57 protein-coding genes (1 of these 57 cut by a window edge) are annotated in these 55,779 nt (G+C 62.7%); 35 read left to right on the top strand and 22 right to left on the bottom strand.

Annotation, left to right across the window (positions count from 1 at the left end):
• The 6 genes from DBZ32_RS02890 to DBZ32_RS02870 all read left to right on the top strand — a co-directional run.
• Positions 1–399, top strand: the 3' end of a protein-coding gene (locus tag DBZ32_RS02890) for a conjugal transfer protein TraG (RefSeq protein ID WP_119165611.1). The gene continues 1,608 nt to the left of window position 1, outside the view; the window shows 399 of its 2,007 coding nt (coding positions 1,609–2,007); its start codon lies off the left edge, out of view; the stop codon is at positions 397–399.
• A gap of 11 nt (positions 400–410) precedes the next feature.
• Positions 411–833, top strand: coding sequence for a ribbon-helix-helix domain-containing protein (locus tag DBZ32_RS02885; RefSeq protein ID WP_119165610.1), 423 nt, complete (start codon positions 411–413; stop codon positions 831–833).
• Positions 834–1,163: 330 nt separating this feature from the next.
• Positions 1,164–1,628 carry a helix-hairpin-helix domain-containing protein gene (locus DBZ32_RS02880; protein WP_119165609.1) on the top strand — a complete coding sequence of 155 codons (465 nt, stop codon included), beginning with the start codon at positions 1,164–1,166 and terminating at the stop codon, positions 1,626–1,628.
• Positions 1,629–1,672: 44 nt separating this feature from the next.
• A complete protein-coding gene (locus DBZ32_RS02875; protein WP_208539083.1) occupies positions 1,673–2,203 on the top strand; it encodes a protein-methionine-sulfoxide reductase heme-binding subunit MsrQ in 531 nt (176 codons plus the stop codon).
• 61 nt (positions 2,204–2,264) lie between these two features.
• A complete protein-coding gene (locus DBZ32_RS21995) occupies positions 2,265–2,432 on the top strand; it encodes a hypothetical protein (protein ID WP_162906530.1) in 168 nt (55 codons plus the stop codon).
• Positions 2,433–2,550: 118 nt separating this feature from the next.
• Positions 2,551–3,492, top strand: a complete 942-nt coding sequence (locus tag DBZ32_RS02870; protein ID WP_208539082.1) for an alpha/beta hydrolase family protein — start codon at positions 2,551–2,553, stop codon at positions 3,490–3,492.
• A 108-nt stretch (positions 3,493–3,600) separates the two neighbouring features.
• Here the strand turns inward: DBZ32_RS02870 and DBZ32_RS02865 are convergent, their stop codons facing one another.
• Positions 3,601–4,059 carry a YybH family protein gene (locus tag DBZ32_RS02865; protein WP_119165607.1) on the bottom strand — a complete coding sequence of 153 codons (459 nt, stop codon included), beginning with the start codon at positions 4,057–4,059 and terminating at the stop codon, positions 3,601–3,603.
• A gap of 151 nt (positions 4,060–4,210) precedes the next feature.
• On the opposite strand from DBZ32_RS02865, the gene DBZ32_RS02860 reads away from it, so the two are divergent.
• The 12 genes from DBZ32_RS02860 to DBZ32_RS02805 all read left to right on the top strand — a co-directional run bounded on the left by DBZ32_RS02860 (position 4,211) and on the right by DBZ32_RS02805 (position 14,969).
• On the top strand, positions 4,211–5,191 hold the full coding sequence (locus DBZ32_RS02860; RefSeq protein WP_119165606.1) for a LysR family transcriptional regulator: 981 nt from the start codon (positions 4,211–4,213) through the stop codon (positions 5,189–5,191).
• 202 nt (positions 5,192–5,393) lie between these two features.
• Positions 5,394–6,362 (top strand): P-type conjugative transfer ATPase TrbB, encoded by a 969-nt coding sequence (gene trbB, locus DBZ32_RS02855; RefSeq protein WP_119165605.1) that lies wholly within the window; start codon positions 5,394–5,396, stop codon positions 6,360–6,362.
• Positions 6,359–6,688, top strand: coding sequence for a TrbC/VirB2 family protein (locus DBZ32_RS02850; RefSeq protein ID WP_119165604.1), 330 nt, complete (start codon positions 6,359–6,361; stop codon positions 6,686–6,688). Before trbB ends, DBZ32_RS02850 begins: the two co-directional genes overlap by 4 nt.
• A complete protein-coding gene (locus DBZ32_RS02845) occupies positions 6,688–6,957 on the top strand; it encodes a VirB3 family type IV secretion system protein (protein ID WP_119165603.1) in 270 nt (89 codons plus the stop codon). The genes DBZ32_RS02850 and DBZ32_RS02845 overlap by 1 nt, the downstream gene beginning before the upstream one ends.
• A 3-nt stretch (positions 6,958–6,960) precedes the next feature.
• Positions 6,961–9,432, top strand: a complete 2,472-nt coding sequence (gene trbE / locus DBZ32_RS02840; protein ID WP_119165602.1) for a conjugal transfer protein TrbE — start codon at positions 6,961–6,963, stop codon at positions 9,430–9,432.
• Complete coding sequence (gene trbJ / locus DBZ32_RS02835) at positions 9,429–10,205, top strand: P-type conjugative transfer protein TrbJ (RefSeq protein ID WP_119165601.1); 777 nt, start codon at positions 9,429–9,431, stop codon at positions 10,203–10,205. The genes trbE and trbJ overlap by 4 nt, the downstream gene beginning before the upstream one ends.
• Position 10,206: 1 nt before the next feature.
• Positions 10,207–10,488 carry a putative entry exclusion protein TrbK-alt gene (gene trbK-alt, locus DBZ32_RS02830; RefSeq protein WP_119165600.1) on the top strand — a complete coding sequence of 94 codons (282 nt, stop codon included), beginning with the start codon at positions 10,207–10,209 and terminating at the stop codon, positions 10,486–10,488.
• Positions 10,489–10,493: 5 nt separating this feature from the next.
• Positions 10,494–11,789 carry a P-type conjugative transfer protein TrbL gene (gene trbL / locus DBZ32_RS02825; RefSeq protein WP_119165599.1) on the top strand — a complete coding sequence of 432 codons (1,296 nt, stop codon included), beginning with the start codon at positions 10,494–10,496 and terminating at the stop codon, positions 11,787–11,789.
• Positions 11,786–12,475, top strand: a complete 690-nt coding sequence (trbF, locus tag DBZ32_RS02820) for a conjugal transfer protein TrbF (protein ID WP_119165598.1) — start codon at positions 11,786–11,788, stop codon at positions 12,473–12,475. Before trbL ends, trbF begins: the two co-directional genes overlap by 4 nt.
• Positions 12,472–13,494, top strand: a complete 1,023-nt coding sequence (trbG, locus tag DBZ32_RS02815) for a P-type conjugative transfer protein TrbG (RefSeq protein ID WP_119165597.1) — start codon at positions 12,472–12,474, stop codon at positions 13,492–13,494. The genes trbF and trbG overlap by 4 nt, the downstream gene beginning before the upstream one ends.
• Positions 13,491–14,708, top strand: a complete 1,218-nt coding sequence (locus DBZ32_RS02810) for a TrbI/VirB10 family protein (RefSeq protein ID WP_119165596.1) — start codon at positions 13,491–13,493, stop codon at positions 14,706–14,708. Before trbG ends, DBZ32_RS02810 begins: the two co-directional genes overlap by 4 nt.
• 3 nt (positions 14,709–14,711) lie before the next feature.
• Positions 14,712–14,969, top strand: a complete 258-nt coding sequence (locus tag DBZ32_RS02805) for a DUF2274 domain-containing protein (RefSeq protein ID WP_119165595.1) — start codon at positions 14,712–14,714, stop codon at positions 14,967–14,969.
• Here the strand turns inward: DBZ32_RS02805 and DBZ32_RS02800 are convergent.
• The 4 genes from DBZ32_RS02800 to DBZ32_RS02785 are packed head-to-tail and all read right to left on the bottom strand — an operon-like array spanning position 14,911 to position 17,381.
• Positions 14,911–15,825 carry a LysR family transcriptional regulator gene (locus DBZ32_RS02800; protein ID WP_119165594.1) on the bottom strand — a complete coding sequence of 305 codons (915 nt, stop codon included), beginning with the start codon at positions 15,823–15,825 and terminating at the stop codon, positions 14,911–14,913. The two genes, DBZ32_RS02805 and DBZ32_RS02800, sit on opposite strands and share 59 nt — an antisense overlap.
• 60 nt (positions 15,826–15,885) lie before the next feature.
• Positions 15,886–16,062: an Atu4866 domain-containing protein gene (locus DBZ32_RS22790; RefSeq protein WP_119165593.1), complete on the bottom strand. Its 177-nt coding sequence runs from the start codon at positions 16,060–16,062 to the stop codon at positions 15,886–15,888.
• Entirely contained in the window at positions 15,977–16,474 is a 498-nt protein-coding gene (locus DBZ32_RS21990; protein ID WP_162906529.1) for a cupin domain-containing protein, read from the bottom strand. The genes DBZ32_RS22790 and DBZ32_RS21990 overlap by 86 nt, the downstream gene beginning before the upstream one ends.
• Before the next feature lie 13 nt (positions 16,475–16,487).
• Positions 16,488–17,381: an SDR family oxidoreductase gene (locus DBZ32_RS02785; protein ID WP_119165591.1), complete on the bottom strand. Its 894-nt coding sequence runs from the start codon at positions 17,379–17,381 to the stop codon at positions 16,488–16,490.
• Between the two features lie 103 nt (positions 17,382–17,484).
• Here DBZ32_RS02785 and DBZ32_RS02780 point away from each other — a divergent pair, with 103 nt between their 5' ends.
• The 8 genes from DBZ32_RS02780 to DBZ32_RS02745 all read left to right on the top strand — a co-directional run bounded on the left by DBZ32_RS02780 (position 17,485) and on the right by DBZ32_RS02745 (position 29,180).
• The gene (locus DBZ32_RS02780) at positions 17,485–18,321 is read left to right on the top strand and encodes a helix-turn-helix transcriptional regulator (protein ID WP_119165590.1); all 837 of its coding nucleotides are present in this window, start codon (positions 17,485–17,487) and stop codon (positions 18,319–18,321) included.
• Between the two features lie 724 nt (positions 18,322–19,045).
• The gene (locus tag DBZ32_RS02775; protein ID WP_119165589.1) at positions 19,046–19,549 is read left to right on the top strand and encodes a (2Fe-2S)-binding protein; all 504 of its coding nucleotides are present in this window, start codon (positions 19,046–19,048) and stop codon (positions 19,547–19,549) included.
• On the top strand, positions 19,546–20,532 hold the full coding sequence (locus DBZ32_RS02770) for an FAD binding domain-containing protein (protein ID WP_119165588.1): 987 nt from the start codon (positions 19,546–19,548) through the stop codon (positions 20,530–20,532). Before DBZ32_RS02775 ends, DBZ32_RS02770 begins: the two co-directional genes overlap by 4 nt.
• Positions 20,529–22,880: a xanthine dehydrogenase family protein molybdopterin-binding subunit gene (locus DBZ32_RS02765; protein WP_208539081.1), complete on the top strand. Its 2,352-nt coding sequence runs from the start codon at positions 20,529–20,531 to the stop codon at positions 22,878–22,880. The genes DBZ32_RS02770 and DBZ32_RS02765 overlap by 4 nt, the downstream gene beginning before the upstream one ends.
• Positions 22,881–23,494: 614 nt before the next feature.
• On the top strand, positions 23,495–23,647 hold the full coding sequence (locus tag DBZ32_RS02760) for an NAD-dependent epimerase/dehydratase family protein (RefSeq protein ID WP_119165587.1): 153 nt from the start codon (positions 23,495–23,497) through the stop codon (positions 23,645–23,647).
• Between the two features lie 85 nt (positions 23,648–23,732).
• Positions 23,733–24,758, top strand: coding sequence for a Kelch repeat-containing protein (locus DBZ32_RS02755; RefSeq protein ID WP_119165586.1), 1,026 nt, complete (start codon positions 23,733–23,735; stop codon positions 24,756–24,758).
• Positions 24,759–24,915: 157 nt separating this feature from the next.
• A complete protein-coding gene (locus DBZ32_RS02750) occupies positions 24,916–26,031 on the top strand; it encodes an efflux RND transporter periplasmic adaptor subunit (protein WP_119165585.1) in 1,116 nt (371 codons plus the stop codon).
• The gene (locus tag DBZ32_RS02745) at positions 26,031–29,180 is read left to right on the top strand and encodes an efflux RND transporter permease subunit (RefSeq protein ID WP_119165584.1); all 3,150 of its coding nucleotides are present in this window, start codon (positions 26,031–26,033) and stop codon (positions 29,178–29,180) included. The genes DBZ32_RS02750 and DBZ32_RS02745 overlap by 1 nt, the downstream gene beginning before the upstream one ends.
• Before the next feature lie 747 nt (positions 29,181–29,927).
• Here the strand turns inward: DBZ32_RS02745 and DBZ32_RS02735 are convergent.
• Positions 29,928–30,434 (bottom strand): MarR family winged helix-turn-helix transcriptional regulator, encoded by a 507-nt coding sequence (locus DBZ32_RS02735; protein ID WP_119165582.1) that lies wholly within the window; start codon positions 30,432–30,434, stop codon positions 29,928–29,930.
• A 180-nt stretch (positions 30,435–30,614) separates the two neighbouring features.
• On the opposite strand from DBZ32_RS02735, the gene DBZ32_RS02730 reads away from it, so the two are divergent.
• Together DBZ32_RS02730 and DBZ32_RS02725 are read left to right on the top strand one after the other, a co-directional pair.
• The gene (locus tag DBZ32_RS02730; RefSeq protein ID WP_119165581.1) at positions 30,615–31,205 is read left to right on the top strand and encodes a DUF3237 domain-containing protein; all 591 of its coding nucleotides are present in this window, start codon (positions 30,615–30,617) and stop codon (positions 31,203–31,205) included.
• Between the two features lie 3 nt (positions 31,206–31,208).
• Positions 31,209–31,772 (top strand): methylated-DNA--[protein]-cysteine S-methyltransferase, encoded by a 564-nt coding sequence (locus DBZ32_RS02725; RefSeq protein ID WP_119165580.1) that lies wholly within the window; start codon positions 31,209–31,211, stop codon positions 31,770–31,772.
• A 130-nt stretch (positions 31,773–31,902) separates the two neighbouring features.
• Here the strand turns inward: DBZ32_RS02725 and DBZ32_RS02720 are convergent, their stop codons facing one another.
• The 3 genes from DBZ32_RS02720 to DBZ32_RS02705 form a co-directional block, all read right to left on the bottom strand.
• Entirely contained in the window at positions 31,903–32,469 is a 567-nt protein-coding gene (locus DBZ32_RS02720) for a GNAT family N-acetyltransferase (RefSeq protein WP_119165579.1), read from the bottom strand.
• Positions 32,470–33,655: 1,186 nt separating this feature from the next.
• Positions 33,656–34,072 (bottom strand): VOC family protein, encoded by a 417-nt coding sequence (locus tag DBZ32_RS02710; RefSeq protein WP_119165578.1) that lies wholly within the window; start codon positions 34,070–34,072, stop codon positions 33,656–33,658.
• A 668-nt stretch (positions 34,073–34,740) separates the two neighbouring features.
• Positions 34,741–36,300 (bottom strand): MFS transporter, encoded by a 1,560-nt coding sequence (locus tag DBZ32_RS02705; RefSeq protein ID WP_119165577.1) that lies wholly within the window; start codon positions 36,298–36,300, stop codon positions 34,741–34,743.
• Positions 36,301–36,386: 86 nt separating this feature from the next.
• Here DBZ32_RS02705 and DBZ32_RS02700 point away from each other — a divergent pair, with 86 nt between their 5' ends.
• Entirely contained in the window at positions 36,387–37,178 is a 792-nt protein-coding gene (locus DBZ32_RS02700; RefSeq protein WP_119165576.1) for a helix-turn-helix transcriptional regulator, read from the top strand.
• 282 nt (positions 37,179–37,460) lie between these two features.
• On the opposite strand, the gene DBZ32_RS02695 is transcribed toward DBZ32_RS02700, so the two are convergent.
• The 3 genes from DBZ32_RS02695 to DBZ32_RS02685 all read right to left on the bottom strand — a co-directional run bounded on the left by DBZ32_RS02695 (position 37,461) and on the right by DBZ32_RS02685 (position 40,481).
• Positions 37,461–38,741, bottom strand: coding sequence for an alanine/ornithine racemase family PLP-dependent enzyme (locus DBZ32_RS02695; protein ID WP_268877931.1), 1,281 nt, complete (start codon positions 38,739–38,741; stop codon positions 37,461–37,463).
• Entirely contained in the window at positions 38,657–39,856 is a 1,200-nt protein-coding gene (locus DBZ32_RS02690; protein ID WP_119165574.1) for a DUF1611 domain-containing protein, read from the bottom strand. The genes DBZ32_RS02695 and DBZ32_RS02690 overlap by 85 nt, the downstream gene beginning before the upstream one ends.
• Before the next feature lie 274 nt (positions 39,857–40,130).
• Complete coding sequence (locus tag DBZ32_RS02685; RefSeq protein WP_119165573.1) at positions 40,131–40,481, bottom strand: hypothetical protein; 351 nt, start codon at positions 40,479–40,481, stop codon at positions 40,131–40,133.
• A 288-nt stretch (positions 40,482–40,769) separates the two neighbouring features.
• On the opposite strand from DBZ32_RS02685, the gene DBZ32_RS02680 reads away from it, so the two are divergent.
• The 4 genes from DBZ32_RS02680 (at position 40,770) to DBZ32_RS22365 (ending at position 43,980) form a co-directional block, all read left to right on the top strand.
• Positions 40,770–41,033, top strand: a complete 264-nt coding sequence (locus DBZ32_RS02680) for a hypothetical protein (protein WP_119165572.1) — start codon at positions 40,770–40,772, stop codon at positions 41,031–41,033.
• Between the two features lie 712 nt (positions 41,034–41,745).
• On the top strand, positions 41,746–41,970 hold the full coding sequence (locus tag DBZ32_RS02670; protein ID WP_119165570.1) for a hypothetical protein: 225 nt from the start codon (positions 41,746–41,748) through the stop codon (positions 41,968–41,970).
• A gap of 37 nt (positions 41,971–42,007) precedes the next feature.
• Positions 42,008–42,850 carry a transglutaminase-like domain-containing protein gene (locus tag DBZ32_RS02665; RefSeq protein WP_119165569.1) on the top strand — a complete coding sequence of 281 codons (843 nt, stop codon included), beginning with the start codon at positions 42,008–42,010 and terminating at the stop codon, positions 42,848–42,850.
• A 971-nt stretch (positions 42,851–43,821) separates the two neighbouring features.
• Positions 43,822–43,980, top strand: coding sequence for a PIN domain-containing protein (locus DBZ32_RS22365; protein WP_235829978.1), 159 nt, complete (start codon positions 43,822–43,824; stop codon positions 43,978–43,980).
• A gap of 82 nt (positions 43,981–44,062) precedes the next feature.
• Here the strand turns inward: DBZ32_RS22365 and DBZ32_RS02650 are convergent, their stop codons facing one another.
• The 8 genes from DBZ32_RS02650 to DBZ32_RS02615 all read right to left on the bottom strand — a co-directional run bounded on the left by DBZ32_RS02650 (position 44,063) and on the right by DBZ32_RS02615 (position 51,705).
• Complete coding sequence (locus DBZ32_RS02650; protein ID WP_119165568.1) at positions 44,063–44,623, bottom strand: DUF2269 family protein; 561 nt, start codon at positions 44,621–44,623, stop codon at positions 44,063–44,065.
• 208 nt (positions 44,624–44,831) lie between these two features.
• On the bottom strand, positions 44,832–45,749 hold the full coding sequence (locus tag DBZ32_RS02645) for a carbon-nitrogen hydrolase family protein (RefSeq protein WP_208539080.1): 918 nt from the start codon (positions 45,747–45,749) through the stop codon (positions 44,832–44,834).
• A 119-nt stretch (positions 45,750–45,868) separates the two neighbouring features.
• Complete coding sequence (locus tag DBZ32_RS02640; RefSeq protein WP_119165567.1) at positions 45,869–46,282, bottom strand: GFA family protein; 414 nt, start codon at positions 46,280–46,282, stop codon at positions 45,869–45,871.
• Positions 46,283–46,378: 96 nt separating this feature from the next.
• The gene (locus DBZ32_RS02635) at positions 46,379–47,071 is read right to left on the bottom strand and encodes a glutathione S-transferase family protein (RefSeq protein ID WP_119165566.1); all 693 of its coding nucleotides are present in this window, start codon (positions 47,069–47,071) and stop codon (positions 46,379–46,381) included.
• Positions 47,068–48,249 (bottom strand): CaiB/BaiF CoA transferase family protein, encoded by a 1,182-nt coding sequence (locus tag DBZ32_RS02630; protein ID WP_119165565.1) that lies wholly within the window; start codon positions 48,247–48,249, stop codon positions 47,068–47,070. The genes DBZ32_RS02635 and DBZ32_RS02630 overlap by 4 nt, the downstream gene beginning before the upstream one ends.
• A gap of 90 nt (positions 48,250–48,339) precedes the next feature.
• Positions 48,340–49,245 (bottom strand): LysR substrate-binding domain-containing protein, encoded by a 906-nt coding sequence (locus DBZ32_RS02625; RefSeq protein ID WP_119165564.1) that lies wholly within the window; start codon positions 49,243–49,245, stop codon positions 48,340–48,342.
• Positions 49,246–49,434: 189 nt separating this feature from the next.
• Entirely contained in the window at positions 49,435–50,547 is a 1,113-nt protein-coding gene (locus DBZ32_RS02620) for an S-(hydroxymethyl)glutathione dehydrogenase/class III alcohol dehydrogenase (RefSeq protein WP_119166317.1), read from the bottom strand.
• A 351-nt stretch (positions 50,548–50,898) separates the two neighbouring features.
• The gene (locus tag DBZ32_RS02615; protein WP_208539079.1) at positions 50,899–51,705 is read right to left on the bottom strand and encodes a glutathione S-transferase N-terminal domain-containing protein; all 807 of its coding nucleotides are present in this window, start codon (positions 51,703–51,705) and stop codon (positions 50,899–50,901) included.
• Between the two features lie 321 nt (positions 51,706–52,026).
• Here DBZ32_RS02615 and DBZ32_RS02610 point away from each other — a divergent pair, with 321 nt between their 5' ends.
• Entirely contained in the window at positions 52,027–52,845 is an 819-nt protein-coding gene (locus DBZ32_RS02610; RefSeq protein ID WP_119165562.1) for an MEDS domain-containing protein, read from the top strand.
• A gap of 131 nt (positions 52,846–52,976) precedes the next feature.
• Here DBZ32_RS02610 and DBZ32_RS02605 read toward each other — a convergent pair whose 3' ends face one another.
• Positions 52,977–53,657 carry a DUF4336 domain-containing protein gene (locus DBZ32_RS02605; protein WP_162906527.1) on the bottom strand — a complete coding sequence of 227 codons (681 nt, stop codon included), beginning with the start codon at positions 53,655–53,657 and terminating at the stop codon, positions 52,977–52,979.
• Positions 53,658–54,024: 367 nt separating this feature from the next.
• On the bottom strand, positions 54,025–54,462 hold the full coding sequence (locus DBZ32_RS02600) for a GNAT family N-acetyltransferase (protein WP_162906526.1): 438 nt from the start codon (positions 54,460–54,462) through the stop codon (positions 54,025–54,027).
• Positions 54,463–54,714: 252 nt separating this feature from the next.
• Here DBZ32_RS02600 and DBZ32_RS02595 point away from each other — a divergent pair, with 252 nt between their 5' ends.
• Positions 54,715–55,737, top strand: coding sequence for a sulfotransferase (locus DBZ32_RS02595; RefSeq protein ID WP_119165559.1), 1,023 nt, complete (start codon positions 54,715–54,717; stop codon positions 55,735–55,737).
• Positions 55,738–55,779 lie beyond the last annotated feature (42 nt).

The following is a 55,779-nucleotide window of genomic DNA, read 5'->3' as shown; positions in this document are numbered from 1 at the left end:
GGCGCGCCGCCCATCCGGGCGCAGAAGGCGCGCTACTTTAAAGACCCGCAATTACAGGCGCGCATTCTGCTGCCGCCTGAGTCGCGCAGCGCGGTCGAGGCGAAGCCCGCCTGCAACGCTGACGACTGGTCGTCCGCGCCGCCCATCGCTCCTGAGCCCGCTGGTTCGACCAGCCAAGCCGCTGATGACGGGGACGCCGATGGCGGCGTCCGGCGCGAGCCGGAGATCCCCGAACACGAGGCGATCGCGCCGGATCGTCCCGCGCCCGCGCGCGAAGAGTTCGCCGCCCTGGATGACGAGCCTGACGACGATGCTCAGCGGGCGAAGCAACTTCAGGACCGGTTCCGCGGCGTGGCGCGTCAGGCCTCGCTCGACCCCGAAGACGGCATCGAGCTTTGAGAGGGACCGGGATGAAGAAGGACCGCCTCAACGTGTATTTCGATCCGATACTGACGGGCGAGCTGGAAAGCCTCGCGGCGCGACGCAAGGTCTCCAAGTCGCAGATCGTCGAGGCGGCGCTTGCATCCTACCTCTCGCCCGACGGCGCCGATCAGCGTGAAGCCGCCATCGTCCGCAGGCTCGACCGGCTCACCCGCGCCATCGAACGGTTGGAGCGTGATCTCACCATCTCGACCGAGGCGCTCGCGCTGTTCGTAAAATTCTGGCTCACCACGACGCCGCCGCTGCCCGATACGATGCGGGACGCAGCGCAAGCGAAGGGGCGCGAACGCTATGATGGCTTCGTCGAGGCGCTGGGGCGACGGCTGGCGAAAGGGAGCACCCTGACGAAAGAGGTCTCCGAAGAGGGCAATCGCTCGTCGACGAACCAATGACCGCTTTGAGTTTGAGCCCCAGACTTCCAGTGCCACTCTGTTACAGGAGCGCGGCCCCGGGATAAGGTTGATAGTTGCACTTTCCAATGCAGGACACGGCAAAGATCGCTAGCCTTCTGCGTGCCGAGTTGGTCGAACGCATCGCCTCCGGTTCGGTACCTGAGGCGATGAGCGGCATGCATCAATCAGACTAGAGGCAGTGCGATAGTATATTGCACGCCGTCATGCAATTTTTGCATGACGTTAATCCGGAATGGGTCATTCAGTGCATACCGATTGATCTGGTAGTGCAATCTGAACGCAACGAGATCAAACCGAAAGAAAGACCCAATGAGAACGCTCCTTTCCCTTATCCGTCCGACGCTCTTCGCAGCGTCGGTGGTCTTCGCGGCCACGTTTCCGTCCTTCGGACAAGACGCTGACGCGCGCCTCAACCCGAACACCGCCACCGCAACCGAACTGGCTGACGTGGACGGGCTCCCCGAGGCGGTTGCGCAAGCCATTGTGGAGGCGCGGCCATTCGAGCGCACGGCGCAGTTCGATGCCGTCGTCTCCAGTGAGGTCGAAGGCGACCAGAAGCCCCGCATCTATGAGCAGCTTTTTCTACCGGTCGATCTGAATGCGGCAACCGCCGAGGAGATCGCGCTCATCCCCGGAATGACGAGCCGCATGATCCATGAGTTCGAGGAGTATCGCCCCTATGGCGATATCGAACAGTTCAACCGCGAGATCGGCAAATATGTCGACGACGCGGAGGTCGCACGTCTTCGATCCTATGTCGTCCTCAACGACTAGCGCGGCTGGCGATGGCGAAGGGAAACGGCAGGCCGCTATTGTGGGTGGTGCTCGCCGTGCCGGGATTCATTTCGATCCTCGGCTGGATCACCGACAACTGGACCTATGGCGAAATCGTCTCGCGGACCGGGCTGTGGTCCGTCCAACTCCTCATCGCGACCCTGGCCGTGACACCGCTGCGCCGTCTGCTCGGGGCGACGAAACTAACACGCTTTCTCGTGCGGCGCCGACGCGATCTCGGAGTAGCAAGCTTCGGCTACGCCGCGCTCCACACTGGCGTCTATCTTGTGCGCAAGGGCGAGTTGCAGCGTATCGTTACCGAGAGTCAGGAAATCTGGCTGGCAACTGGCTGGCTCGCTTTCTTCATCTTCGTCATCCTCGCCGCGACCAGCAACGACGCTTCGGTGCGCGCGCTTCGGCACAACTGGAAGCGTTTGCACGCATCGGTCTACATCGCCTCTGCGCTCGTCATTATCCATTGGGCGATGTCCGCATTCAACCCGACGGAGGCCTACATCTACGTCGCCCTCCTGCTTGGTCTTCAAGCCGCACGCTTCGTGCCGCGCCGGACATAATCGGTTTGGTCGACAAGGTGGCCTCGCTCTTATGATTTGGAGACTTGGAGCGAAGCGCGCAATGAAGCAAGATGCCGAGATCGTCCCGACAAATAGCGCGTACATGGCCATCGTGCTTGGCTTCGGAACGCTGTTCAGCGGTCTGTTAATGGTATTCGTCGTGCCGTGCCTGCTGGTTCTTCACTGGGAGTTGTTGGGCACATCGCGCACGGCAGACGCCGTATCGTAAGTCGGTGTGATGCCGGAAGTTAAAGGGGAAGTCATGGTTGCCGGAGGAATGCCTCGAGAGTCCGTCAATCGGGTTTGCCTGCGATTTCACGCGCCGAGGGACATATTTGCGAGATCAGATGATGAATGAAGAGAAGCCAAGGACAGAGAGTGAGATTCGCCAAACGTTGAAAGACATCGCACAGCATTGGGCGCATCCAATTCGCTCGCCATTGCTCAAGACGCCGGCCGACTACGAGCTTGAGTTCGAAAACGTAACTTTCCCGTCGCAGGACGGCGTGCCGCTTGAAGCGTGGTTCATTCCCGCTAACGGTTCGGATAAATTGGTCATCTGCAACCACCCGATGTCGTTCAATCGGTATGGTTTCCCATCGCACCTAGAGCCTTGGCGATCAATGGGCGTACTCGGCGGAAACGATTTCGAAGTCGACTATGTGAGCGACTATCGCATCCTGCACGATGCCGGCTACAACGTTTTGACCTATGACGAACGCAATTACGGTATGAGCGGTTCTGCCAACGGCGGGTTGAATAGCGGCGGACGTTTCGAAGCGCGCGACGTAATCGGTTCGCTCGCTTATGCGCGAAGCCGCGATGACCTTCGCACCATGTCGGTCGGTCTCTTCTCCAAATGCAACGGATGCAACGCGACACTGTTTGCGATGTATACTGAACCCACAGAGCTCGAGGACGTAAAATGCCTGATAGCCTGCCAGCCGCTTTCGGTCGGTGTCGTGAACGCACGCATCCTTCATTTACTGGGCTTGGGCGACTGGCTGGACCAGCTTGACGATGAGATCTTCCTTGCAGCCAGTATCCGTTTCAAGGACATGCGCCCGCCTGACTGGGCCGTGAGCGTCCAAGTCCCGACCTTCGTGATGCAGGTGAAGAACGATGCTCTGACGCGAGAGGACGACGTGCAGGCCGTCTACGACAACATACCGACGGACGAGAAGTACCTGCACTGGATAGAGAATTCGTCCGTTCGGTGGGACGGCTATATGGAGTTTCAACGGAGGCCGCAGCCAATTCTGGCCTGGCTGGCTAAACACATGAACTGACACGGGGCGCCGCCCTGCATGCCAGCGCGGCGCATCGCGCTTCGTGGAAGGTTCTGGGGCGGTGGTTCTGCCCGCCACGACCAATGCGTGACATGCATTTTCGTCGGTTTACGGCGTGAGATCGGTCAGAGCCCTGCCTGAAGCCATATCCATCGGTACGGATACGTGATCGTGGACCAGCAGCCAGGTTCCGTCGATTTTTTGAAAGCAGTGGGTTTCGCGCAGCCACATGCTGGCGTCCTTGCCGCCCATATTGCCCGAGACACGGATGAGGTTGGTGACGAAACCGACATCCCCAGAGCACTTGATCTGCATATCCCTGTGCTCGAAGCCCGGGTCTCCTTGAAAAGAACCGAAAAAATTCTTCCAGCTCTCCCGGTAGACTTCGAGGCCGGAATACTCGAGGGGCGGCATGATATCGTAGGAAATCAATTCGTCTCCCGGTGCGTAGTAAGTCAGAATCTTGTCTACATCCTTTGCAATGAATGCTGCAATCCACCCTTCGCACTGGGCGCGGATGGCCTCGACATCTTCCTTGGGACCGTGATCCTGAACCAAAAGTGGCATCGTGCTGCTCCGCTAATTATTGGAACTGTTCTCCGCGGCGCTTTTGCCGCGGCTAGAGATGCCTGCGGTACCTGCTTTTCCAAAGGGCGGGCGCGCTAAAACAGGCACCGACACCATGCAATAGCTTGCGCATGTGAAAAATGACGATTAGATGATAACCGCCATGCAAAAAGCAAATGAATATGGCTTTGGCCACATCGACATTCGCGCCCTACGATTTCTCTCGCTGCTGCTTGAAACGCGAAGCGTAACCCGGTCGGGCGAGGCGCTCGGGCTTAGCCAGCCTGCGGCCAGTCGGCTCCTTGCTCAGTTGCGCCGCGCGCTTGGCGATGACCCCCTAATTGTGCGTGCATCCGGCGGTGGCAGCGTTCTCACTGCAAGGGCGGTTGAGCTCGTTCCGCTCTTGGCAGATGCGCTCTCTTCGGCCGAGAGGCTGTTCTCGGCTGGCGGCTTTGACCCGGCCGCATCGGAGAGAACGTTTCGAATTGCAACGACAGACTATGGTGCGGCGGTAGTGTTGGCACCCGTCGCGCGTGACCTGCGCGCTCGGGCTCCGGGAGTTTCGATCGATATCCGGACGTTCGACACGTCCACACTCAACGAACTCGAGGAAGGGTATCTGGACCTAGCGCTCTACACCGACGAAACACTTCCGAAAGGCTTTCGGCAGAATGTTCTCTTCCAGGAACGTTTCGCCTGCGTCGTACGCCGCGATCACCCGGTCCTCGCACACCGCGACGAACATGGCACCGTTCCAGTAACGCGGCTTGCCGAATTGCCTCGCGTTCTGCTGACCTATCCTGAAGGCGCTAGACGGGGGGTCGACGATCCGCTTCTTGAACTCACTGGTGCGGGCCAATCTGGTTCGTTCCTCACTCCCTATTTTCTCGCTGGACCACTTCTTGTCAGCCAATCCGATCACGTACTGTGTATGGCACGGCGTGTGGCCGAACTCGTGGCTGAGATGGCGGATGTCCAGGTCGTGGACATGCCGGACACCATGGGATTCACCTATTGCATCGCCTGGCATGAGCGGACGGATCGCGACCCGGCTCATATCTGGATGCGGCAATGCATCGAAGAGTGCGTGAAAGAAAACGGGGGCCACAACACGACCATGCGTAGGCCGTGACAATATCGGCGTTTTATGTGAAGGGTTCTCGGACACCTGCCGTTCGATGAACGGCAGGTCGGTCCGGAAGCCCTTCCACCTTCAACGCCCTACGCTATTGCCTGTCTTTGCGCGCCATAGCCCTACTACGCCTTCACGTCTGTTGATCGCGGCCCAATAGCGGTCTTCTTAGTCGACCCCGTAAGCAACTGCGGGGCCGCGAATGACCGTCCAACCTTTCAGAACAGAAGCGATCAAGCGCGGCTCCCGCATGCTCCGCACCGCGCTTGGGCCGCATGTGGGCACCTGGCTCGACGACCCGGCTGTTATCGAGATCATGCTCAACCCGGACGGCCGGCTCTGGCTCGACCGCCTCAAGCAAGGCCTGGCGGACACGGGCAAGCGGCTGGCGCCGGCCGATGGTGAGCGGATCGTCCGGCTCGTCGCGCACCACGTCGGTGCTGAAGTGCACGCCGGTAATCCACGCGTCTCCGCCGAGCTGCCCGAGACGGGGGAACGCTTTGAGGGGCTGTTGCCGCCGGTCGTCGCGGGACCGGCCTTTGCGATCCGCAAGCCTGCGGTCGCAGTGTTCACGCTCGACGACTATGTGGCCGCCGGGATCATGTCGGACGCCGAAGCGGAAGCGCTTCGTACCGCCGTCGCAGAGCGCCGCAACATTCTGATCGCCGGGGGCACGTCGACCGGCAAGACGACGCTGACCAATGCGCTCCTCGCCGAAGTCGCCAAATCCTCCGACCGCGTCGTGCTCATCGAGGACACGCGCGAGCTGCAATGCCTGACGCCCAATCTGGTCGCGTTGCGCACCAAGGACGGCGTGGCGACCCTCTCCGATCTCGTGCGCTCATCGCTGCGCCTGCGCCCGGATCGCATCCCCATCGGCGAGGTGCGCGGATCCGAGGCGCTCGATCTCCTGAAGGCCTGGGGAACGGGTCATCCGGGCGGCATCGGCACGATCCATGCCGGCTCCGCCGTCGGCGCGCTGCGCCGCCTAGAACAGCTCATCCAAGAAGCCGTCGTCACCGTCCCACGCGCGCTGATCGCCGAGACAATCGACCTCGTCGCTGTGCTCGCGGGCCGCGGCGCCGACCGGCGCCTTGCCGAACTCGCCCGCGTCACCGGCCTCGACGCCCAAAACGATTACGCCCTCAGCCACTATGGAGACCCCTCATGACTCGCACCTCAACCCTCTATCCGCGCTGGCCCTATTACGTCACAGCGCTCGTGCTCGGCTTCCTGATCGCGGACCCGGCTCATGCGGCGGGCTCCGGCATGCCGTGGGAAGAACCTCTACAGGCGATTCTGGAATCGATCGAAGGTCCTGTTGCCAAGATCGTCGCGGTCATCATCATTATCATCACCGGGCTCACGCTCGCCTTCGGTGATTCCAGCGGCGGCTTCCGGCGGTTGGTGCAGATCGTTTTCGGCATCTCCATCGCCTTCGCCGCTTCGTCTTTCTTCCTGACGTTCTTCGATTTCGGCGGTGGGGCGCTCGTCTGATGGAGCGCGACGCCGACATTCCCGGCTTCTATGCCCCCGTCCACAGGGCGCTGATCGAACCGATCCTGCTTGGTGGCGCGCCGCGGGCGATCGCCATCGCCAACGGCACGCTCGCGGCCGCTGTCGGATTGGGTCTGCGGCTCTGGGTCGTCGGTCTCGTACTCTGGTTAGTCGGTCATATCGCCGCGGTTTGGGCCGCCAAGCGCGACCCGGACATCGTCGACGTCACGCGCCGGCATCTGCGCTTCCCGACCTGGTTCGAGGCGTAAGCTATGATGCGCCTCGCTGAATACCGCTCCAAGGCGTCGAAGCTCGCCGACTTCCTGCCCTGGGCCGCGCTGATCGCGCCCGGCGTCGTCCTCAACAAGGACGGCAGCCTTCAGCGCACGGCGCAGTTTCGCGGTCCCGATCTCGACTCGGCGACGCCGGCCGAGTTGGTCGCGACCGCCGGCCGGCTTAACAGCGCCTTTCGGCGGCTCGGGTCCGGTTGGGCGGTGTTTGTCGAGGCGCAACGTATCCCCGCGCGGGATTATCCGCTCTCGGAGTTTCCCGATCCTGTCTCGACCCTGGTCGACGCCGAACGACGGGCGCAGTTCGAGGAAGCCGGATCGCACTTCGAAAGCGCCTATTTCCTGACGCTTGTCTGGATGCCGCCGGCCGACGATACGAGCCGGGCCGAGCGCTGGTTCTATGAAGGCGCGGAGGACGGCGGCGCCGATCCGCGCGAGCACCTGACAAGCTTCATCAGCCGCACAGACAGCCTGCTCGGGCTCCTCGACGGCTTCATGCCGGAAGCGGCTTGGCTCCCCGATGAAGAGACGCTGACCTATCTGCACTCGACCATCTCGACGCGACGCCAACGCGTGCGCGTTCCCGAGACGCCGATGTATCTCGATGCGCTGCTCGCCGATTGCGATCTCGTCGGCGGCTTGGCCCCCAGATTGGGCGAGGCGCATCTCAAGACGCTGACCATCGTCGGATTTCCGACTTCGACTTGGCCGGGCCTGCTCGACGAGTTCAACGGTCAGGCCTTCGAATATCGCTGGACGACCCGCGCCATCTGCCTCGATAGGACAGACGCCGCCAAGCTCTTTACTCGCATCCGCCGGCAATGGTTCGCCAAGAGAAAGGGCATAGCCGCGATCCTCAAGGAGGTGATGACCAACGAAGCCTCGACGCTGATGGACTCCGACGCCGCCAACAAGGCGGTCGACGCGGACGCGGCGTTGCAGGAGCTCGGCTCGGACATGGTTGGCGCGGCTTACGTCACCGCGACCGTCACGGTGTGGGACGAGGATGAACGCACTGCCGAAGCGAAGCTCAGGGCGGTCGAGAAGATCGTCCAAGGTCGCGATTTCACCTGCATGGCGGAGACCCTGAACGCGGTCGAAGCCTGGCTCGGCTCGCTGCCCGGCCATCTCTACGCCAACGTCCGCCAGCCGCCACTCTCGACCCTGAACCTCGCCCACATGATTCCGCTTTCGGCGGTCTGGGCGGGGCCGGCGCGAAACGACCATCTGGACGGCCCGCCGCTGTTCTTCGCCGACACTGAGGGCTCGACGCCGTTCCGTTTCTCCACCCATGTGGGTGATGTCGGCCACACACTGATCGTCGGACCGACCGGCACAGGCAAGAGCGTCTTGCTGGCGCTGATGGCGCTCCAGTTTCGGCGCTACGAGCGTAGCCAAGTCTTTGCCTTCGATTTCGGTGGCTCGATCCGCTGTGCGACGCTCGCCATGGGCGGCGACTTCGAGGATTTGGCCGGCGCTCTATCAGACGCAGAGGATGCAGTTTCGTTGCAGCCGTTCGCCCGGATCGACGACGCTGCCGAGCGAAGCTGGGCGCAGGACTGGCTCGCGGGTCTGCTCGGCCGCGAAGGCGTCACGATCGATCCCACCGCCAAGGATCATCTCTGGTCGGCGCTCACCTCGCTCGCTTCGGCGCCGGTCGAGGAACGCACGCTCACCGGTCTGTCCGTCCTGCTGCAATCGCAGGACCTCAAGCGCGCGCTTCAGCCTTACTGCATCGGCGGCCCGTTCGGCCGGCTGCTCGACGCCGAGCACGAGGCGCTGGGCGCCGCTGACGTCCAGGCCTTCGAGACCGAAGGGCTAATCGGCACGGCGGCCGCCCCGGCCGTGCTCGCCTATCTCTTCCACCGTATCGAAGGCCGTCTCGACGGCCGGCCGAGTCTGATCATCGTCGATGAGGGTTGGCTCGCGCTCGACGACGCCACGTTCGGCGGCCAGCTCAAGGAATGGCTGAAGACGCTCCGCAAGAAGAACGCCAGCGTCCTCTTCGCCACCCAGTCGCTTTCCGACGTGGACGGATCGAACATAGCCCCGGCGATCATCGAGAGCTGCCCGACGCGGGTGTTCCTGCCGAACGAGCGCGCATTCGAGCCCCAGATCGCAGCTATTTACGGGCGCTTTGGACTCAACGACCGGCAGATCGAAATTCTCGCCCGCGCCACGCCGAAACGCGACTACTACGCACAATCCCGGCGCGGCAACCGGCTGTTTGACCTGGGCCTCGGCCAAGTCGCGCTTGCCTTCACGGCAGCCTCCTCAAAGAGCGATCACGCGACCATCACCGAACTACTCACCGAATACGGTGCCGGCGGTTTCCCGGCAGCCTGGCTGAACCATCGCGGCCTCGACTGGGCCGCAGAGCTTCTGGGCCCGGGCGAAAGCGACGAAGCGGCCTCCAGCGAACCTGACACACAAAAGAAGGAGAACCAACTATGACCCGTAAACGCCTGCGCGGCGCGCTCTTCGTCGCCACCATCCTCGCCTCGGCCGCTGTCGGCGTCACGACCATCACGACACCGCCGGCCCACGCCTTCTTCGGCGGCGGCTTCGGCGGCATCGTCTACGACCCGACCAATCACGCCGAGAACCTGCTGACGGCCGCCCGCGCGCTGGAGCAGATCAACAACCAAATCGCCCAGCTCCAGAACGAAGCGCAGATGCTGATCAACCAGGCCCGCAACCTTGCGAGCCTGCCGCATTCTTCGCTGGCGCAACTGCAATCCTCCGTGCAGCGCACGCAGCAGCTCCTCTCCGAAGCCCAGCGGATCGCTCATGCGGTCGCCGACATCGAGCAAGCCTTTGCCGAAGACTATGGTGCGGCGGCCGGAACGGGCGATTTCGACACCAGAGTCCGCGGCGCACGCGAACGATGGGAGACCTCGATCGCCGGCTTCGAAGACGCACTGCGCGTTCAGGCCGGCGTCGTCGGCAATATCGACAGCGCCCGCGCCGAGATGCAGACGCTCGTCGCCCAGAGCCAGGGCGCAACCGGCGCATTGCAGGCTGCGCAGGCCGGCAACCAGCTCCTCGCCCTGCAATCGACCCAGATGGCGGACCTGACGGCCGCCATCGCGGCACAGAACCGCGCCCAGGCCCTCGAAGCCGCGCGGCGCGCCTCGGCCGAGGCCCAGGCGCGGGAGAACCTCAGCCAGTTCCTCGACTACGGCACCGGCTACGAGCCGACCACCGTCCGCATGTTCCAGGATTGAGATGGCGCGCGAGCCGCAAATCCTGCTGCGCGCCGTCGCGGTCATCGCCCTGGTCGCGGCGGCGTTGGCGACGGCCGTTCAACTCGATGACGAAAGCTCGCCCGAGCGCAACGCTGCTGATCTGTCTACCGATGATCCTCTCCGCGCCGAACTCGTACGCTGCCGAACGATCGCCCAGGAAGAGCTCGAGACCGACAAAGCGTGCCAGGCGGCCTGGGCCGAGAACCGCCGGCGCTTCTTCGCGCCGGCGCGCGAGACCGGCGACGGCCGGGACGAGGAGTAGCCGCCATGGAGGGCGTGGGCGTCGTCGACCGCTTCCTGGACGTCTTCACGTCTTACATCGACTCAGGCTTCGGGCTTCTGGGCGGCGACGTCGCTTTCCTCGCGACCACTCTGATTGTCATCGACGTGACACTCGCGGCGCTGTTCTGGGCCTGGGGCGCCGACGACGACATTATCGCGCGGCTCGTCAAGAAGACCCTCTTCGTCGGCATCTTCGCCTTCATCATCGGCAACTGGAACGCGCTCGCGCGCATCGTCTTCGAAAGCTTCGCCGGTCTCGGCCTGATCGCTTCCGGCGGCGGATTGTCCGCAGGCGAATTGCTGCAACCGGGACGCATCGCGCAGGTCGGCCTCGACGCCGGCCGGCCGCTGCTCGAAGCCATCGGCGAACTGATGGGCTTCGTCTCGTTCTTTGAAAACTTCCTCCAGATCGCGATCCTGCTGTTCGCCTGGGTGATCGTTCTCCTGTCCTTCTTCATCCTCGCGATCCAGCTCTTCGTGACGCTGATCGAATTCAAGCTGGCGACGCTCGCCGGTTTCATCCTCGTGCCCTTCGGCCTCTTCGGCAAAACCGCCTTCATGGCCGAGCGCGTGCTCGGCCTCGTCATCTCCTCGGGTGTGAAAGTCCTGGTGCTCGCCGTCATCGTCGGCATCGGATCGACCATCTTCGGCGAGTTCACCGCCGGCTTCACCGGCGAGCCGACCATCGAGGACGCTATGGCCGTGGTGCTCGCGGCGCTGTCGCTGTTGGCGCTCGGCATCTTCGGCCCCGGCATCGCCAACGGTATCGTCTCCGGCGGACCGCAGCTTGGCGCAGGCGCCGCGGTCGGCACCGGGCTCGCGGCAGGCGGTCTCGCCGTCGGCGGAGCGATGGCGGGCGGCATGGCCGCCGGGGCCGTGGGCGCAGGCGCGCGCGGCGCGGCGTCCGTCGCCGGCGGCGCTTCAACCGCCTATCGGCTCGGCAGCTCGGCCGCCGGAGGTGGCGCGCCCGGTGTCGCCGCCGGTCTCGCCAGCGTCGGCAAGGCCGGCATGAGCGCGGCGGCAAGCCCGCTGCGCAAGGCCGCCGACAGTCTCAAGCAAAGCCAGGCCGAAGGATCGCGCGCCGCTTTCACCGCCACCGGCGGCAAGTTCTCGAACACGCCCGATCTGCCCGCGCCCGCCAATGACGGTCCGCCCGCCTGGGCGCAGCGCCTCAAGCGCCAGCAAGCCATGCACCACGGCGTCGCCACGGCCGCCCATGTCGTCCGTTCCGGCGACCATGGCGGCGGCGGACCGTCGGTCAGCCTTTCGGAGAAACCATGAGCCTCTTCAAACGCCCCAGTGTTCGTTACGCCACAAGCCCCGAACCGGTCACGCCCTACCAGAAGGCGGCGCAAGCCTGGGACGAACGCATCGGCTCGGCGCGCATTCAGGCGCGCAACTGGCGGCTCATGGCCTTCTGCTGCCTTGCGCTCTCCGGCGGACTCGCGGGCGCGCTGGCCTGGCAATCGACGCAAGGGACCATCGTCCCATATGTCGTCGAGGTCGACGAACTCGGACAGGCCCAGGCCGTTGCGCCCGCAACCGCGGACTACCGGCCGACCGACCCGCAGATCGCCTTCCACCTGGCGCGCTTCATCGAGAATGTTCGGCAAATCCCGGCCGACCCGATCGTGCTGCGCCAGAGCTGGCTGCGCGCCTACGATTTCACTACCGACCGCGGCGCCCTGGCGCTCAACGACTATGCGCGGATCAACGATCCCTTTGCGCGGGTCGGCCAGACGCAGATCTCCGTCGAGGTCTCCAGCGTCATCCGCGCCTCTGACAACAGCTTCCGCGTCGCCTGGATCGAGCGCCGCTATCAGAACGGACAGCTCGCCGCCACCGAGCGCTGGACGGCGATTCTCACCATCGCAATCCAGCCGCCGCGCGACGCGGAGCGCCTGCGCAGCAACCCGCTCGGCATTTTCGTTCACGCCATCAACTGGTCACGGGAGAGCGCCCAATGAAAAACACGAACCTTCACTCAGCAGCGCTTCCGGCGATCCTGCTCGCAGCAACCGCGCTGGCGGGATGCACGACCTTCCGCCCGCCGCAGATCGAATATGACGAGCCGCCGATCGAGGCGACGCTTCTGCCCGAACCGGCCCGTCCGGTCGAAGTGGTCGAGAGGCCGGTCCCGCTGCCGCTTCCGGGACAGCTCATGTCCGTCGAGGATGGCGGACCGCTCCCCGAAGCGGGCGAGCCGCCCGAGCGGATCGAAGCGGCCAACGCCGCAGCCCGCATCGAACCCGTGCGCGACGGCTTCATCAATGCGGTGCAGCTCTATCCCTACAGCGTCGGGGCGCTCTATCAGGTCTATTCATCCCCCGGACAGGTCACCGACATCGCCCTCCAGTCGGGCGAAAGCCTCGTCGGGAACGGCCCGATCGCGGCGGGCGACACGGCGCGCTGGATCATCGGCGACACGATCAGCGGGGCCGGCGAGACGCAGCGCACGCATATCCTGGTCAAGCCGACCCGGCCCGATATCGTCACCAACCTCGTCATCAATACCGACCGGCGGACCTACCATCTGGAGCTTCGCGCGCATCCGAGCGCCTATATGGCCTCGGTTTCCTGGCGCTATCCGCAAGACGAACTGATCGCGCTGCGGCGCGGCAACGCCGACGCCGAGGCCGCGCTCCCGATCGGTCGCGACGTCGCCCTCGATAATCTCCGCTTCCGTTACCGCATCGAAGGCGACCGGCCGCCTTGGCGCCCACGCCGCGTCTTCGACGACGGCCGGCAGGTGTTCATCGAGTTCCCGCGCGGCATCGGCCAGGGCGAGATGCCGCCGCTCTTCATCATCGGACCGGAAGGCGAAGGCCAACTCGTCAACTACCGCATCCGCCGCAATTACATCATCGTCGACCGGCTCTTTGCCGCGGCCGAACTGCGCCTTGGCGCTCGTCAGCAGGTGGTGCGCATCGTCCGCACCGACGGGGTGCGGCGCGTGCCGCACCGCCATGACGGAGCGGACTCATGAGCGAGTCTGGCGACGGCCGGGACGAGAGGGAGATCCGGCCTGGCCCGCGTCCAGAGGCTGAGATCGCGGCCGAGCTGCGCCTGCGGCCCGATCCTCCGCGCGTCATGCGCCTGTCCCGCAAGGCACTCGGCGTCCTCGCCGCCGTCGGCGGACTGAGCCTCGGCGCGATCCTGATCGTCGCGCTGCAGGACCCGGAGCGCGGCGAAGGACCGGCGGAGCTGTTCAACACCGAGCGCGTGCCGACCGCCGACGAGCTGTTATCGCTGCCGGAGGATTACAGCCAGGTCCCACAACTGGGTCCGCCGCTGCCGGGCGAACTCGGGCGGCCGGTGCTGGCGGCGCGCGAGCGCGGCGAGCCTGTGCCAGTCGCGCCGGTCGCTCCTGGTCCGGCGATGGACCCCGAAGAACAGATGCGTTTGCAGGAGCAGGAAGCCGCGCGGCTCAGCCGCCTGTTCCACGACGCCAGCACCGCCGAAAGCGGCGACCTGCTGGACATCCCAGCCCCGACAGGCCCGCAGATCGATCCGCGGACGGTGTTTCCGACGGCCGCGCAGCCTGGATCGGAGCCGGACGCGGTCGATAGGCGCCAAGAGTTTCTCGACGAGCCAGTCGATCGGCGCACGACCAGCGGCGAACGTTCCACCGATCCGGCGAGCCCTTACGTGCTTCAGGCCGGCTCGGTTATCCCCGCCGCCCTGGTGACGGGTCTGCGCTCCGATCTGCCCGGCCAGATCACCGCCCAAGTCACGCAGCACATCTATGATAGCCCGACCGGGCGTTTCCTGCTGGTCCCGCAAGGCGCGCGGCTCATCGGCGAGTATGACAGCCGCGTCGCCTTCGGCCAGCGCCGCGTCTTGCTGGTCTGGACCCAGATGATCCTGCCGAACGGCCGGTCGATTGTTTTGGAACGTCAGCCCGGCGCCGACGAACAGGGTTACGCCGGTCTCGAAGATGGCGTCGACTATCACTGGGGCCAGCTTCTCCGCGCCGCCGGTCTCGCGACAATCCTCAATATCGGCCTGGAGTTCGGACAGGACGATGACGACGAGATCGCCGAAGCCATCCGGGACGGCGCCCAGGATACGATCGGACGCGCCGGCGACGAGATTGTACGCCGTCAGCTCACCGTGCCGCCGACGCTGACCATCCGCCCCGGTTTCCCGGTGCGCGTCATGGTCACCCGCGATCTCATCCTCGAACCCTATGAAAGCTAATCGATGACCAAGTTGAAACTCGGACCCATTCCCGACGACAAGCCCATAAAGGTGAGTCTGGACTTGCCTCCCGACATCCATCGCGACCTGGTCGCCTATGCCGAAGCGCTCGCCCGAGAGACCGGCCAGGCCCACGAACCGACGAAGCTGATCGCGCCCATGCTGGCCCGGTTCATGGCGACGGATCGGGGGTTCGCGAAGCTCAGGAAAGAGCGCCGTTCCGCTTCGCCTCGATCCGCGCCAGACTCAGAAACCGCCTGAGCGCCGGATTGTCGTTCTCCGGCCGCCAACTAAGCGAGAACGGCACACGTTCGTCCTCATCTCCAAGCGGGACGAAGGTTACATTGGGGTAGCGCACGCCCCTCCAATGATCGGCCACCAGACTGACGCCGAGGCCAAGTCCGACGAGGCTCATTATGCCTTCCCGACCGAAGCGATGCCGGCGGACGCTTGCCACTCGGCCCAGATTGCTAGTCCGGCGCACGATGTAGTCGTGGATCGCAGGTCCAGGTTCCCGGGCGCTGACGATGAATGTCGCGGCCTCGATCTCCTTCCAGCTGAGCCGCTCCCGACACGCCCATTGGTGCTGAGACGGAACAGCGAGGAAGATGGTTTCGTTTGCGAGTAATAGTCCATCGCCGATTTCGGGTGTCGGCATGCCGGCTGCGTAGACCAAGTCGATCCGCCGATGGCTGAGCAAGGTGAACAGATCACTGCGGTCCGATTCGATGAGGTTGAGTTCCACATCCGCGTATTCTGCCAGGAATCGTTCGATGACCCCGCGCAGGGGTCCCCGCGAAAACGACTCAATGAGGCCGAGCCTTAATACTCCAATTTGCGCTACGGCTCCCGACTGCGCGGCCTCGATCGCTTCGTTAAGGTCATCCAGGATCCTTCGCACTCTCTCTGCGAAACGGTTCCCGACCGGCGTCAAGCGCGCTCCGCCCGGCCGCCGCTCGAAAAGCGACACGCCGAGCAGATCTTCGAGGCGTTGGACCCTCCGGCTCACTGCCGATTGCCCGATGTCGAGGTGCGTTCCTGCCTTCCGAAAGCTTCCCGTTTCCGCCACAATCAAGAGGTTGAGAAGATGCTGCATCTTGATCGGCAGCAGGTCCAATCGTTGATCGCGAGGCGGATCCGGTGTCGGCACTCTATCGGCACTCCGCGACGTCACAGCCTATCGCCGATAGCGGACCAGGCCGGTGTGATACAAGACCCCGTCGCGAAACTCACCGTCTGCAGCAAAGCCGGTGTCATGGCATCTGCGATCATCGATCTTCGGGAAACCCGGTCTCGATCGGCCCGTCGAATATGACGTAAGCGGTGCAGCGCTCGGCGAGGCAATTGGCGGCATGGAGCTCTCCGGCCGGCTGATGCACAAAAGAGCCTGGGTGGAGTACGGGGGCGGCGTCCTCGCTGCCGCCCGCGCCCCAATGCTTCAGTTCGCCCTCGATGAGCCAGAGGCGGTAGGCGTGGGTGTGGAAGTGCAGATTGCCGCTTCCGGTGTAGTCGCGGCCGTACCGGAACAGGGTGAGGGACGGCCTGTTTTTGGGATCGCCCTCCAGCACGAGGAGGTTCGGACCTTCCGGCCTCGCGTCATAGAGCGGGCGGAACTCCCGGTCGAGGGCGTCCCCCAACGGGATCACCGTCATCGTCGCGCCGCTTTCCGGGAGGACCGCGCCCTCGCTCGACTGGGCGCTCGCCAGCAAAGGCGAGCAGGCCATCAAGCCGGCGATAACGGGAAGCGCGACGAACTCTCTTTGCATGATGGGTCTCTCCTCAGTCGGATGGCGTGCTGAAATAGCCGGCATTGCGCATGTCTGAGATCAACCCAACCTCGCGCGATGCCCAACCGGTTGCCTCACGCGTCCAATCGTTTGAAACGGGGTTATCGATCGCCGCGAACATCGCTAACCAACCAAAATGAACCTCGGCCCAATCATTGGGGACACTCTCCGCGGGGACGCCCAAACCGTCTCCGATGGCTTCGGCGATCTCTCGGAACGGAAGGCCGGTTTCGGCGACCGCGTGGTATCGCGCAGCAGGCCGGGGCCGTTCGACGGCATCGCAGAAAAGTCGTGCCGCGTCGTCGCGATGGACCGCAGGCCAGCGGTTCGCGCCGTCATCAACGTAAGCTGATACTCCGCGCTTCCGCGCCAAAGCTATTAGCGCGGGAACGAAAGCAGTGTCGCCCGCACCGTGAACGCTCGGCGGAAGGCGAACGACGCTTGTCTGAACACCCCTGTTAGCATAGTCCAGAAAAGCTTCCGATGCGCTACGCGGAACCTGGTCTAGGGCACGGTCGTTTTCGGTGGAGAGTTCGCCTGACGGGGTCACGATGGTGACCGAGGTCGCGATCAGCGCTTTGTCCGTGCCTTCCAACGCACGGGCTAGCGCATCCAGCAATCGGCCGTCGGCCTCGCAGTTCTCCAGGTATCGGGAAAAGTCATGGTTGAAAGCTGTATGTATCACCGCGTCTACCTGGCTCAAGGCGGAGGTGACGCTCTCGGGATCGGCGATATTGCCACGATGGACGTTAAGCCCCGCGTCGCTTAGCGCGTTGGCGGAGCTTTCGCTGCGCGCCAGACCGACGATGTCATGGCCTCGGTTGCGCAGTTCATCCACGATAGCCGAACCGACGAAACCGGTTGCGCCGGTAACGAAAATCTTCATGGGTCATCCTCCGCGTTGCCAATGAGGAGAGTTTCGTCCATAATCTAATCATGTTAAAGATGAGGGTTTATACTGGTATAATTGTTACCGGGATCGACGGACCATGGACGAGGAAAACCGCCTCAGCACTTTCTTGAAAGATCGTCGGAAGCGGCTTGATCCAGCGGCTTTCGGGTTTTCAGGACGGCGGCGCACCACTGGGCTCAGACGCGAGGAAGTCGCCCAAAGGGCCAATATCAGTACGACCTGGTATACCTGGCTCGAACAGGGCCGTGGCGGCGCACCCTCGCCACGGGTCCTCGAAAGTCTAGCTGATGCGCTGATGCTCACCGAGGCCGAGCGAGAGCACCTTTTTCTGGTCGGCATCGGACGGCCGCCCAAGGCCCCAGCCGCTTCCCAAGACGGTATTACACCGCGGCTTCAACGGTTTCTCGACGCGTTGGCGTTCATTCCGGCGATCATAGCGACCCCGCAATGGGACATCGTCGCCTGGAACGATGCGGCCCGGCTCGCGCTCACCGACTACACTGCGCTTTCGAAAGATGAACGCAACATCTTGCGGAGAATTTTCTTGGACTCTGAGACGCGTGCCGCCCAGGAGGATTGGGAAAGCGTGGCGCGCTTTTTGGTGGCGACATTCCGGGCGGAGACCGCCCGCGCCGGGGAAGATGACCGGGCTACGGAATTGCTCGCTGAGCTCTCCGGAAAGAGTGCCGAATTCGCCGCGATGTGGGCTGACAATGACGTGCGATCAACAGGAGAGGGCATCAAAAGGATCCGGCATCCGTTGGCAGGACCCATCGCATTCGAATTCTCTTCCTTCGCGGTCGATGGTCGTCCCGACCTGAAACTCTTGACCTACACCCCAGCGGAACCGGCCGACGCGAAAAAAATGCGGCAGCTATGCCAAAATCCAAAGCGGATATCGCGTGACCGTTAAAGACCATCACGGTCGTAGCGCAACGGCGAGGTCGCGGTTTGCGTCTTCGTCGCGCGCGACCCGGCGGCAAAGCGTGTCGGCCCGCCGGTTTCAGGAGCTCATTTCCTCTGGCGCTAGCAAGGATAAGAGCCGCAAAGCCGCGGATCGGTTCCATGACATGCGATACCGCAACCTTCTCTTTCCAGCACGAAGGTTACCGTCCACCCTCAGGTGTTCACCCGCACGGCATCTGCGATCGTCCGGCGCAGCCAAACATGGCCGGGGTCGTCATGGCCGCGCTCATGCCAGACGATCCTAGTACCAGTTATACCTGTATAAATTCCCGACTTTAATGGGATGAAAGTATGGATCATCCTGCCTGCATTGGTAATGAAGCAGGATGATCCATGAGAATATTTGCAACCGGCGCAACATGTTTTGTCGGATCGACGATCGTCGAGGAACCGCTGGCGCACGGACTCGACGTGGTCGGTCTTGCACAGTCCGACCACGGCGTCCCCCCGCGCCTCCAAGGTTGCCGAGAAGGCTGCGGCCGACCAAGTCGCCTGATTCGCCCTCTTCGCCGCTGTCGATCAGCCTGCATCAAGCGCGACGACGCGAGAGCACCTCAGATGGGACCCACGGGGCCGTCTCTGCTTACCGACCTGCGCTCGGTGGCATACGTCGATGCCGAAGAAAGCACAGCAGCCTATGCGCGAACGACTGGCCGAAGGGGACGCTCGGCATGACCATTACGATCAACGGACAGCCGTACGATCTGCCAGCTGACATGCGTGTCTCGCTGCTCGATCTCATGCGCGAGCGGCTCGATCTCCCCGGCACGAAGAAAGGCTGCAACCAAGGTGCCTGCGGGGCTTGCACCGTCCTGGTCGATGGGGAGCGCATCCTCGCCTGCCTAGCCCTTGCCGCGCAATACGATGGGCGTTCGGTAACTACGATCGAGGGGCTCGCCGATGGCGAGGACCTGCATCCTTTACAGGCGCTCTTCGTCCAGCACGACGGACTACAGTGCGGCTACTGCACGCCCGGTCAGATCATGAGCGCTGTCGCCCTCAGCAATGAATTTTCGCGTGGTGCCCCCAGCAGCGTGACGCCCGACCTTGACGTCCCGGCCACACCCAACCGCGAAGAGGTCCGCGAGCGGATGAGCGGCAATCTCTGTCGGTGCGGCGCGCATAACGGGATGATCGACGCGATCATCTCCTATCTTTCGGAGTACAGCCGATGACGCCCTTCGATTATGCCAGGGCGAGGTCCGAGCAGGGCGCGGTCGCCGGAGCGAGAGATGCCGGCGCAAAATACCTCGGCGCGGGTACGAATCTCGTCGATCTGATGCGCGAAGGTGTCGAGGCTCCAGGCCGGCTGGTGGACGTGACCGGTCTCTCCCGCCGTATCGAGCCGACCAACGGCGGTGGTCTCCTGATAGGCGCTGCGGCCAGCAACACCGCGGTGGCCGAGAATGCAGCTGTCCGTGCCCGCTACCCGGCCCTCGCCCGCGCGATCCTGTCCGGTGCCTCGGCCCAGATCCGCAACATGGCGACCGTGGGCGGCAACATCCTACAGCGGACGCGCTGCACATACTTCCTCGATGTCGAGGGCGCGGGTTGCAACAAGCGTCAGCCCGGGCAGGGCTGCGATGCACTGGAGGGGCTCAATCGCGGCCACGGGATCCTCGGCGTCTCGCCGGCCTGCATCGCGATCCATCCGTCCGACATGTGCGTGGCGCTCGCGGCGTTCGATACGGTGGTGCATCTCGCCGGGGCAAATGGACGACGACGCGTGCCTCTTGTCGATCTCCACCGTCTCCCCGGCGACACGCCGCATCTCGAGACGGTTCTCGAGCCCGGCGAGCTGATCACCGCCGTCGAACTGCCATCACAAAGCATCACCGCGCGTTCCACCTACCGCAAGGTGCGTGACCGGGCGAGCTACGCTTTCGCGCTGGTCTCGGTCGCGGCCGCCCTCGAGGTGGCGGATGGGCGCATCGCCGATGTACGCATTGCGCTCGGCGGCGTGGCGCCGAAGCCGTGGCGCCCGCGCGAGGCCGAGGCCGCGCTTATCGGCGCGGTCCCAGAGCAGAGCGCCTTCGTCGCGGCTGCCGACCTTGCGCTTTCTGGTTCGACGACGCGCCCCGGCAACGCCTTCAAACCCGACCTAGCGCGCCGGACGATCGTCGCGGTGCTGACCGACCTTGCTGGAGCCGACCTATGACCCAAAAGCCCAATACCCGGCCCATGCTGTCGGGCGGTGGCCTACAGCCGACGCGTCGTGATGTGCTCGCGGGCTCGGTCGCTGCGGCTGCGAGCTTGATGCTCCCGGAACTGGGCCTCGCCGAGTCCCTCCCGAACGCAACGGCACGAAGCGGTCTCGGGACGGCCTACCCGAGACGGGACGGCCCTCTGAAGGTGCGCGGCGCAGCGCGTTTCGCCGCCGAGCACCGCTTTCCGGGCATGGTCTATGGCGCGCTCGTCTTCTCGACCGTCGCCCGAGGGACGATCCACAGGATCGAGACCGAGGCCACGCGCGCAGCACCCGGTGTCGTCCTCGTGATGACGCACGAGAACGCGCCGCGCCTGGCGCCGCCCGAGCCCTTCTACGCCTCTCCGACCGGCATGGCCGGCAGCGCCATCCCGGTTATGCAGGACGCCTCGGTCCACTGGAACGGTCAGCCGGTCGCCGTGATCCTCGCCACCACACAGGAGGAGGCCGATCATGCCGCGCGCCTCGTCCGCGTCGACTACGACGAAGCGGAGGCGATCACTCGCTTCGACGACGCAGCCGCGCAGGCCCCGGTCGCATTCTATGCGGGACGCGATTTGCAATACCGCGATGGAGATGCCGAGGCGGTGTTGGCCGAAGCGGAGGCGTCAGTCGATCTCGACTTCAGCACGCCGCAGCAAAACCACAACCAAATCGAGCCGCATGCCGTGACCGTCGCCTGGCAGGATGGGATCCTGCGGATGCACGACTGCACCCAGGGCGTCGATCTCTCGGCGATCACCATCGCCAAGGTCTTCGGGCTCGACCCGTCCCAAGTCCACCTGACGGCCGAGTTCGTCGGAGGCGGCTTCGGCGGCAAGACGCTCTGGCAATACCATATCCTCGCCGCAGCTGCCGCGCGCCTCGCAAATAGGCCGGTCCGGATGACCCTGACGCGAGAGGGTGTCTACCGCATCTGCGGCGGCCGCGCGCCGACCCGTCAGCGCGTCGCCCTCGGTGCGCGGCCGGACGGGCGGCTGACTGCGCTGATTCATACCGGCACCACCATGAAGATCGCGCAGAACTCCATGACTGAGCCGTTCATTGAGGCCGCGGAGCACATGTACCGCGCCGACACCATGCAACTCGAGATTCGCGCGGGCATTCGAGACACGCTGGCCAACACCTTCATGCGAGCGCCCGGCGCCGCGGTCGGGACCTTCCCGCTGGAGGTCGCGCTCGATGTCCTGGCTGAACGGTTGGCGATGGACCCTGTCGAGCTCCGCATCCGGAACGAGCCTGAGGTTGATCCGACGACAGGCAAGGCCTTCTCGCAGCGCGCGTTGATTGGGGCCCTGCGGGAGGGCGCGCGCCGCTTCGGCTGGCAGTTACGGTCTGGCGAGCGGCTCGGCCGGCGCGAGGGCGAATGGCTGGTCGGCACTGGCATAGCGGCCGCCTACTATCCCTACAAGCGCTTCCCCGGCGGGGCCGGGCGGATCACGCTCGGCCAGGACGGCCAGGCGCTGGTCGAGCTCGCAGCGCACGAAATGGGCATGGGTACGAGCACGGCAACGGCGGCGGTCGCCGCGGACCGACTGGGCCTTCCCTACGAGGACATCGAAATCCGATACGGTGACAACCGGCTACCTGGTAGCATGATCGCCGCCGGATCGCAGCAGATGGCCGCCATCGGAGCAGCACTGACGGCTGTGCGCGACGCACTGGTTGCCGAACTCGCTGCTCTCGTACCCGCGGGCACGGCTCTACACGGCCGCCCAGTTGAGGCGCTGACGACCCGCGACGGCGCGCTCGTCCTGGCCAGCGATCCCTCCATACGTATGCCTCTAGCCGATTTGCTAACCCGGGCGGGAAGACGCGAGGTTTCGGCGGAGGCTGCCGCGCCGCCACCGTCGGAGGCGAGAGAGTGGTCGATGCACTCGACCGGCGCCGTCTTCGCTGAGGTGCGCGTCAACGCCGTCACGGGTGAGCTCCGCGTCTCGCGCATCACGGGCGTCTATGATTGCGGCAAGATCCTCAATCCCACGCTCGCCGCCAGCCAGTTCCGAAGCGGCATCGTCATGGCAATCGGCATGGCGCTTATGGAAAACACGCTCCTCGACGAACGCAGCGGCCGGATCGCGAATCCCAGCCTTGCCACGTATTACATCCCTGCCCATCTTGATGTGCCCGAGATTGACGTCGCCTGGACCGACATCCCCGACCCTGAGGCTCCGTCCGGCGCCCGCGGGATCGGCGAAATCTCCATGACCGGCCTCGCGGCGGCGGTTGCTAACGCTGTCTACGATGCCACGGGCAAACGCATTCACGACCTACCGATCACGCTGGACAAGCTCCTTTAGTCCTCGTCCCTAGAAGCTGATTTGGCTCGGGGGTCCGTATCCCGCTGGCGCTCTCCTTCGGAGCCACCCATCTGCCCTTACGTCAGGTCACGTGGCACGCCGGCCGTTCCCCGAGCCCTGATACCACTTCGTCCGACAGCGACGCTGCGTGCGACGATCGCACGAGATTATACAGCATGCGACCCCTCTCGATCTTGTGGTCCAGCGCCCAGTCCGCGCTCGCTCTTTTGTTTCTGAGTACTCCGGCGCATACCGGCGAAGGCCGGTCGGAGGTCGCGCCGCTCCCGTCGTCGCGCCTAGAAATATATGCGACGAGCAATAACAATCTTATCTACACAGGTGGCGGCAAGAGTGAGAGCCGCAAAGCTGCGGATCGATTCCATGACGTGTGATACCGCAACCTTCTCTTTCCAGCACGAACGTGACCGTCCCCCTCAGGCGTTCACCCGCACAGCATCTGCGATCGTCCCGTGCAGCCAGACGTAGCCGGGGTCGTCATAAACACGTTCGTGCCAAACGATCCTGGTAGCACTTATACCTGTATAATATCCCAACTTTAATGGGATGAAGTATTGGAAGAAACTGCCTCCATTGGCAACGAGGCAGGATGATCCATGAGAATACTCGTAACCGGCGCGACGGGCTTCGTCGGTAAAGCTGTCACGGATGAACTGCACTACCGAGGCCATGACATCGTCGGGCTGGCGCGCAGCAAAAGCATCGCCAGCGCACGCCTTGTTCATTTCACGGTTCATGACGCTTCGTAATGCCTCTCACAGATAGCGGGGAGACGCTCGATTTCCGGGCCTCCGAAACAGAGCCGCTTGACCCCAGCAAAGGAAAGCAAAACTCATGCGACATCCATTGACCCATTCCATAAACGTCCTTTGCATCACAGGCGCGTTGCTTTTTGGCGCCGCGGCGCATGCGCATGCGCAAGCGGACTGGTCAGACGCAGCGTCGCTCCCATCGCCGCGTCAGGAAATCTATGCCACGACCCATGATGGATTGATCTTCACGGCAGGCGGGCTTGCCGAACGAGCGTCTGCGGTTCGTGACGATTTTCTAGCCTATGATCCGCAGACTGACAGCTGGCAGGAACTGCCGAACCTTCCCGCGGCCCGTCACCACATCACGCTGTCGACGCTTAACGGCATGATTTACGCGGTAGGCGGCTTTTCCGGCGCTTTTCCGAACTGGAAGCCCGAGACCTCAGCCTACTTCTACGATTTCGAGACCGCGCAATGGAACGCGCTTCCCGATCTGCCCGTGGCGCGGGGTGAGCATGTCGCCGCGGTCGTCAATGGATTGCTCTATGTGATCGGCGGGCGCGTAGGCGGAACGGCATCCGCAGCAACCTTCAATGAGCATCGTGACACGAGTCGCGTCGACATCTTCGATTCGGAAGCGGGAACATGGTTGCGGGGCATCGATGCGCCCACCGCCCGGAACAGCGCCGCGAGCGCGGTGATCGACGGCCGGATTTACGTCGTCGGCGGCCGGCAGTTCCTCGAACAGCCCGATGGTAGCCCTGCCAGCGTTAACCTGGCTTCGCTTGAGGTGTTCGATCCCGCAACGGGGTTGTGGTCGGTGAAGGCGCCGATGCCGCAGGCGGCCGGCGGGCTTGGCGCTGCCGCAGTCGATGGCAAGCTCTACGTCGTCGGTGGTGAACAATGGGTTCCGACCCGGGAGGTCTTCGCCGAAGGGTGGGTCTACGATCCCGCGACGGACGAATGGGAAGCGATCCCCGGCCTGAACGTCCCGCGGCACGGATTGGCCGCAGCGGCAATCGACGGCCGTATCCATGCAGTGGGCGGTGCGACCGAAACCGGCGCCGGCGACGTCACCGCGCATGAAGTGCTCACCATCCGGCCCTGATCCCCGAAATCGGCCCGGCGCGCCACCGGGCCGCGAAAGATAACAACATGGCACTGATACTCACGCCGGACGTCCCCCACTTCGACGCCCCCAAGAAAATCCTGGCCCGTTCAACATTCGCCGTCGATACGGTGACCCGGTCGTCTAGCTTACCGCCGTGAATGTGAATTTCACGATACGCGCGCTCAAGACCAGGACCTGTTCCGCAGCGATTGCCACGTTTTGGCTCGCACTCGCCGGTCCGGCCGCGGCGGCTGACCCTGTGCGGGTTTCGACCGCGACTGTTGAGGCCCAACCCGTCGTAGAAGAGGTTTCACTCGTCGGCACCGTCGTCGCGCCGCGGTCCGCTTCCGTTTCGACTGAAATCGCCGGTCGGGTGGCCGAAGTTGCAATCGAACTCGGCGACAGGATCCAAACCGGGGCGCCGCTCGTCCGGCTCGACGACATGCTTGAGCGGCTCTCCCTGGCCCGCTTCGAAGCGGCGGAGCGCGCCGACATCGCCCGGCTCGAGGAGGTCCGCCGCAGGCTCGCGGACGCGCGGCAGCTCGTCTCGCGGCAGAGCATGCCCGTGAACGAAGTTGAGCGGCGCGAGTCGGCGGTCGCCGAGGCCGAGGCGATGCTCGCCGAAGAACGCGCCGAGATTGCACAGAGGCGCGAGCGGATTGCGCGCCATGTGGTCCGTTCGCCCTTTGCGGGGACGGTGGTGGCGCGGATGGTCGAAGCCGGCGAATGGGTTGAGCCGGGCGATACGGTGGTCGACCTCGTCGCAACGGACCAGCTTGTCGTCGATCTCGCCGTCCCGCAGCGCCATTTTCCACGGATCAGCTTGGAGACCCCCGTGACGCTCCGTTTCGCGGCGCTACCGGGCACGTCCGTCAAGGCGCGCGTGCTCGCCCGCGTGCCGCGGAGCGATCCAATGGCTCGCACTTTCCGCCTGCGTGTCGAGCCGGTGGACAGCATGCTCGAGATTGCGCCGGGCATGTCGGCCGACGCGACGCTCCAGCTCATTACCGGCGGAGAGGCTGCGGTCGTGCCGCGCGACGCGATCACCCGCTATCCGGATGGGCGCGTGACCGTCTGGACGGTCGTCGAGAGCGAAGTCGGTCCGGTCGCCGAAGAGCGTGAAGTTACCCTCGGCGCGGCCACCCACGACGGGGCGATCTACGCGACCGAGGGCCTTGTGGCCGGCGTCCGGATCGTCACCCGTGGCAACGAGGACCTCGCAGCGGGACGCGTCGTTGAGATCGTTGAGACGGCTGGAGGCGAAGGCTGATGTTCGGCGCCATCGTTACCCGTCCGACGCTCGTCGCCGTGGCGATGCTGCTGGTTTGCCTGCTCGGCCTCGTCGCGGCCTTGCGCCTGCCAGTGCAGATGATCCCAGACCTCGAAGTTAGAACGATCACCATCGTTACGACTTGGCCCGGTGCAACGCCGCAGGACATCGAGAAGGACATTCTGATCGAGCAGGAGGAGTATCTTCGCAGGATCCCTAGCCTGGAGCGGCTGATCTCCCGCGCCTCCTCAGGTCGCGCGGAGATCGAGCTCGAGTTTCCCTTCGACGTCGACATCACTGAGACGCTCATCCGCGTGAACAACGCGCTCAATCAGGTGCCTGACTATCCGCTCAACGTCGATCAGCCGCGGGTCTTTGCCGCTTCTTTTTCCGCGAACGCATTCATGCATTTCGGCGTCGGCCCACTGCCGGGCAATCCTCACGGACTCGACATGACGATGATGCGCGATTTCGTGGAGGACGAAGTGCGCACCCGCATGGAGAGCGTGCCCGGAGTTGAGCAGGTCGACGTTCGCGGCGGGGCGGCTCGTGAGGTGCAGGTGCTGATCGACGCAATGGCACTGGCTGAGCACGGGGTTTCCATCGCAGACCTGCGCACCGCCCTTTCGAGCCGCAATGTCGACGTCTCGGCGGGAGAGGTCGATAACGGCAAACGGCGATATCTCTTGCGTACCGTCGGACGCTTCGATGATGTGGCGGCGATTGAGGCGCTGGTGGTACGTCGCATGGGCGACAGCGTCACGCGCCTCGGTGATGTGGCCGGGGTCCGCTTCCACCATGCCGAGGCTACCGAACGCAGTTTCGTCGACGGTCAACCGGTTCTCAACCTCTCCGTGCGCCGCGAGGCTGGCTCAAACGTGATCGCAATCAAGTACGCGGTGCTTGACACGATGGCCGAGATCAACCGAACAGTGCTTGAGCCTGCCGGCATGCGACTCGCGCTGACGTCCGAGGACGTGGGCTATGTCGAGGCGTCCATCGCCAATGTCTGGCAGAACCTCGCACTAGGCAGCGCGCTTGCGACGCTCGTAATGTTCGCCTTCCTCCGCTCGGTCAGGGCCACTGCAGTCGGCGTGCTCGGCATTCCGGTCTGCACCATCGCGGCCTTCATTGGGCTCCTCGCCTTCGGACGCACAGTCAACGTCATCTCGCTTGCCGGCGTCGCTTTCGCGATCGGCATGACGCTGGACAATTCCATCGTTGTGCTGGAGGCGATTGACCAGGCGCGACGGCGGGGTCTCGACCGCGTGCGTGCAGCGATTGAGGGCGTAGCCTCGGTCTGGACAGCGGTGGTGGCCTCAACCTTCACAACCGTGCTCGTCTTCGTGCCGATCCTTTTCATAGCGCTTGAAGCCGGGCAGCTCTATTCCGATGTGGCGGTTGCGGTCTCAGCCTCGATCCTCTGCTCGATGATCGTCGCGGTCACTGTCGTGCCTGCAGCTGCGGCCCTCATCGACCTGAGCGCCGCGGGCAAAGTTGCGCAAACACGGGTCCGCACAGTCGAACGTCTCGTGGCCTGGCTTATCGGCGGCACGGTGCGCCCGATCGTCACGATCGCAGCGACTGTGGTGGCGAGCTGGGCCGTCGTGGTCCTGCTGACGCCGCCGCCCTCGTACCTCCCAGAAGGAGAGGAGCCGAAGACCTTCGCCGTCATGACGGCGCCACCCGGCTACAACCTTGCGACGATGACGGAAATTAGTCTCGATATACAGGACCGCTTTCTGCCCTATTTGGGCGACGATCCGGCCCGCTTCGCCCGAGGTGAGGTCGATGTGCCGGCCCTGAACTACTTCATCATGCTTATCTCAGCCGAGCGCCTCCTCGTCATCACGGAGAGCACCGACCCGGATCAGCTGGGCGCGCTCATGGATGCGCTGACGGAGAAGTATGAGAGCTATCCGGGGATGCGGGCCTTCGCCACGCGCGGCTCTATCATTTCGTCCAACGACGGCGGCACCCGGTCGATCAATCTTGACGTTTCGGGCGCGGATCTCGCCGAAGTCTACGCGGCGACCCGGGCGCTCTACGACCGAGCCGGCGCGGCCTTCGACAATCCGCGCCTCAACGCCACGCCACCAACCTTGTCGCTCTCACAGCCTATGATCGAGATCCGGCCGGACTGGACGCGCGCCGCCGAACTCGGGCTCTCGGTTGGCGATCTCGGCTTCGCGGTCGCGTCGTTGACCGACGGCGCCTTCGCGGGCGAGTTCTTTCGCGGCGACGACAAGATTGATATCTATTTCTATTCCGCTGACCACACGGCCTCATTCGACCGGCTGGGCCAGATGCCGCTCCATACCCCGGCCGGCATTGTCCCTATTGCCGACGTTGCGGAGATCCGCCAGACCATCGACACCTCGACCATCCGGCGAATCGATGGCGCACGCACTGTCACGCTCAACATCATCCCGCCAGGCGACGTGCCACTCTCCGTCGGCGTCGAGCGCGTACGGTCGGATGTCCTCGATGCCCTGCGGCAGGAGGGTGCGATCCCTGCCGGCGTCAGCGTCTCGATTTCCGGCGCGTCAGACCAGCTCGACGCGACCCAAACCGCATTAACGGAAAACTACGTGGTGGCCGTCGCCATCGTCTACCTGCTGCTCGTCGCCATTTTCTCGCATTGGGGACTGCCGCTCCTCATCATGACGGCTATACCGCTCGGGGTGGCGGGCGGCATCTTGGGGCTCGTCCTGATGAATGCCGTCGGCGCGCTGCTGCCGGCGATTGGGCTTCCGCCGATCTCGCAGCCCTTCGACATGATCTCGATGCTCGGTTTTCTGATCCTGATGGGCACGGTCGTGAACAACCCGATCCTGATCGTCGAGCGCGCCGTGACGAACGCGCGCGAGCGTGGCTTCGAGGCGCGCGAGGCTGTGGTGGAGGCCGTGCGCTCACGCTCCCGCCCGATTGCGATGTCGACGATGACAACGGCCTGCGGCCTTGCGCCGCTTGTCTTCATGCCCGGCGAGGGAACGGAACTCTATCGCGGCGTAGGCGCCATCGTTCTCTTCGGCATCCTGGGCGCTGCCGTGATCTCGCTCACTTTCCTGCCGGCTCTGACATCGCTTGCGCTCAGGGTCGGACAAGGACGCGGTTCCGAGCAGCGCATTCCGGCGCCGGGAGAATGAGCCGGCCTAAGGTATCAGGGGAATGTTGCTGCCGACGTGCCGTTCCTGGACCATGATGTGGAACGTCTGTCACCATGGCCGTGGCACTTGGGCGGCCGCCACCCTTGCCACCATGGGCAACTCTCTGCTGTCCGGCGGCCCGTCAGTAGAGTCCGGCATAGTGCCCTCGCGTGTCACTTCGTAGAATTGGGCGGTGCGGCGTATCGAGCATGCATGCTATCGTAGCGCAATAGCGAAAACGTAGTTCGCATTTTTGTCTCGCACGGCCCGCCATTCGCCGCCGTTTGTGCGACGTCCTACTACCCCGGTCCTATGGCCGCTTTGCGAACAAACATGGCTTTCGCTGCGCCTCGCGCGAACGCCTGTTGCAGCCGGATATACCGGTGGAACGGCTACCTTGGAAGGCGCCGGAGGTTTGGGAAACCTCCTGTCGTCCCGCCCCATCGATCTTTAGGGGCAAGCGGTCGGCGCGGCGAATAACATTGAGGTGTACGGTTATCTTCGACTTCGGGCGATCCGCATCCGACGGGCGGCAGGTCAATCGGGGCGCAGAGCGGGGACAGCCGCAAGTGTCGCAGCGAATGCCAGGCAACTGCAGAAGTGGACGTCACCAAGCGTCTTGCACATGTAAGGGTCGACGTTGCGGATCAACTCGAACCAAGCTGCGCAATCCCGCCGTTTCCCGGGCGTCGCGATCACTCTGTCCCCCGTGACCATTCGCTTCGAGCGAGATCGCTAGTCGAGTGTTCATATCTCCGCCCGCGCGTCGGCCGGAATGGGGCAGTTGGTGCAGATGCGATCATCGCAAAGGCGACAGAGCGTGCGGCGTTCGGTAGCTGTCGTCTCCATTGAAGACAGCATCTTGTGCAGCAGCGCCGCAAGGGTCTCCTGCTCCACGCCGGTCAGCGGGGTCAGCAGCGGCCGGATGGCGGCGAGGCGTCCCTTCAGGAGTTCCTCGCGTAGAGCCATGCCCCGCTCGCTGAGGTAAAGCGCGATCGCCCGTTTATCTCGCCCCTTGCGACGCTCGACGAGGCCATCGGCGACAAGCCGATCGACGAGGCGCACGGTACCCGGGTGGGACAAGCGGAGAATGCCTCGCAGCTGATCGTTGGAGGGGCCGGAGCCGTATCCGATGACAACCAGTGCCGCGGGAGTTTCACCGCCGCGACGAAGGACGTCACGCGCCGTGTCTCCGATGCGGTCGGCGACAGCAAGCCCGACGACACCGAGCAGATTGGCGGTACGGTCGATCATACGTAGTAGGTTATGTGCGGCGCGCACGAATTTCAACTTGACAATATGTGCGCAACGCACATGATTTGACCCGTGGCTAAGCCGTGGCCTCATGGCACCGCCACGGGTCGGCCGGCGCCAACCCGAATTGAGTGTGACCCGGGCGGAGGGCAATACATGCCAGATACGATACGTAGAAGTATGCTTGTCGGCGCGGGACTCTATGCAGCAACCGCGCTTGTTAAGCGGGGCAATGCTCATGCCCAGGAACCGAGCGCCGGCGGCCTGACACTCAGCACCGCCGGCTGGGACGCGAACAGCCCTCCCGAGTTGGAGTTCTTATTTGAGGCGCGTGTCCAACTTCACCTTCCGCCGCTGGATGTGGGGCCGACACCCGAAGGGGAGCGCCTTATCTTTCTCGTAAAGGGCGGCACGTTCGAAGGGCCCCACCTGCGCGGGCGTGTTGTGCCAGACGCAGGAGCGGACTGGGTGCGCATCCGGCCAGATGGGACGGGCGTCCTTGATGTGCGATTCTGCCTGGAGACACACGACAAAGCGATGCTCTATGTCTACTGGCAAGGGCGGTTCTGGTCGGCGCCGGAAGATGCCGAGTATGCGACCGATCTTGAAAAACCGGACGATCCAGCAGGAGCCTGGCGCTACTACTTTCGTGCGGCGCCGCAATTCGAGACCGGCGATCCCCGCTATGCATGGCTCAACAACATCATCGCTGTGACCAAGTCCCGAACGGGCGATGGCGGCCCGATCCACCGCGTCTTTGCCGTGAAGTGATCCATGGCGCACTTCTCGCTCTTCCCGACTCCGCTCGGTGACTGCGGCATTGCCTGGTGCGGCGACGTGATCGTCGCCACGCACCTGCCGGAAGAAAGCTCTGCTGACACCGGCCGCCGTTTGGCCGCGCGAACGGGAGCCACGAAGGGCGAGCCGTCGAGCGTCATCCGTCGCGCCATCGCATCGATGACCGCTCTGCTCGAGGGAGAAGGAACGGATCTCACCCCCATCGTCTGCGACTTCGGCGGGATCGATCCGTTTGCGGCACAGGTCTATGCCGCAACGCGCGCGATCCCGGCCGGCGAGACATCGACCTATGGCGCCATCGCGTCGCAACTCGGCGACAAGCGGCTTGCCCGCAACGTTGGAGAGGCCCTCGGCCACAACCCGTTGCCGATCGTCGTGCCGTGCCATCGTGTCATCGGCGCGGGCGGCAGGCTCACTGGCTTTTCGGCGGCTGGTGGCGTCGCGACGAAGCTCAGGATGCTCGCCATCGAAGGCGCGCAGTTAGGTAGCGCGCCCGGGCTATTCGATGATCTTCCGCTTGCGGCGAAGCCGCGAAGGTGACGCTCCTCGATCCTCGCCCACTTGTGAGAGTGCGCCGGACTGCCCCGCCTTGCGGCGATACCTCGTCCGGCGAGGCCGGGATGATGGGACACGGACCGGAATTCTGACCGAAAGACTTGGCCGAGGACCGTTACACGGTCAAGGTCACCACCCACTTATGCTTGCCGATCTTCCGTGATCGCGCGAAGCCGAGACGCTCGAAGGTCGAGAGCGCTCCGTTGAACAGGAATGCCGGCGAAGCCTTTCGGCCCTCGATGTCTTCCGGGTATCCCTCGATGCGCCCGCCGCCCAGCTTCATGATCTGCCCGATCGCACCCTCAAGCGCGGCGGACGCCACTCCGGTGCCGCGATGGCCCTTGCCGGAAAAAAAGCAGGTGATCCGCCAGTCGGGGAGCATCGGATCGGTCGCCAGATAGGCACGCTGATTATGAATTCGCGGAAGCTCGTCCGGCGATCCGAACTGGCACCAGCCGACGCAGTCCGTCCCATGAAAGACCAGCGAGGCATGCGCCCGCCCTTCCCGAACGCGGCATTCCTTCGCCTCGCGTTTTCCCGCCGGGGAGTCGTCCGAGCCTTCGTCCTTCCCGTGATACCACATGCACCAGCAGCCGCCCCAGAAACCGTTGTTCGCCTCGACCAGACGCGCGAAGTCCGGCCAGGTGTCCGCATCGAGTGCTTTGGTTCCATAGTTTGTCACGGGGTTTCTCGACATCCGCCATCATTATGTGCGCTACGCACATATAGTCAAGCCGAGGATCGTGCGCGCCGTACAGAGTGATGGCCTTTTCGAGCGTCACGACGGTCGCGACAGCCGCCGGCCATCGGAACGTCACCGAGTGCGGGTTTGGACGTGAACGAAACGCCATGCTGCGTTCGCAGCACGCTTCTTCAAAGCCGGCATTCTGTCATGCCGCCCTACCGTTCAGTTGCTGCATCCGCCAAGTTGGGCTCAAAGCCGCCGTAAGCACCAAGGCGTTCCGAAGGCTCACGGCCTCAATGTGCCGGCGTGACGCGTTCGCGCACGACTTCGCAGAATTGAAGAATGCCGCGCACTAGCCCATCACATTATCGTAGCGCTATAGCGAAGGAGTAGTTCGCGTTTTCGTCTCGCATGGCCCGCCATTCGCCGCACATTGCGCGACGGTCTACGGCCTCGGTTCGATGACCGCTTTGTGGGACTTTGCTGCCGTTCCTTGTAGAAGTGCAAATGTCGGCTTTCAGAGTCGGTGAAAAAAGCTGCGATTTGCGCTGCCCAAAACGCGTTAGTTTTGGTCAACCTTCGCCTTCACTACCGAGCGTTTTGCGGCAGCCCATCCCCGATTTCATAGTAGTCGCCCTTCTCCGAGACGAAGATGTGCATCGACAACGAGGTGTTCGTCGGCCCATTAAAGACGCTCATGGCGACGGCGGTCCAATCTTAGTGAACCGGATCCCAGAACAGTGTCGATCCGCAGGTGCCGCAGAAGCCGCGCCGGACCTTCTCAAAGGAATGGTACCTTCGACCGCGATCCGCACGGCGCCGCAAAGGCAGGAGCCCCTATACATCGCTCACCTCCACTGCTCTCTGTGCTCGTGCCCGTCGCCGCACACCAACCGCATTGATCAGACCCTTCGCCTCGGCAGATGGCTCCTGTTCGATGCAGCAGTAGTCTGTTCCGTCTTTGCCGCGTGAGAAAAGCTCGCAAGGAATCATCGTCCGGCTGTCCTTTTCTCAAAAAACTCAATTCGGCCTCACTCGCGTTCTTGGTCAGTATCGCGAAACCGGACCTGCGCCATCCGGCAGCAACTTGGTCGTTTCCGGCGGCGGCCGTTCGCGGCAAGCACCATACGAGCGTTCACCAGCTTCGCCGTTCCGGTGAAGCTGGTGAACGCTCTAGCTCCTGTCATCCGTCTCGTCCGGGTTCGTTCGGATCGCTGGAGAACAATGCGATCTTGTTGCCTTGAGGATCGCGAAGGTATCCAACGAAAAAGTCCGGCCCGTACGACGCCCGGAAGCCGGGCTGGCCTTCATCAATACCGCCCGCCGCAAGCGCCGCGGCGTAAAGATCACTAACCTGCTGTTGATTGCGCGCCTCGAATGCAACCATTGTTCCGTTCCCGGCCGAGGCGGGGCGCCCATCAAAGGGAGACTTGACATAAAACTCCGGCAGACTCGGCGACCGGCCCGGTATTTCGGGCAGCGCGTAGCTCAGGTCACCATGATACTTCTCCAGCCGGTAGCCGAGGTCCGGCAGGAATGCGGAGTAAAAGCGTTCCGCGCGTTTGATATCGTCAGCGCCAACTGTGATGTAGGCAATCAATTTGTGGGTTCCTTTCCGGTTTGTAGATTGCTTCAATCCGAGATCAATCGTGTTTTGGTCGGCGGTTCGCCGTGGTCCGTCTAGAGCAGCCAGAAACGTCTCGCACGTTCAGCCTGCGCTTCCTCTATCGTCATACCCCTGCATTCGGTTGGGATGTCGTAAGGAAAACTTTTCTTCAGTTCCTTGCGCGTGAGCGAACGTGCCTTCGCCATGATGCGGGCGGAGTGGCAGTGGGCACGCGTCCGCTTTCCGGCGATCTGCAAGCGGCGCTGACGCTTAGAATTGTTGTGCCACATGCGAGTGCGGCGGCGAGGCCAAACATGACGCCCTACGAGATGCCTGCCGCCGTCCCGGCCAGAACCGCTCCAAACGCGCCGACACCATCCAGAAGGGCGAAACCCGTTCGCCGCTGATTCTATGCCATTTGAGGACGCCAGCACCCGGATCAACTCGTCGCGCGAGCCCATGATCCGGACTTCGTGCTCGGCGACCTCGACTCGTTGCACAGCGGCCGGCCTACAAAACAGCAGGCAAACGCTTCCGAAAGCCCGGGAAGAACTTTGGATTGATCGCAGGCCGATCTTACAGCGCGACGACGCCGGTCAGCGAAAAGCAAGCTTCTACGCGTGAGGCGAGTCATACGGTGTAGAGATGCCGGATCATGACCTCTAGTCGCACTGTCCGAGCGTTCTGACATGCCGCAGCGCCACCGCCGCGAGGATGGCGAGCAGCGTGACGCCAGCCGCGCCAAAAATGGCTGCACCGTTGAAGCCTGCTATGAACGCAGCCTGCGCTTCTCCGATCAGCCCCGCATGCAATTCTGGCGCTATAGCTGATGCCGCCCAGAGGCTGTCACCCAGCGCTTCGTGAGCTTCCTCGGAGAGATTTTCGGGCATCCGGTCAAGCATTGTGCGTCGATAGATGGCCGTGGCAAGGCTGCCGAGAACGGCGATGCCGAGCGAGACCCCCCAATCCTGAACGGTCTCGGACATGGCCGAGGCCGATCCCGCCTTCTCGGGCGGCGCTGACCGAATGACGAGATCCGTCCCGAGCGCGGCAATGGCCCCGTTGCCGAGATAGGCCAGCGCCAAACCGGCGACGACCATCGGAACGCCGAGAGCCCCAGCGCCAACCTCGGTGAGCATCAGATATCCCACCGCCGACAGAACGAGCGATCCGGCGACGACGAAGCCGGGACGGACACGCCTTGCAGCAAGCGGTGCGCCCACGCCGCCGGCGATCATGCCAAGCGCTGCGACGCCCATCCATAGGCCAGCAGTGAAAGCGGAATGTCCGGCCACCAGTTGCAGGTATTGGGCGACAAGCAACATGGTCCCGCCAACCGTCGCCAGCCCGAACAGCAGCACGATCAGCGCCACGGAAAAAGCACGGTTAGAGAAAATCCTCATATCGAGCAACGGATCGGCAAGCCGGCGTTGCCGCCGGACGAACAGAAAGCCGAATACCGTTCCAATCGCAATTGCGCCGATCGCATCGGAGGTAAGACCGTATTTGGCGATCTGCTTGATACCGTGGATCGCCGGCAGCATAGCGGCGAGCGAAAGCAGCACGCTGAGAAGATCAAGCCGCCCGCTGTTCGGTGCGCGATACTCGGAAAGCAGGACGGGGGCGAGCAGAAGCAACAGAACGACGATGGGCGCGGCAACGAGGAAGGCAGCGCCCCACCAGTATTCCTCCAACAGATAGCCTCCGACGACGGGTCCCAGCGCATAGCCAATCCCAAAAATCGTGGCCCATATGCCGAAGGCAAGCGCGCGCTGGCGCGGGTCGGCGAACAGGTTGCTGATGAGCGCCAGGGTCGAGGGCATCAGCGTTGCGGCGGCCAAGCCTAGCGCTGCGCGCGCCGCGATCAGCATCGGTGCGCTGGTGGAGAAGGCCACGATTACCGAAGCGGCAGCAAAGGCGGCCGAACCGATCATCAAAAGCCTGCGCCGCCCAATCCGGTCTCCGAGCGTGCCCATCGTGATGAGAAAGCCACCAAGCATGAAGCCCGAGGCGTCCATGATCCAGAGCGCCTGTGTGCTGGTCGGACCCATATCAATCGCCAGCGCAGGCAAAGTGAGAGGCAAGAACGTGAGATCGAGCCCGAGCAGCACGGTCGGCAACGCAAGCAGCGCCAGTCCTAACCATTCGCGCACGCCAGCCTTTGCGGACAATGGTCCCTTGGCTTGGACCGTCGTAGCGTCTGTATCACGATGAAATGTCATATCGCCTCCTTGTGTGAGGCGAACAATCCAGGCAGAATGTTACTGTTACTATAGGGCAAATTATCCTATCACTAAGAGCGACAGGATTGTCTGGCCGAACCCTCGCGCGCAAACGAAGCGATCTGTCCGACTTTGTCACGCGCCATAGAAAGAAACTCACACCTGCCGATGTCGGGCTGCCGACCACCGGCGGCCGACGCACGCCTGGGCTCAGGCGCGAAGAGGTCGCCGCGCTCGCGGGCGTCGGGCTCACCTGGTACACATGGTTCGAGCAGGGTCGCGACATCCAAGTCTCGGAGAGCTTTCTCCTGAATGTCGCCAAAGCCCTGAAACTCGACGACGCCGAGTGCAACCATCTCTTCCTGCTGACCCATCGGCGTCCGCCTCCCCCAGAAGCGCGCCAATGGCCATCGGTCGACCCGCTGATCCAGCAATTGCTGGACGATCTGACGGCGCGGCCGGCTTATGTCTCAAATCTTCGGTGGGATGTCATCGCCTGGAATACGGCGGCCGATCGCCTGTTCAACTTTTCTGGTCGGTCGCAGCAGGACCGCAACGTCATCCGCATGGTATTCGCCGATCCAGAGTTGCGGCGCCGGTTGCCGGCTTGGCGCGAGGATGCGCCCCGGCTGCTGGCGCAGTTCCGCCACAACCTGGCCGCCGCGCCGGACGATCCGGCCATGCTGTTACTGGTAGACGAGCTGAAGAAGGTCTCGCCAGATTTTCGACGCTGGATCGAACAGCCGAGCATGGAGAGCTATCGCTGGGGCGTCGGCGTCGTGCTCGACCACGAGGGCAGACACCTCAGCTTTAACCACCAGATGCTAACGGTGGACGAGCACCGCCACCTCAAGATGATCGTTTACTTCGAGGACTGAGAGTAGTCCGTCATGCCTTCGACTCGAAGACAGAGCGGCTAATCAACTCTACCGCTCACCAAACACCAATCTCCGATAATTGGTTTGACCACCGAGAACTAAGCTTTTCGCCCCTATCCGGCTACTGCGACGTCGTGCTTTAGCGTTGCATAGCGACTAATAAGGCGCTTCATCGAACACCGAGGCGCCGCTACCGTAGAGCTATGGCGAAGGAATAGTTCGCATTTTCATCACACGTGGCCCGCCACTGCTCTTTCGCAAGTCTTTAGACGAACCTCCGCGCTACAGCCTGTCTGTTCCGCAGCTACCGGCATGCCCGGGAGAATATCGAGAAATGGAGGATTGACTGCAGTTTGCGGCGGCCAAGGGCGTAGCGCCAAACACACTCACCGGACGGTTACGTTGAGCCGCCGATTTTGTCCGCTGTTCAATCTGCTTGCTGACAAAGGGCGAGGCCATGGCGCGCATCAAAGCGCTGTAATTGAGCTGGAAAGTGATCTCGGCACCGACGGGCAAGCGTTCGCGGCCGCAATCGATGATCAGGTGATCGCTACTCGATCCAAGGATCCTGATCCCTGCAGGCGGTGTAAGGCCTTCTGGATCGGTGTCCATCACCCCAAGCGCCAGGATGGCTTGCAAAACATTGCCGCTGTCAGCTGACGGTACCGCCGCGCCAAAGGCGTTTTCCGCAATCTCGCCCCATGGCTTGGTTGGCTTGAGCTTCGACTCAATCACTTCAGCAACGAGTGTGATGGCATCTGTGTAGAGCCCCTCTACCAGTGTGCGACGCAGCGGCTCGCGACCGAGCAATATAGACTCTCCGAGACGAAGATTGTTGATCCGGCCTGTGTCTGCACCGCTGAAAATCCAGTTGAGATTGCTCGAATTGCCTCCCGAGACAACTGAGACGATGGGACCGAAGGTTGCGTCGATCGCATCCGCAAGGGTCGACAACTCACCCATGTTTTCCGCGTCCGGCGCAACGCCGCAGCGACATGCCAGATTGGTGCCGATGCCTTTGAGGGAAATGTTGGGAAACCGCAGTGTCCGGCGCACAACACGCTCCAAATCGGCGGGCATGATGCCTTCGCGCAGGTCGCCAAGCTCGACCATCAGCAGGACTCCATGCGTACGCCCCAGTACCTGCGCCGCTTTGGAGAGTTCCGAGATGACATCGAGTTCGGTGTTGAGGCTTGTATCGACGTTCCTGACCACCAAGGCCGCCTGACTGATCATCGGCGAACGGATGAGCGTCATATGCGCGCCTACCGCGTCGTGCCGCATGGTCCGGATGTTTTCAACGCGGGAGTCCGCCAGTCCGCTCACCCCTGCAGCCAGCAATTCTCCGGCAATGTCCGGCTGGCCCGAAAAAGCCTTGGTCACTCCCGAAACGGTAATCCCGCGACACTCAAGCCGACTCACCAGCACGCGCGCATTATGATGGATCTTTGCCAGATCAATCTGCAGGCGCGGGACGATCAATTGACACCGGCAGTCAGCTTCGCCCTGAGCTGCGGGAACGGTACAAGAACCATATTCACCAGATCGTCGGGCGATCGGCACAGCGCATCGGTGACCGGAATGCCGAGTTGATTCTCTAAACGAGAGATTGCCGTAACCACTTCTGTTTTGGTCATCTCCTCATGATTGAGTGTGAGACCGATGACCTTGGTGTCGGCGAACGTTTCGATCAGATTGATCTCACTGGCTGGCGTCGGCATCGGCATGTGCGCGAAGTCGCAGCGATTGAGTCGTGCGGGTGCATGCTGGAGCACAACGCCCTCGGGACAGCTGCCACGCAATATGAACGCGGACGTCGAAAAAGCGGGATGACTGAGCGCGCCTTGCCCTTCAACGATGATGATGTCGGGCGTCTCGGCCTCAAACGCCTCGACGATCGTGGCTTCCAACTCGCCGGCGCAAAACTGTGACGGCACGGCATCCATGGCGATGCCGTAGCGTGCCCCCTGGATCAACCCGGTCTGGCCCGTGCCCACCATGACCGCCTTAATACCGCGGTCGTTGAGCGCGCGGGTCAGGATTGTCGCCGTTGTGCGTTTGCCTATGGCGCAATCCGTGCCCAGCACCGCGATACGCGGACAGGTGACGTCGGCAATCCGGCCGCTGAACAAACGGAGTTCTTTTTGGGGACGCGGTTTGCGGATATCGAGGATGGTGACATCGTTGGCCAAACACGCTGCCGCGAAGACGGGGTCGTCATTGAGGAATTCGTGCAGGCCGTTGATGATGCTGATGCCATACCCCATCGCCTCGATCATGAGTCCGCGCTCGTGTGCCGACAGCATGCCGCTCGACGGCGCCATTCCGAATATGAAGTAGTCGGGCACCTTTTCAGCTTGGGCCAGCGCTTCGATCAGGTTGGCGGTAACTGGTATTCCGTTCGGCGCATCTCCCAACACGACACCGGAATCGCGCCCGGCCTTCTCACTGTCGATGACCGAGAGGATTTCATACTTCTCCGAATGCCGGACCAGACCATTTGCTGTCTTGCCGTCAATGGCGCCGAAATTGCCTTCGCAATAGACGATGGCCGTGTTGGTCGTTTTTGAGTCCGGGATATCCGGAAACCGAACCACCGATGTGGAATCTCCGACAACGGTAAAGCGGTTCTTGTGACCTGACGATTTCCGTGGGTCGAGATGTGTCGTGGAGCTCATATCAGTTCCTCAGAGGGTTATCGGCGGCGGCAACGGGATTGCGCCGGTCAAGCCAGTACAGCTCGGGGTCCCGGCGCCCTCAGCGTTCTGGGCGGGACCACCGACGGTCATTGTCACAGGTCATGCGTTCGCGACGACTTCAGGAAGACGCGCTTGCCGCCATCACGTCGCGGCATCGGCTTGAGAAAAGCTCCGCTCCCACCGCCGCAGAGTCCGCAAGAACGCGGCGGGTCCGACTTGGAACGTTATATTACTTGAGGGCGTTTACCGCCTCTCAGCTCTCTGCAGTCAGCGCAATCTTGCAGGTTTCCGCAAGGGCGCGATCCGGCTCTTCGGCGCCCAGAGGCGTTGCCCAACCGGCTTGCTCGACGAGCTTGCGCTGCTGAAACGCGCTGGCGCCCCTGACTTCTGCCATCACAACGGAAAATCTGGGATCCAGTTGCGACTTCTGGACACAATATGGCGTCAGTGCCGCTGCTATGGCAGCCATAGACTGCTTCTTCGACATCTCCGTCGCGGTGCCTTCGGTCACCCAACCACCCCAACCAAATCCGATAATGGCCAAGGCAACAGCGCCGGCTCCCGCGCCCATGAGCGCAGGCTTCATCCACACAGGGAATTCCATGATTACGTCCAATCAGTATTGAAACAGGCACGCATAATCGCGCGCATGATACGTTCTTGTAACACATAATCTCAAATATCCCTCATGATTTGTCATGAGCTTGAACTAGATATCACCAATGCATATATTTAATCTGAGCACACAATCACAATCGTCTATACAATTTAGGAAAACAGAATTTCCTTCAATTTACTTTGATTTATTTAGGTTTTTTGCCCGTTTGCGCAGCACATATGAGGAAATATACCTGTTCCGCTCGACTATCATGCGTTGTCGAAGGCATCAGCTTTGGCCAACCGAACCGAACAGACCACTATCCGAATTCTCGTTTCATTTAATCTGCCGGGGTTTGACCAAGCGCAGCCATCGGGAGACTCCCGAGTCGACCTCGACGAGGAACAGATCAAGGGGATTTCCCAGCTTGCATGGCGACGTGTCGGCACCTTCATCCATTTGCCGGCGATCGCCACCCAAGGGCCGATCCGAAAAATGGTACCGATGAAGCCGGCTGATCTCGATACAGTTCTCCAAAAGGACAGGCAAAAACCATGAGTACTACAAGACGTTTGCCGAGCGATGCAGGATCGATACGAAATGAAGCCGCAACGCATGTCTTCAAGGTCGGTCAGACCGTCAAGCTGAAGAGCGTGCTCGGAAGACGAGCCCCGCAGACGGACCTGTACCGGATCACAGCTACGCTCCCGCCTCGCGGCGGCTCCCCTCAATATCGCATCCGCAACGACGACGAACGTCATGAGCGGGTGGCCACGCAAGACAGTCTCGAACAGGCCGACATTTCGTAATCCGGTTTCTGGCACAACTCTCGGTTTCTGGCACAACTCTCATCGAAAGGACGTTCGGCCATGGCCAAAGGACAGAGACGCAGCAATCGCGAGATCAAGAAGCCGAAGAAAGAAAGGGCTCTGCCCAAGATTGAAGGGGCGTTCAGCAAACAGATTGGGACCGCCAGACCTGCGGGCTCCTCAAGCCGTAAAGGCAAGAGCTGAAACAACGATTCCGGAATTCCCAAATCTCTGCCGCGGCTTGGACGAAGCACGAAACGCCATACGCTTCGCCGGTTACGACGGCCTGATCCGGGTGCCGTTCCTCGTTAAGGTGCCGTGTGGTGATTTCTGGCAGGGGTGCGTCGTCAGAAGCCGCGTCACCTGATGACGTTCAGTGTTTGCCGTCCGAGGATGTTGGAGCGTGTGTGACGTCCGACGAAAGCGACAAACGAATGGCTCATGGCCGGAAGGCAAGAACGATGACTCTCATCAAGACCGACTGCTGGATGCCGCTAGCGAAGCTGTTCTCGAGCGCGTCCTTGCTGCTCGCAATGGTGCTATCTTCCGCACCGCCGGTGTTGGCGCAGGACGGCACCGGCACCGGCCTCGCTCCAGAGAACTCCCATGAGCGGAAGTATAGCAGCGGCTGGGACTGCGACAGAGGCTTTCGAGTGACAGATGGTCAGTGCATCGTTGGACGGTGACATATCGCCGATGGCTCATTCGAAAGAGGGGACGGACATGCGCGTGCGCATCGGATGCAGCCTGAAATACAATTTCCTCCAGCCAACGCCGCTGATCGCGATGCTGAATGTTCATTACTCGCGCTTTGGCGACCTCGAACAGGCCGATTACCTCGTCACCTCCCCAAGCGTTCCGATCGAAAACTACCGGGACGGCTTCGGCAACTGGTGCACGCGAATGGTCGCGCCCGCCGGCGAATTTGCGATCTCCAGCGACGGCATCTTCCGGGATTCCGGCCAGCCCGATCCGATGTCGCCTGAGGCGCGCCAGCATCGGGTCGAGGACCTGCCGTTCGAGACACTCATCTTCCTTCTCGGCAGCCGCTACTGCGAAACCGACCTTCTCTCGGACGAGGCCTGGAGGCTGTTCGGAAACATCGACCCGGGTTGGGCGCGGGTTCAAGCCATCTGCGATTTCGTGCATGACACCGTTATGTTCGACTACATGCAGGCGGATGCGACACGAACGGCCTCGCAAACCCTGGCCGAGCGCCGCGGCGTCTGTCGCGACTTCGCGCATCTCGCCATCGCGTTCTGCCGTTGCGTGAACATCCCGTCGCGTTACTGCACGGGCTACCTTAGCGATATCGGTGAGCCAGAACCGCATCCGCCCGGGGATTTCGCGGCCTGGATAGAAGTCTTCCTCGACGGTCGCTGGTGGATCTTCGATCCGCGCAACAATAAGAGGAGGACCGCAAGGTTCCTCGTTGCCCGGGGCCGCGATGCCGCCGATGTTCCTTTGACGCAGACCTTTGGACCGAACACCCTGAAGGGTTTCCGGGTCTGGACCATGGAAGCCGGAAGAAACGAGCGGTTTGGAGAAGCCAAAGGCAGAAACTAGAACGATGCAGCCCCATGCCCCATCAAGGTCGCAGATCCAATGATCCAGCTCCTCACGCAAGCCGACGGCGTGTCTGAGGATGACGTCCACGGTCTTTACTCAGGGCAGGATCGAAAGCGCAGCGGGGATGACAAGGCAACGCAGGGGATGGGCACCTCCAAGAAAGCCGAAAGGCCAGACTGAATACCGCCGCGATCAGCGTCTGCGCGACCAGGGATCAGCGCATGAGCTCTATGCTCAATCGACGCGCCAAGCGACGCTTTTGGAGCCCTCTTGCGTGCAGATTCAGGAAATTGCGGCCGTGACTGACCAACCCATAGACCTTGATGGCCGCAGAACCTCTGAGGGCAAGCTGCAAACTGAACTACGGCGCCGAGCCGGCTCTCGTGATGCAGCGCACCGTTGCGACGCGAGGGGGTCACGTTCTCGCACTTCGGCCGATTCCAGCGTAGCGTAGTAGTAAGCAGGTAGTTCGCATTTTAGGCTGGCGTGCCCCGCCATTCTTTTGCCGCTTGCACGTCTTTCTACGACCCCGTGCGACCTCGCCTGTCTTCGCGGCTTCGGCGTTCGTCGAACCTGGCCGTTCGATGGAAGAAGAAGCCCGCAAGATCCTTCGCGAAGTCGTCGGCAACGGCACGCCGCCACGCGACCTTGCCGCGGCCAGTCGCAAGCGTGTGGCCCCTCTGGGCGGTCCCGATCTCGCTATTCCGGAGCGTGAGCCGATGCGCAAGCCGATCCGGCTCGACTGGCCGCCTCATGATCCTGCTCGACACGAACAGTGTCTCGGAGCTGCTGCGGGCGGCACCGGAACCGGAGGCCGAAAGTGCGATGAGCGAGGCGGAGCTGCGTCTCGGGATCACCATCCTGCCCGCAGGACGCCGCCGCGACGCGCTCGCCAGCATGATGGATGAGATTTCTGCAGGAGGATTTCCGGGCGCGTATCCTGCCGTTCGACAGCGCCGCCACCGCCTATGCCGCCATCGCCGCCGAGCGGCGCACGGCCGATCAGCCAGTTCGACGCCCAGATCGCGGCGATCGCGCATGCCTATAACGCCGCCGTGGCCACACGGAACATCCGAGACTTCCAAGGGTACAGGATCGAGGTGATCGACCCGCGGCGTGACCGGTGAACGCGGCCGAGATCGGGGAGGCCATTTCGGCCCTGGCAGCCCCGCGATCCCGAGCGCCCTCTCAGCACCCTGGGCCGGGCAACTAGGCTGCCGGTCGGACACGCTCCTTGGGCTCGGAAGCGCCGTCACCGGCGAGAGACGGCGCCGGCGCGCGCCGCGCACCGCTTCGCGCGGGCGCGCTTCCGAGGCGCGGGCGCCAGACCCCGAGGACGACGTTGGCGACCGACAGCGCCATCATGACGACGAGCGTGGCCCACTCGTAGGCAACCGCGCGCTCTAGCACCTCGGCCGCGACCTCGCCCTCCACGATCCGTTCGGCGACGGACAAGGCGTAGTCGGCCTTGGCCCCGACGACCGTCAGAATGCCCTTGAACATCAGGATCCCGAGGGCCGCCTTCAGCCAGACCCAGCCCTTGTGCAGGTAGGGGTCGTGCACGACCATCGAGGCCAGGCCCGACAAGAGCGCGATGGCGAGGGAGGGCAGCAAGATGTAGTTGCTGATCGCCGCGATCGAAACGCGCAGGTCCAGGTAGGCCGCCGGCGTGTCTTGCGGGGCCGCGACGAGCAGGAGCATGTAGACGCTCAGTCCGCCGAGCAGCCCGGCCGCGGCGAGCGTATGGAGGATCTTCATCGCTTTGCGCATCCACAAGGCCTCCCTCGGATCGCGTGGCCGCGCCAGAGATACGCTGGACGGACCGCCGGCGCGGCGCGCGCTCACCCCTGCCCGCGCCCTCTCCCCGCACCTGACGGTCCTGGGCCCGGCGGGCGCCGACGCGGTAGTCTAACCGGCTCCTGGTCCGGGAAGCCAGCCGGTCGCGGCGCGAAGAGAGTGCGCGCGCCGCCGCCGCGCCTCAAAGGCCACCATCCAACCGATCTTTGTTGTGGCGCAGCGACAGCACGTCCCGACGGCTGTAATGGCCGGCGGGGTCGAGTTTGAGATGGGCCCCGATGACGTCGTCGAGCGAGATGTCCGCGTAAAGGATGATCTCTTCACCGGTGACCGGGCCAGCGATGACGGTTCCGTCCGGAGCGGCGATCATCGAGCCGCCGTCGTTGATCACGTCGCGGCCCTCGGTCAGATATCTTCGCAGCGGAAAGCGCTCGGGTATGTCGGACGCCCGCAAGAGGCCGGACACCGACACGACGTAGAGGCGGCCCTCCAGGGCAATGAAGCGGGTGATGTCCTGGGTCACGTCCAGATCGCCGGGCCAGGTCGCGATATGGATCTGCTCGCCCTGATCGTAGAGCGCCTGGCGCGCCAGGGGCTGCCAGTTCTCGTAGCAGTTCAGCCCCCCGACCCTGGTACCCTTCCAGTCATGGACTTGCAGCCCGTGGCCGTCCCCGTCGGCCCATAACAAGCGTTCGTGGAATGTCGGCTTGAGCTTGCGGTGAACCCCGACGACGCCCTTGTCGGGATCGATGGCCACCAAAGAGGCATAGACGGACCCCCGTGAGCCGGAGCGTTCGACGATGCCCACATAGAGAAAAACGCCCAAGCTGCCGGCTTCCTTGGCGATCGCACCGATCTCCGGGCCATCGACCGTAATCGCCGACTTCAGGTATTCGATCTGACCGATACGCAACAGCTCATCGTTCGAAGAAACCTCGGGTGCGCGCAGCCAGATGGGATAGCCGGACAGAAAAACCTCGGGGAAGGCAACCAGAGTCGCACCGTTCGAGGCGGACTCACGCAAAAGGCCAAGCAGTTTTTCCGTGCTTGCCTTCGGGTCGAGAAAAACCGGTGCGGCTTGGACGGCTGCGATTCTCAAGGCCGACTCTCCTGTCCTTGCGATAGCGCGTTCCGCTCCACGACTTTGCAGCTCCTCGCAAAAGGCGTTGCAGGGAAACGTCGTCTCGGCGGGGTCAATCGATCCCGAGCCGGACGATATCAGCCCGGATTTGCAGCGGCGCGATCGATCCCGTCATCCAGCACGCTCCAGGACTTCGCCGTATCGCACCAGATCTGGATTGTCGGCTCGACCCATGAACTGTCGTCCAGCGTTCCGGCCTTGACCGCGGCGAGGTTGTCGAATGCCGGCAACTCCGTGGTCAGAGGCGAGCCGCAGTTGCCGCAGAAATTTCGGGTGACCTTCTGGCCGGACGCGCCGGTCTTGATATATTGAGACCGGCTGTCGCCTTCGAAGGTGATCGATGCCGTCGGAACCAGCACATTGGTCAAAAATGCACTCCCGCTTTGCCTTTGGCAGTCGGCGCAGTGGCACACGGCGATCATCGCCGGCTCGTCCTGGCTCGATGCGTAACGGACCTGGCCGCACAGGCAGCCTCCCTGAATCTTCGGCATCGCTATCCTCCTCTGTGTTGGCCTGAATTCATTCCTTGTCGATCGGCTCTTTCGTTTGGCGCGGTTCTCCGGCCGCGACGCCGCGACCCGGTCGAACTAGCCGCGCAAGTGCTCCGCCGACTGATTGAACAGAACGGCGTTCTGCTCCGCGTTTGCCGAGCCTGAAAACTGTGCGTCTTTGTAGAGGTCGATCGCCTCACGTACCGCGGGTCGGGTCTTGATGCGCCGCCGCCACGCCGCAACGTTGGGAAAGGCATCGAGCGAGACGCCCAAGGGCTTGGCGATAAAGGCCCAGGGAAACGCCATCATGTCCGCGATGGAGTAGCTTTCGAAAATGTAGTCGCGTTCGGACAAACGCCCATCTAGCACGGCCAGGCTGCGCTCGAACTCCCCCTTGTAGCGTTTGTGGGAATAGTCCTGACCGGCCGGCGCGTAGTTGACGAAATGGCTCAACTGTCCGGCCATCGGCCCCTGGTTGGCCGCCTGCCAGAACAGCCATTCGTTGAACTCCTTGCGCGCGCGGGGGCCGGTCGGCCCGAACCGCCCTGTCTTTTCGGCGAGATAAAGAAGAATGGCCCCGCTTTCGAAGACGGAGAGCGCGCGGCCGTCCGCCTGATGATCCACGATGGCCGGGATCTTGGCGTTGGGGTTGATCGCCTTGAACTCGGCCGTCAGTTGGTCGCCTTCCGTCAGACGCACGAGGATCGTGCGATGCTCCAGGCCCGTCTCGGCCAGCATGATCGCGACCTTCCATCCGTTGGGCGTGGGCGCGTAGTAGAAATCGATCATGACGCGTTCGACAAAGCTGGCGGCGTGAGGGCGCCCAGAATGTCATCCGTATGCTCGCCCAATTCCGGCGCCGGCCTGAAGGTCTTTGCCGGGGTGCCGTGGAACAGAGCCGCCCCGCGCGCCTGGCGCAGACGACCAGCCGTGGGATGATCGTATTCGACGACGGTGCCGTTTGCGTCCAACTGCGGATGCATCCGCATTTCCTTGCGCGTCAGAATGGGCGCGCAAGGCACACCGGCCGCCTCAAGGTCCGAGAGCAGCCTGTCACGGTCGATATCCTTGACGATGGATTGCGTGAGCTCCAAGCGGGCGTCGCGATTGATCTCTCGCAGCTCGGCATCCTTGAACCGGGCGTCCACGAGAATATCGGGACGGCCCGTGGCCTTGGCCAAAGCCTCCCAATGCTTATCCTGCATGATTGAAATGGTGACGTAGCCACCCTGCACGTCATAGATCAGGTCGCTGAAGGACTGGCTCTCCTCCGTCTCCATCTCGTCCCCGACGAAGGTGTGGCCGTTCATGTCGGAGGCCCAGAGGAATGCGGCCACGGTGTCGAGCATCGAGAGCGTGACCCGCTGCCCCTTACCCGTCCGTTCGCGGGACAAGAGAGCGGCCGTAATGGCCTGGCTTGCTTGGACGGCGGTCAGTTTGTCGGGCAAGATCGTGCGCACAAGGCGAGGACGCTGCTCATCCGATCCGGCTTGTACGGTGGTCAGCGCCGACACCGCCTGAACAAGCGGATCGTACACCGGTTTGGACGCCAGCGGACCTTCGAACCCGAATCCCGCGATGGACATATGCACCAAGCCGGGATTCAGCGCACTGAGCGCGTCATACCCCAAGCCAAGACGCTCGGCGACACCGGGACGGAAGTTCTGGATGAAGACATCGGCAGTGGCCGCGAGCTGCTTGACGGCTTCCAAGTCATCCGGATTCTTGAGATCGACGACTATGGAACGTTTATTGCGGTTGTTGTTCAGATAAGAGGCCGAATGGCCGCCGCGGCGGGTAGCCAGTTGCCGGGTGAAATCGCCATCGGCGCGCTCGACCTTGACGACGTCGGCGCCCTGATCGGCAAGGATCATGGTCGCCATCGGGCCGGAGATGACCGTCGTCAGATCTATGATGCGGATACCCGCAAGCGGCCCGCTGAACTCTGAGGGGTCTTGGACAGACATGACCGATCTCCCGCATTTGCTGAGCCGCAAGGCTAAGGCAGCGGCCGGGGGCTGCGAACTGCAAAAAAGTCAGCAGGAGTTGAAGAAAATTCACTTTCCCTGGGTCATCAACCACGCGTGCAAGCGTTTGACGTCCGACGTCATAGGCTCGTCGCGGCGCACGATGTAGTAGGCTGTGTTGTCGATATCGGGCGTTTGAAACGGTTGCACCAGCGCGCCTGACGCCAGCAAGGAGTCGATCAAGGGTTTGCGCGCCAATGCAATGCCCAGACCGTCGCGGGCCGCCTGCACGGTCAGTTCGTAGGTCTCCAGACTGTACCTCCGGGATGCCTCGGGCGGAGTGATGCCGCGTGTGGCGCACCAGGTATCCCACTCGTCCTCGACTGTCGTGTTGACCAGCGCGCGGGTCTTCCGGAGCGCCGCGTCGAGGCTGTCGCAATCGAGTTTTTCGATCAGGCCAGGCGCGGCGACTGGAACGATGATCTCGCGCAGAAGCGGTTCGGCAATATAGCCGACCCAAGCCCCCGATCCTCGTCGGATGGCAAGGTCCACGTTCTCACTTGCGAGATCGACCACGCGAGTGGTCGTGATCAGGCTGATCTCCAAATCGGGATGCTGCCGCTCGAGCTCCAGCAAACGGTGCATCAGCCAATCGGCGGCAAAGGACGGAGTCAGGGTCACCGTCACGCGTTTGCGGCCGGTGGCCGAACGGACCAGTTCCGTCGCTCGCAGAATGTCGGACATCGGTCCCTTGATGCGGTCGAAAAACCGTGTTCCGTCGACTGTCAAATGCAACTTACCCCGGCGGTTTTCGATCAGCCGCGCGCCCAGTTCAGCCTCGAGCGCCTTCACCTGATGGCTGATCGCCGAGGCAGAAACGCCCAGCCGTGCGGCGGCTTTGACGGCACTCCCCGTGAGCGCCACCTCGTAGAACGACTTCAGCCCTCCGAACGGGGGAAAGTAGTCGCGCTCGACGGGCCCGCGCTCCGACGTCATGAGATCCGCTCAGCTTGGTTTGGGGCAGTTTAGCCAAAGCGCGGCCGCATTTAAAAAAAATCAACGCCACAGCCACAGGCCCGCCCACTCTGCCCGGGGTCCATGGAGCCGCTTGATCGCCCCCCGGAGTCTATGGCCGCGGACGGCCTTGCTCCGGCAACGCCTGGTTCCGTCGAACGCTTACCGTCCCTAGAACTCCACCACGGCACGGATGGATTTTCCTTCATGCATCAGATCGAAGCCGTGGTTGATTTCCTCCAGAGTCAGTTTGTGGGTGATCATGGGGTCGATCTCGATCTTGCCGTCCATGTACCAGTCGACGATCTTCGGCACATCGGTCCGGCCCTTGGCCCCACCGAACGCGGTCCCACGCCAGACACGGCCGGTGACCAGTTGGAACGGGCGGGTCGATATCTCGGCACCCGCAGGGGCGACGCCGATGATGATGGACTCGCCCCAGCCTTTGTGGGCGGCCTCCAGGGCAGTCCGCATGACGTTCACGTTGCCGGTGGCATCGAAGGTGTAGTCGGCGCCGCCTTTGGTCAGCTCGACCAGATGCGCGACCATGTCGCCCTCCACCTTGGTGGGGTTCACGAAGTCGGTCATCCCGAAGTGACGGCCCATGGTCACCTTGTCGTCGTTCAGGTCCACGCCGACCATCTGATCGGCGCCCGCAAGACGCAGGCCCTGGATGACGTTGAGGCCGATGCCGCCGAGGCCGAAGACGATGGCGCGGCTACCGATCTCGACCTTGGCCGTGTTGATCACGGCCCCGATACCGGTGGTCACGCCGCAGCCGATGTAGCAGACCTTGTCGAAGGGCGCGTCCTTGCGGATTTTCGCCAGGGCGATTTCGGGCACCACGGTGTGGTTGGCAAAGGTGGAGCAGCCCATGTAGTGGTGGATCGGCGTGCCATCGAGCATGGAGAAGCGGGTGGAGCCATCGGGTAACAAGCCTTGGCCCTGGGTCGTACGGACCTTCTGGCAAAGGTTGGTTTTGGGGTTGAGGCAGTAGTCGCATTCCCGGCATTCGGGCGTGTAGAGCGGGATCACGTGATCGCCAACCTCAAGTGACGTAACGCCCTCGCCCACCTCGATCACGACCCCGGCGCCCTCATGACCGAGGATCGCGGGAAAGATCCCCTCGGGGTCGTCGCCGGAGCGGGTGAAGTCGTCGGTGTGGCACAGGCCGGTGGCTTTAATTTCCACGAGAACCTCGCCTTTGCGAGGGCCGTCGAGGTTCACCTCCATGATTTCCAGAGGTTCGCCTGCGGCGACGGCGACGGCGGCACGGGTTTTCATCATGGCATCGATCTTTCTTACGTTCGCGCAATCGGCCATACCTGTTGCGATTTGAGGCAGCCGCCTGCGTCGGTCTGTCGGAAGACTAAAGCGCGATCGTCTCAGGCGGCAGCGCTTCGCTTCCGCCTGAGACGTGAATCGCCCTCTAACCTGATGGTGAGAGCAGGATCGCCCCGAGCGCGGAGAGACCGCGACGTACTTCGCTTGCCGCGCGTCTCTCGTGTGGAAAACGGGGCACCTGCGCAGAAGCCAGGAGCTTGGAAACCGCTCCGGCTCGATCGAGCGGTTTCTCTTGCCCCTGTCCGCTGGCCCTATCTTGGAGCGTCGTGCTGAAGAGGCTCAACTTGGGGCTTAAGACTCGACCTCGGCGATGTAGTCGTGTTTCTCGCCCAAGTGGACCAGCCCGGTATTGTGTCCGCCATGTGCTTCGGTGCCCTTCAGGACGGCCGTTCTGCGTGTGAAAGTGACCGTAGGCTCACCGTCGAGAACTTGGCGTATGGTTTGATACTGCCACTCGCTGACCTGCCTGCTGGCCGGACGTTCCGTCATTCGCAAAAGCCAGTCTCTCGTCTTCGGATGCTTGCTCCAAACGGTGTCGGAAATGATGCCACCCGCCTCATGAGAGACGAATTCGTGGAATGCCGCGAGATCGCCATAACTGATCTCATCACCGCAAAGGTAGTCGCTATCCTTGAGCCAATAACTTTCAATCAGATCCATCGACTCGTACAGAAGGTGCTTTCCCTTGCGGACTTCAGCGGTGAAGTCCTTGTCCGCGCCGTAGATCATCGGTGCGAAGATGGTCCAGTGGAACGCGCCGCCTCCGAGACGAAGCGTGTAGGTGTACCACTGCACGAACTGATTGATACGCGCGCATTCCTCCAGCGTGCGTCCGAACCAATGACCCGGGCAGTTGTATTTTTCATTCAGGTAACGGCCGATTGCGACGTTTTCCCAAACTCTCAAATCGCCATCGCAGAGGATCGGAACCTGTCCGGTGGGATTGTATTCCTCCCTGAACTCCGGACGCTCATTGATGTTCGTCGTGATGTCGACGACTTCCTCTTCGTAGGGAATGTCGTTCTCGATCAGGAATTGCAGTGCCGCGCGGCACGGTTGGGACGCTGGGTGGTGCAACAGGCGCACTTTTGAAGTCATGGACATTTCCTCCTCGTTTTTTGGCGGGACTTGATCCGAAACTCTTGTCGGTTTCGCTCTCCGCTCTTTGTGCAAAGGGTCAGAGCGTCTGCCCCCTTGCCATCACCGATGTACTCCAGTGCGGGGTTACGCTATTTCTGGCCAAAATTTTATGCAATAAAATACATTAAAGCCTATCAATGCATAGCAATGCATAGGATTGAGCGCCAAGCTTGCATCGCCAATTAGAGACCCTGTAGAAAGAGGCAGAAACGGCAGTCTCAGTGAAGGGAAGCGGCTCTTACGCGGCGGCGCCCGACGCGCATTTGCGGGCGTGACTCCATGACCGGGCCGGACTTCGGCAGTGCCTATCGAAACGACGAGGACGGGTTAGTGACGACATCGCCCGATCAGAATTCGGAGCTGCTGAACATCAAGGAAGCAGCCGCTGTCCTGAAGGTGAGCGAGGCGTCACTTCGGCGATGGACGAATTCAGGCCAACTGCCCTGCCTGCGGCTGGGCGCCAAGGGAGAACGACGCTTCCGGCACGAAGACCTCATGTCCTTTCTCGATCATCGAAAGACGGAGACGGCATCGCCGGAATCGGCAAGCCGACCGGCTGAAGTCTTGGTCGAAGGCATCGCCATCGAGTATGGCAATCACATCTGCACGCTCTATGAAAACGATCTGGGTCGCCTAAAGTGGTCGGTCCCCTTCCTGATCGACGGCCTCCGCAACGGCGATGGCTGCTTCCTGGTCGGCACGCCGGATACGCGCAAGGAAATCCTCGGTCATGTCCGCAAGGGATGGGACAGGGTCGATCAAGCTCTCGAACGTGGAGAGCTGATTGAGACCGACGGCCTCAACAACGGCGAAGAGATGTGCCGCTTCATCGAACGCAGCCTGTTTATGATGAAGCGGTCCGGACTGCGCGTGTTCCGATTGCTCGGCGACATGAGCTGGTGTCAGCATCTCGGAATGACGCATGACGAGCTGCTGGCCTATGAAATGCGCTATAACCACGAGATCGCGCCCCGCTACCCACTGGTCAGCGTTTGCCAATACGATGTCCGCGATTTCTCAGGCCCCGGCGTGCTGAGCGCGCTGAAATGCCATGACGATACCTTCAAGTATTCGCTTTCCCGCTTTTTGGCGTCCTAAGCCGACGGATGTTGAACGGACGTCCTGTCTGAGGGCGACCTTGCCGTTCGCGAGCTACGGGTTGCTGAGCTTGCCGAAGGCAATTCGGCATATTGACCTACCGAGCTTTTTGGCAGCAGGCAGATCCGCGATCAAGGCCGCAGCCAGCTCCAAGCGGCGGTGAGCTGATCCGTCACGTCGCCTTCGATGATCTGGTCGTGGGCCATGATGACTCGGTCGATGCGATGACTCATGATTCGGTCGAGCGAGTGCCCGAATGCGGTCCGGTCCTTGACGGCACGCTTCATCGTCCAGGACATGCCGAGGCGTCGATCGACACCGAGCAGCCGTGCCATGAGACGGAGCAGCAGCGGATTGTCGGCACCGAAATCGAACAGAAGATCCGTGACGATCAGACTCCCTGTCGCCCGGTGGATCCACACGGTTTCGTTGAGCACGGGCAATCCCTCGATAAAGACGCCCGGAAGCTCGTCGGCCCAGTCCTGCTCGGCAAGGATTCGGCAATTGCTCGGCGCCGAGATTTTCTCCGGCAATCCCGGCGCCAGATATCCTTCAGCGTCCGGGACCTCCGCGAGAAATTCGGCGAAAAACGAATGGTGCTGCAAGTTCGGGGCAACGACGTAGCCAATGGGTCCGATCCCGTCCAAGGCTTCGAGCAAATCAGGCGTTGGTTTCGGAGGGGAAGCTATCCAAAGCCTGCCGTCCGTCAGCTTGACGATCGTCGATCGGACCGGAATCGAAAGCGGTCCGATTCGCACCTTGTGGCGGAAGGACCAAATCGAACCGGCGACGACGGTCTCCAGATGGGTCAAGGCACAGTCTCCTCTCTGTGACCGATCTGCTCTCCGTGGCCGATAGCTGGACCGACGAGATGGAGCATCTAGCCGCGTCCGAACCGACCCCGACGACGGACCCGAGCACCGGTCCCGCGGTGTCGTCTTTGCGATCCCTACGCAGCACCATATAGCCCCTGATCGACGCCTTGCGCTAGGTCCGGCGAACCACTCTTTGGTGTAGACCAAGGCGCGTTTTGCGTCACAGACCCGCGTGCCGCGAAGCAGGGAACGGTTCACCGGAACGCCCGTCGCGTCCAAGGAAGATCCCGGGCCCGGTGGGCCGCCAACAGCAGTTAAACCTGGAGCCATGTCGGAGAGGTGCCGAAACAGTTGAACGGAGCATTCATCTCAATAGGACGAACCTCTTGGAGACCGACTCCTCGTCCGATCGGTATTCGATGAAGCCCAAGCTGCCATAAAAAGCTTGGCCGACCAGGTTCTCTTTCCGAATTTTCGCATCGATGGCCACGACCTTTGCTGCCGTTGCCGCAGCCAAAGTCGCCTCGAACAGTCGACGGCCGACCCCCTGCCCTTGCGCGCCTCGGGCAACGTAGGTGGATATGAACGCCCAGTCCGTTGGCAAGGGATTGGGGCCGATCCAATTCGGGTCGCTCCACTCAAGCGCCTGAAAGCCGGTGACTCCGTCGCCGGAGTCCGCCACCAAACAGCTGATGCCCAACGGCGGCTCTAGAAAATCTCGGATCATCCGGTCTTCTGTGAAAGGGCCGCGGAAAGCCGTCGTACCGCCTCTCTCGATAATGCGGTTCAGAAGGCCGCACATCTGGACGGCGTCGCTCCCGCGGGCGGGTCGGATGGTGACGGACATCCGCGCCAATGACCACACCGGCATTATTTCTTCAACTCTTACCGCGTCCCGACGAACTACTCTTTTGTGTAGGCCGAAAAGCTTTTTTGCGTCACAAGCCCGCGCGCCACGAGGGACGGAACGGTTCACAGGAACGCCCCCAAATGGCGCATCGGCAGCCCGGCTTTGTCTCCTTGCCAAGCCGATCTAAGGATTTATCCTATCCGCATGCCGAGCAACGAAGACAGGGCGGTTGCGAAACGGGGCGGCGGGCCCCGGACAGGAGTGACCGCATCCGCCGATACCTGGTCGTCCCCGCTGTACCTGCATGTGGGCATGCCGAAGACGGCGACCTCGACGCTGCAGCAGATCTACTTCGCCCGGCACCCCGAGATCGACTATCACGCCCTGGCGCGTAAGGGCGGACCCTATCCGAAGGGCGGTCCCTTCGATGCCTTTGTGCACTGGGTCCGAAACTCGCCCGACTTGGAAACCGAGCGCGAAGGCCATCGCGCATACCTGCGATCCGAGATCGACGCGGCGGGGAACGGCACCCACTGCCGCCTGATCTCGGAAGAGCGCTTCACCGGCCATTTCGGCGCCGGCCTCCAGGCCAAGGCGGCGCTTGCCCATGACCTTTTTCCCGAGGCCCGGATCCTGCTGACCATTCGCCATCCGGTCGGCCACCTGGTCTCCAACTATCTGCAACACCTGAAGTATCAGCGCGCGGGTCAGCCGCCCCTGCCCGCCTTCGACACCTGGGTCCGGCGGACGCTGGCACAGGCCGACGATCCGCTCAGCTATGCGCAAACGCTCCGGGTCAATGATCTCGTCCAGACTTATGAGCGGAAATTCGGTCCGGACAAGGTACTGGTGTTGGTCTACGAGGAATTCCGCGAGAGCCCCGAGCGTTTTCTCGCGCGCCTGTCGGACTGGCTGGGCGTCGAGGAAGCCACCTTCCTTCGGCTGCATCATAATCGTCACACCGTGCGCAACCCCGCGCCGACCCGGCCGGAGTTCGTCTTCTGGTATCTGCGGCAGCGCTGGGTCAACCGGGGACCAAGCCGAGTGGGCGCCGTGCTGACCAAGGCCTCGCAGCTCGGCCATCGGATCGACTGGCGGCCGGCGGTTCGGCCCTCCCCGGAGTCCCGCGCCCTGATCGAACGCTTCACGGCCCCTCAGTACCGAGCGCTGTCTCAGGAGCGCGGACTCGGCCTCGAAGACTACGGCTACCCCGGCTTCGCCCGCTGAACGATTCTAGTCTCCGACGCCCGACAGCCGTTGGGGCAACGC

It is taken from the genome of Algihabitans albus, from assembly GCF_003572205.1.
GTDB classification, from domain to species: Bacteria; Pseudomonadota; Alphaproteobacteria; order Kiloniellales; family DSM-21159; genus Algihabitans; species Algihabitans albus.
The sequence above is the reverse complement of the archived record's forward strand: the minus strand, read 5'-3'. Positions and strand labels throughout refer to the sequence as shown.

What these genes read in the sequence shown, in the direction of transcription:
- DBZ32_RS02885 (WP_119165610.1), top strand. Translation starts at nt 411, where the DNA reads ATGAAGAAGGACCGCCTCAACGTGTATTTCGATCCGATACTGACGGGC.
- DBZ32_RS02880 (WP_119165609.1), top strand. Translation starts at nt 1,164, where the DNA reads ATGAGAACGCTCCTTTCCCTTATCCGTCCGACGCTCTTCGCAGCGTCG.
- DBZ32_RS21995 (WP_162906530.1), top strand. Translation starts at nt 2,265, where the DNA reads ATGAAGCAAGATGCCGAGATCGTCCCGACAAATAGCGCGTACATGGCC.
- DBZ32_RS02870 (WP_208539082.1), top strand. Translation starts at nt 2,551, where the DNA reads ATGATGAATGAAGAGAAGCCAAGGACAGAGAGTGAGATTCGCCAAACG.
- DBZ32_RS02865 (WP_119165607.1), bottom strand. Translation starts at nt 4,059, where the DNA reads ATGCCACTTTTGGTTCAGGATCACGGTCCCAAGGAAGATGTCGAGGCC.
- DBZ32_RS02860 (WP_119165606.1), top strand. Translation starts at nt 4,211, where the DNA reads ATGATAACCGCCATGCAAAAAGCAAATGAATATGGCTTTGGCCACATC.
- trbB (WP_119165605.1), top strand. Translation starts at nt 5,394, where the DNA reads ATGACCGTCCAACCTTTCAGAACAGAAGCGATCAAGCGCGGCTCCCGC.
- DBZ32_RS02850 (WP_119165604.1), top strand. Translation starts at nt 6,359, where the DNA reads ATGACTCGCACCTCAACCCTCTATCCGCGCTGGCCCTATTACGTCACA.
- DBZ32_RS02845 (WP_119165603.1), top strand. Translation starts at nt 6,688, where the DNA reads ATGGAGCGCGACGCCGACATTCCCGGCTTCTATGCCCCCGTCCACAGG.
- trbE (WP_119165602.1), top strand. Translation starts at nt 6,961, where the DNA reads ATGATGCGCCTCGCTGAATACCGCTCCAAGGCGTCGAAGCTCGCCGAC.
- trbJ (WP_119165601.1), top strand. Translation starts at nt 9,429, where the DNA reads ATGACCCGTAAACGCCTGCGCGGCGCGCTCTTCGTCGCCACCATCCTC.
- trbK-alt (WP_119165600.1), top strand. Translation starts at nt 10,207, where the DNA reads ATGGCGCGCGAGCCGCAAATCCTGCTGCGCGCCGTCGCGGTCATCGCC.
- trbL (WP_119165599.1), top strand. Translation starts at nt 10,494, where the DNA reads ATGGAGGGCGTGGGCGTCGTCGACCGCTTCCTGGACGTCTTCACGTCT.
- trbF (WP_119165598.1), top strand. Translation starts at nt 11,786, where the DNA reads ATGAGCCTCTTCAAACGCCCCAGTGTTCGTTACGCCACAAGCCCCGAA.
- trbG (WP_119165597.1), top strand. Translation starts at nt 12,472, where the DNA reads ATGAAAAACACGAACCTTCACTCAGCAGCGCTTCCGGCGATCCTGCTC.
- DBZ32_RS02810 (WP_119165596.1), top strand. Translation starts at nt 13,491, where the DNA reads ATGAGCGAGTCTGGCGACGGCCGGGACGAGAGGGAGATCCGGCCTGGC.
- DBZ32_RS02805 (WP_119165595.1), top strand. Translation starts at nt 14,712, where the DNA reads ATGACCAAGTTGAAACTCGGACCCATTCCCGACGACAAGCCCATAAAG.
- DBZ32_RS22790 (WP_119165593.1), bottom strand. Translation starts at nt 16,062, where the DNA reads ATGCCGCCAATTGCCTCGCCGAGCGCTGCACCGCTTACGTCATATTCG.
- DBZ32_RS21990 (WP_162906529.1), bottom strand. Translation starts at nt 16,474, where the DNA reads ATGCAAAGAGAGTTCGTCGCGCTTCCCGTTATCGCCGGCTTGATGGCC.
- DBZ32_RS02785 (WP_119165591.1), bottom strand. Translation starts at nt 17,381, where the DNA reads ATGAAGATTTTCGTTACCGGCGCAACCGGTTTCGTCGGTTCGGCTATC.
- DBZ32_RS02780 (WP_119165590.1), top strand. Translation starts at nt 17,485, where the DNA reads ATGGACGAGGAAAACCGCCTCAGCACTTTCTTGAAAGATCGTCGGAAG.
- DBZ32_RS02775 (WP_119165589.1), top strand. Translation starts at nt 19,046, where the DNA reads ATGACCATTACGATCAACGGACAGCCGTACGATCTGCCAGCTGACATG.
- DBZ32_RS02770 (WP_119165588.1), top strand. Translation starts at nt 19,546, where the DNA reads ATGACGCCCTTCGATTATGCCAGGGCGAGGTCCGAGCAGGGCGCGGTC.
- DBZ32_RS02765 (WP_208539081.1), top strand. Translation starts at nt 20,529, where the DNA reads ATGACCCAAAAGCCCAATACCCGGCCCATGCTGTCGGGCGGTGGCCTA.
- DBZ32_RS02760 (WP_119165587.1), top strand. Translation starts at nt 23,495, where the DNA reads ATGAGAATACTCGTAACCGGCGCGACGGGCTTCGTCGGTAAAGCTGTC.
- DBZ32_RS02755 (WP_119165586.1), top strand. Translation starts at nt 23,733, where the DNA reads ATGCGACATCCATTGACCCATTCCATAAACGTCCTTTGCATCACAGGC.
- DBZ32_RS02745 (WP_119165584.1), top strand. Translation starts at nt 26,031, where the DNA reads ATGTTCGGCGCCATCGTTACCCGTCCGACGCTCGTCGCCGTGGCGATG.
- DBZ32_RS02735 (WP_119165582.1), bottom strand. Translation starts at nt 30,434, where the DNA reads ATGATCGACCGTACCGCCAATCTGCTCGGTGTCGTCGGGCTTGCTGTC.
- DBZ32_RS02730 (WP_119165581.1), top strand. Translation starts at nt 30,615, where the DNA reads ATGCTTGTCGGCGCGGGACTCTATGCAGCAACCGCGCTTGTTAAGCGG.
- DBZ32_RS02725 (WP_119165580.1), top strand. Translation starts at nt 31,209, where the DNA reads ATGGCGCACTTCTCGCTCTTCCCGACTCCGCTCGGTGACTGCGGCATT.
- DBZ32_RS02705 (WP_119165577.1), bottom strand. Translation starts at nt 36,300, where the DNA reads ATGACATTTCATCGTGATACAGACGCTACGACGGTCCAAGCCAAGGGA.
- DBZ32_RS02690 (WP_119165574.1), bottom strand. Translation starts at nt 39,856, where the DNA reads ATGAGCTCCACGACACATCTCGACCCACGGAAATCGTCAGGTCACAAG.
- DBZ32_RS02685 (WP_119165573.1), bottom strand. Translation starts at nt 40,481, where the DNA reads ATGGAATTCCCTGTGTGGATGAAGCCTGCGCTCATGGGCGCGGGAGCC.
- DBZ32_RS02670 (WP_119165570.1), top strand. Translation starts at nt 41,746, where the DNA reads ATGACTCTCATCAAGACCGACTGCTGGATGCCGCTAGCGAAGCTGTTC.
- DBZ32_RS02665 (WP_119165569.1), top strand. Translation starts at nt 42,008, where the DNA reads ATGCGCGTGCGCATCGGATGCAGCCTGAAATACAATTTCCTCCAGCCA.
- DBZ32_RS22365 (WP_235829978.1), top strand. Translation starts at nt 43,822, where the DNA reads ATGCCGCCATCGCCGCCGAGCGGCGCACGGCCGATCAGCCAGTTCGAC.
- DBZ32_RS02650 (WP_119165568.1), bottom strand. Translation starts at nt 44,623, where the DNA reads ATGCGCAAAGCGATGAAGATCCTCCATACGCTCGCCGCGGCCGGGCTG.
- DBZ32_RS02640 (WP_119165567.1), bottom strand. Translation starts at nt 46,282, where the DNA reads ATGCCGAAGATTCAGGGAGGCTGCCTGTGCGGCCAGGTCCGTTACGCA.
- DBZ32_RS02635 (WP_119165566.1), bottom strand. Translation starts at nt 47,071, where the DNA reads ATGATCGATTTCTACTACGCGCCCACGCCCAACGGATGGAAGGTCGCG.
- DBZ32_RS02630 (WP_119165565.1), bottom strand. Translation starts at nt 48,249, where the DNA reads ATGTCTGTCCAAGACCCCTCAGAGTTCAGCGGGCCGCTTGCGGGTATC.
- DBZ32_RS02625 (WP_119165564.1), bottom strand. Translation starts at nt 49,245, where the DNA reads ATGACGTCGGAGCGCGGGCCCGTCGAGCGCGACTACTTTCCCCCGTTC.
- DBZ32_RS02620 (WP_119166317.1), bottom strand. Translation starts at nt 50,547, where the DNA reads ATGAAAACCCGTGCCGCCGTCGCCGTCGCCGCAGGCGAACCTCTGGAA.
- DBZ32_RS02615 (WP_208539079.1), bottom strand. Translation starts at nt 51,705, where the DNA reads ATGACTTCAAAAGTGCGCCTGTTGCACCACCCAGCGTCCCAACCGTGC.
- DBZ32_RS02610 (WP_119165562.1), top strand. Translation starts at nt 52,027, where the DNA reads ATGACCGGGCCGGACTTCGGCAGTGCCTATCGAAACGACGAGGACGGG.
- DBZ32_RS02600 (WP_162906526.1), bottom strand. Translation starts at nt 54,462, where the DNA reads ATGTGCGGCCTTCTGAACCGCATTATCGAGAGAGGCGGTACGACGGCT.
- DBZ32_RS02595 (WP_119165559.1), top strand. Translation starts at nt 54,715, where the DNA reads ATGCCGAGCAACGAAGACAGGGCGGTTGCGAAACGGGGCGGCGGGCCC.